We start from the raw sequence: 57,671 nt of genomic DNA on the forward strand, positions 1-57,671 counted from the left end.
CACATAGTCTGCGGCCTCCTTTGCCACGCGATAGGTGTCATACAGATCCAATCCATCGGCATGGAAATATTTAAGCCCGGGTTTGTTTTCATAATTGGCCGCCACCCATCCGCGCGGGGTGCGGGTGGAAATACCGATGCCGTTGTCTTCGCAGACAAAGAGCAGAGGCAGCGGCACCGATTGATATGACGTCCAGCAGGCCGTGTTGATAGCGCCCTGTGCGGTCGAGTGGTTCGAAGAGGCATCGCCAAAGGAGCACATGACAATACTGTCATCCTCCAGCACCCGATGTTCCGGAGTTTGGCGTTTGGCGAGCCCTACGGAATAGGCCGCCCCGACGGCCTTGGGCAGGTGGCTGGCGATGGTCGAGGTCTGTGGCGGTATGTTCAGGGATCTGGAGCCAAGCACCTTGTGGCGCCCACCGGAAATCGGATCCTCGGTCGAGGTCGAAAAGCTGAGCAACATATCCCAGGCGGGGGTGGTGCCAGGTACCTGCGCAGACCGCATGGTCTGAAAGGCTCCATCGCGGTAATGCAGAAATGCCATGTCACTGGGCCGCAATGCCGAGGCCACTGCCGCCATACCTTCATGCCCCGAGGACCCGATGGTGTAATAACCCTGACCGGCGGCCTGCATTTTGCGTGATCGGCGGTCGAGATTTCGGCTCAGGCACTGGGCCCGGAAAATCGCCACGGCGTCCGTGTCGGACAGGGGGCCGGACGGTGCAGCACCAGAGGGGAGATGACCCGTGGTGAGTTTGTCACGAAAGGCCTGATCGACAATGTCGGCACGATCCATGTCTGGTTTCCTTACTTGAGTTCGGCTGTTGCTGCAGCGATCCGGCGCAGACCTTCGCGCAGCTCCGCTTTGGAGTAGGCATAGGACAGGCGGAAGTACCCAGGCAATCCAAAGGCCCGTCCGGGAACCAAGGCCACCAAGGCTTCGTCCAGAAGATAGCTGCAGTAATCCGCGTCGGTTTCGATGGTTTTCCCCTGCGGCGTGACTTGGCCAAAAACGCCGCTACAGGACGGGAAGACATAAAAAGCCCCGGATGGTTCCGGACAGATCAACCCGTCGATCGCATTCAATCCGTGAACAACCAAATCGCGACGGGCACGGAATTCGGTGCTGCGGGTTTCCAAATGGTCCTGTGGGCCGGTCAGAGCCGCGACGCTGGCCGCCTGTGCGATCGAACACGCGCCTGATGTCGATTGCCCCTGGATGGCTGTCATTGCCTTGATCAGCGGCACCGGGCCGATGCCCCAGCCGATGCGCCAGCCGGTCATGGCGTAAGCTTTGGATACACCATTGACGATCAGCGTCCGGTCGGCCAGATCGGGGGCGGCGTTGCGAAAACTGGTGAAGGGTACATAAGCAATGTGCTGGTAGATCTCATCCGCCAAAATCCATACATGCGGATAGCGACGTAGCACGTCGGCCAGTGCTCTAAGCTGATCGGCCGAATACATGACACCGGATGGGTTTCCCGGTGAATTCAACATCAGCCACCGAGTTTTGTCGGTGATCGCCATTTCTAGCGCTTCGGGTGTCAGGAGAAACCCGGATGACGCCGGGCAGGGGACCGACACCAAAGTTGCCTCACAAAAGTCGATGATGTCCGAGTAGCTGGTCCAATAGGGAGCAGGTACGATCACCTCATCGCCGGGATCCACGGTGGCGAGGAGCGCGTTGGACAGAACCTGTTTGGCACCGGTCGAAATGAGGACCTCTGCCGGGTCAGTTGCAAACCCTGCCTGATCGGCCACCGCCTGACGCAATGCGGGAGTGCCTTGGGTCGAGGTATACCTGGTGTCCCCACGCAATGCCGCCTGATGGGCCGCCTCGATCACGTGATCGGGTGTCGGGAAATCCGGCTCGCCAGTTCCAAAAGTCAAAACCGGTTTTCCTGCTGCCCTCAGCGCCTCGGCGGCATCAGAGACATGTGCAATTTCGCTAAGGTTCAGGGCGCTGGCCCGGTGTGATCGGCGGAAGTCGGCGATGTTTGTCATGCTGTTTCGCAATACTTTCTGACGGTTTGAGTCAGCGTATCTTTACTTGACAGGCAAGGAAATCGAAGTTCTGGAATGGATGCATTACAAAATGGAATGACAAATGCCCCGTGCCCGCCGGTTTACCCCACCAATGTCCTGGTTGTCCGCATTTGAAACCGTGGCGCGTTTGGGGTCGGTCACAGATGCTGCGCGCGAAATGGATCTGACCCAGGGGGCTGTCAGCCGTCAGGTGCAAAAGCTGGAGGATGCGGTGCAAGTGCCGTTGTTTCAGCGCGATCGCAAGCGCATGATGCTCACACCCCAGGGAGCAGCCTATGCCGAACAGGTGCGTGCGGCAGTCAATCAAATCGCTGCCGCGACGATAGCGCTACAGGCGAATCCCTTGGGTGGGGCACTGAATCTGGCCATACTGCCCGCTTTTGGTGCCCATTGGCTGGCACCGCGTTTGCCCGGATTTTTGCAGGCCCATCCCGGGATTACCTTGAACCTGGGGACCCGAACCGACCCCTTTGATTTCACGCAAGAGACCTTCCACGGTGCGATTCACTTTGGACAGGATGACTGGCCCGATACCGAAGCGTTGAAACTGTGGGACGAACAGGTTGTGGCGGTCATGTCGCCGGATTTGGAGGTGGCGGACATGGAGTCGCTGTCGCATCTGCCGCGGCTGCAACTGGCGTCGCGCCCTTGGGCCTGGGATCAATGGTTTTCCGCGCAGGGGCTGGTGGCGACAGGGGCTCCGGCCATGGTTCTGGACCAATTCGCAACCATGGCGCAGGCGGCGCAATCGGGTTTGGGGGTGGCGTTGATGCCGGACTATCTGGTGGGCAAGGATCTGCAAGACGGGCGATTGATTGCCATGCCCGGAGCCGCCAGGGTCAGCGTCGGTAGCTATTATCTGGTTTGGCCCCGGGCCGGTCGGGATTATCCGGCATTGCAGGCCTTGCGCGATTGGCTGACCACGTTATGCAAAGAGACATGATGGACTTGCTCGACCGAAAAATAATCGCGGAGTTGCAACGCAATGCCCGCGAATCCACCACCAAGATCGCCACCAAGCTGGGCGTTGCGCGCACCACTGTGCATGAACGTATCAGCCGCATGGAGGACCGTGGCGTCATCGCTGGGTATTCCGTGGTGCTGCAGGAACATCCCGAAGGCCACAAGGTGCAGGTGGTGGTTATGGCCGAGGTCCAGCAAAAAGAAACCCGGCGGATCATCAAGCGGTTGGAAACCTATCCCGAGGTGCGACAATGCCTGTCTATCAACGGTGAGTTTGACCTGATTATCTGTGCCGAAGCCCCGCGGATCGAAGACCTGGATATTCTGGTCGATGAAATCGCGGCGATTCCTGGCGTGGTTCGCACCAATACCAACGTGATTTTTGGCCGACGGATTGACCGCATCTGACGAATTGACGGAAATTTCGTCGAATTGACGAAATGAGGACTCGTTTCGTCAATCTGGTCGCTACAAACTGAACATCTCATCCGCCACCCTTTTTGCAATAAAAGGAGATGTGCGATGCATTGGAACATTTGTGTAGTCGGCGCGGGCAAGATCGGTCAGATGATCGCGACGCTGCTGAAAACGTCGTCCAACTACTCTGTCACTGTGGCGGACCATGATCTGGCCGCGCTGGGCGCGATCAACAAATTGGGGATCGCCACTAAACAGATCGACGCCAAGGATGAGGCAGGGCTGGCCGAAGGGCTAAAGGGGTTTGACGCAGTTGTTTCTGCAGCGCCATTCTTTTTGACCCCCGCGATTGCTGCGGCTGCCAAGCGTGCTGGTGCGCATTACTTTGACCTGACCGAAGATGTCGCAGCGACCAATGCGGTACGCGATCTGGCCGCCAACAGCGAAACAGCATTCATGCCGCAATGTGGGCTGGCGCCTGGATTTGTCGGTATCGCCGGAGCGGCGCTGGCTGCGGAATTCGATACGCTGGACACCCTGCACATGCGGGTGGGGGCGCTGCCGCTTTATCCGACCAATGCGCTGAAATACAATCTGACCTGGTCGACTGATGGGTTGATCAACGAATACTGCAATTCCTGCGATGCCATTGTGAACGGCAAGCTGGTCAAGACCGCCCCGCTCGAAGACTATGAGATCCTCGGTCACGACGGCGTGGAATACGAATGCTTCAACACTTCGGGCGGTTTGGGCACGTTGCCTGAAACCCTGGATGGCAAGGCGCGCGCGGTATCCTATCGGTCGATCCGTTATCCGGGTCATCGCGACATACTGAAATTGTTGCTCACTGATCTGGGGCTTGAACGGCGTCGCGATCTGCTGAAAGAGATCTTTGAAACCGCGCTGCCCCGTACCGATCAGGATGTGGTTTTGGTCTATTGCACGGCGCGCGGGCAGATCGACGGCCAGCTGCGCGAAAAAAGCCTGATCAACAAATCCTTTGCCCGAACCATCAATGGACAGGTCTGGAGTGCCATTCAGGTGACCACGGCAGCCGGAGTTTTGGGCGTTGTTGACCTGATGCGAACCGGCGGACTGCCCGCGTCCGGATTTGTGCGCCAGGAACAGGTGCAGCTCTCGACCTTCCTGGAAACCGAATTTGGCCAGCTGTACCGCGCTGGCGACATCACCCAACTGAACAAGGCGGCCTGAGACATGAAAGATACAGTCATGACACCACACACCCTTTTTGCAAATCTGGGCCTGACCGAGGCCGAACTGACAGGCGGCACGCTGACCGTGCATTCGCCCATCGACGGGCGCGCATTGGCGGATCTCCACGAAACGCCTGCGTCCGACATGGATGCAATTCTGGCGCGCTCCAAAGCCGCGTTTAAGGCATGGCGCATCGTCCCGGCACCGCGCCGCGGAGAGCTGATCCGCCTGCTGGGCGAAGAGTTGCGCGCCGCCAAAGATGACCTGGGAGCCCTGGTCAGCTGGGAGGCCGGCAAGATCACGTCCGAAGGCCTGGGCGAAGTGCAGGAGATGATCGACATCTGTGACTTTGCCGTCGGTCTGTCGCGCCAGCTGTATGGCCTGACCATCGCCAGCGAACGTCCCGGCCATCGGATGATGGAAACCTGGCAACCGGCCGGTCCGGTTGGTGTGATTTCGGCCTTTAACTTCCCGGTTGCGGTCTGGTCGTGGAATGCGGCGCTGGCGCTGGTCTGCGGCGATCCGGTGATCTGGAAACCCTCCGAGAAATCACCTCTGACCGCCCTGGCTTGCCAAAAGATCTTTGATCGTGCTCTGGCACGGTTCGGGGATGCGCCGGATGGGTTGTTGCAAACTCTGATCGGTGGGGCGGACCTGGGCAAGTCGCTGGTTGCGAGCGAAGATGTCCCGATCATTTCGGCAACCGGTTCGACCCGGATGGGCCGTGCAGTGGCACCGGTTGTGGCGGAACGATTTGGCAAATGTATTCTGGAATTGGGCGGCAACAATGCGATGATCGTCGGCCCCTCGGCAGATCTGGAAATGGCCGTGCGGGCCATCGTGTTCTCGGCTGTCGGCACCGCCGGTCAGCGCTGCACCACCCTGCGCCGTCTGATCGTGCATAATTCCATCCGAGAGGACCTGGTTGCACGCTTGAAAAAGGCCTATGCTGGCCTGCCCGTTGGAAACCCGTTGGAAGAGGGTACCCTGGTCGGTCCCTTGGTTGATGCAGAGGCCGGCGCGGCCATGACGGCGGCGCTGGACGCGGCCCGCGTCGAAGGCGGCACCGTTCATGGTGGCAATCGCGTTACCAAAGGCTTGCCAGCCAATGGTGTCTACATGGAACCGGCGATCGTTGAAATGCCGGGTCAAAGCGCGACGGTCAAAGCCGAGACCTTTGCCCCGATCCTTTATGTGTTGGGGTATGACGAGTTCGCGCACGCGCTGGATCTGCAAAATGATGTGCCCCAGGGTCTCAGCTCCTGTGTGTTCACCCTGAACATGCGCGAAGCCGAAGAGTTCCTGTCTCCGGCTGGTTCGGACTGTGGTATTGCCAATGTCAACATTGGTCCGTCTGGTGCAGAAATCGGTGGTGCCTTTGGCGGCGAGAAGGAAACCGGAGGCGGACGTGAAAGCGGTTCGGATGCTTGGAAATCCTATATGCGTCGCCAGACAAATACGGTGAATTATTCAGCAGAATTACCCTTGGCGCAGGGTGTCAAATTTGACATCTGAAACACAGCGAACACAGCCCATCTGGGTTGAATGAGCTTTACCTCGTAAATGCTGCCGTCCTGATTCCATCGGGGCGGCAGTTATTTTTTGGGGGGCGGTACCGGTAACCCAGCGCCTCTTTTGGAGGCGCTGCCAGGCCCAACGGTTTTGATTGCATCGCAGATGCGCGAAAAACGGGCGGGAGCACCACCAGCCGGTCTGCGCCGACTTAGAAGTCCAGACCGAGGTCCACGGTCTGTGCCGAATGGGTCAGCGCGCCAGAGGAAATATAGTCGACGCCAGTCGCTGCAATCGACGCGATCCGCTCCAGCGTCACATTGCCCGAGGCTTCGGTGATGATCCGGCCTTGTACCATATCCACAGCGCGCGCCAGGGTATCATTGTTCATGTTGTCCAGCAAAACCACGTCCGCCCCGCCCACGGTCAAAACGTCTTCCAACTGATCCAGCCGATCCACCTCGATCTCGACTTTCATCATATGCGACGCATTGGCTTTGACGGCTTCCAGCACTGCTTGCACGCCGCCAGCGGCAGCAATGTGGTTGTCCTTGATCAGGATCGCATCCGAAAGGGAATAACGGTGGTTGAAACCACCGCCATGCAGAACGGCCTGTTTCTCGACAAGCCGCAACCCGGGCGTGGTCTTGCGCGTGCATGTGATGCGGGTTTTTGTCCCCGCCGCAGCGGTTACAAAGGCGGCAGTCTTGGTCGCAATTCCGGTCAGTCGACCGGCAAAGTTCAAGGCAACCCGCTCTCCCATCAGGATCGACGCCGCTGATCCTGAGATGGTCATCAGGGTCTCGCCCTTGTGCGCCGTTTCCCCGTCACCGATCAGGGTCTGTACGTCCAGCGTCGGATCAACCAGACCAAATGCGATCCGCGCAATCTGCATGCCGGACACCACCGCATCGGCGCGGGCGTTCAATCGCGCGACATAAGTCACGTCGCCGGGAACGACAGATCGCGTGGTGATATCCCCATAGCTGCCCAGATCTTCCATCAGCGCGTTGCGCACCAAGGGTTCCAGGATCAGATCGGGAAGAGAGGCATTGCTTATCCGGGGGCTCATTTGAATTCACTCACGATTTGGGCGCGCAATTGCAGCGCCTCAGACAGGGTCAGGCGCGATCGTTGGCCGGGACCGGTCGCGGCATCGGGAAAATCGGTGCGGGCATGGGCACCGCGGCTTTCTTCGCGTTGCAAGGCACAGGCAGCAATCATTGTCGCCGTTGCGCACATATTGAGAAAGCTCTCGCAATGGTCGTTTTCGGCCTCCAGCTGCGCGATCCTGCACAGCGCGGTCTTCAGGCCGGCGGCGTCGCGTAGAACACCAACATGGGTCGTCATTGTTTGACGCAGGGCGGTTACGGCCTCGGGGGAAACCGGGTCGCCACCGGGTGGGAACTGCAAATCAATCGGGTTGCACGTTTCTGGTGGCAGGTTTTGTACAATGTCCAACGCGCAGATCCGGGCATAGACCAGCGCCTCCAACAAACCATTCGAGGCCAGTCGATTTGCTCCATGCAGCCCGGTCGAGGACGCTTCGCCACATACCCATAGGTTTTTCAACCCGGAATGCCCGTTTTGGTCCGTTGCAATCCCGCCCATATGATAATGCGCAGCAGCGGCGACGGGGATCGTGTCCGCCACCGGGTCCACCCCGCCTCGACGACAGGCTTCGGCGACAGACGGAAAGTTTTCCAGAAGTGCAGCTCCCAAAGCTGCCCGCGTATCCAGCGATGGCCGATGTCCTGCCTGGGTTTGGGCAAAAATCGCCCGGGCCACCACATCCCGCGGGGCCAGTTCGGCATCAGGGTGTTGGGTCAACATGAACCGCTCTCCCTGGGCATTCACCAAAACGGCCCCTTCACCGCGCAGCGCTTCGGTGGCCAACGGGGCGGGGTCTTCGCCAACGTCGATGGCGGTGGGATGGAACTGCACAAATTCGGCATCGGCGATGTCCGCCCCGGCGCGGGCAGCCATGCCAATCACCTGTCCGCGGATACGCGGCGGGTTGGTGGTCAGCGCATATAATCCGCCCGAGCCGCCCCCGGCCAACAGATAGGACGAACCGCGCAACATCAACGGAGCTGATCCTTCGGGGGCCGAAGATTGCAGCACAACGCCGTCCACTGTGCCAGCCGTTTGTGACAACCGGACGGCCATTGTCCCTTCGAGCACCTGAACCGACGGCGTAGCTCGCACCTCGGCGATCAGCGCGGCCATGATTTCGGCACCGGCCTGATCGCCCTTGACCCGCACAACACGGGCAAAGCTGTGCGCTGCTTCGCGCGAGAGCACGTAGCCACCGTTTTTGGTACGGTCAAAGGGTGTGCCCAATGTCGTCAGTTGCAGAATGTGTTCGCGGGCGGCTTGGGTGACCATATGAGCCACGTCCAGATCCACCGTACCGGCACCCGCACGTTGGGTGTCTGCGGCATGGGCTTCGGGGCTGTCTGCCTGATCCATGGCGGCGGCCACACCGCCTTGCGCCCAGGCCGAGCTGGCACCTTCACCAAGTGGGTCAGGTGAGATCAGAACCACCGGATGCGGTGCTAGCATCAGCGCTGCATATAATGCACCCAGCCCGGCACCGACGATCACGACACGTCCGGTGGTGATCTCTCGCATTCGGATATCCTCAGATGCCCAGCTGGCGGCTGAGGTCGATCATGCGTTGTACGGACAGGCGGGCTTTGGCGGCTACAGTCGGGTCGACTTCGACTTGGTTGTCCATGGTGTGCAGCACCCACAGGACTTTTTCCAGAGTGATCTTTTTCATGTAAGGGCACATGTTGCACGGGCCGACAAATTCGACCTCGGGCAGAGAATCCGCGATATTCGACGCCATTGAGCATTCGGTGATCAACAGGGCCTTTTCCGGCTTTTCTTCGGTGACATATTTCAGAATGCCACTTGTCGAACCCGAGAAATCCGCCTCGGCCACCACATCGGGGGGGCATTCAGGGTGGGCGATCAGGCGGGTGCCGGGGTTCCATTCGCGGAAATCGCGCAGATCCTGAGGGCTGTATTGTTCATGTACGATGCACGAGCCTTCCCACCAGACGACGTTCTTTTGTGGAACATCCTTGGCCACGTTTTGGGCCAGGTATTGGTCGGGCGTCATGATGACCGTGTGGCTCTCCTGCGCGGCCACGATCTGGGCAGCGTTCGAAGAGGTGCAGCAGATGTCAGAGGCGGCTTTGACCTCGGCCGTGGTGTTGACATAGGACACGACAGGCGCACCGGGATAACGGCGGCGCATCTCATCGACGCCCTCGGCGGTGATGGATTCGGCCAGCGAGCATCCGGCTTCCATATCCGGCATCAGCACGGTTTTTTCAGGGCTCAGGATCTTCGACGTTTCGGCCATGAAATGCACACCACATTGAACGATCACATCGGCGTCGACTTCGGTGGCCTTGATCGCCAGTTGCAGGCTGTCACCGACGAAATCTGACACGCCGTGAAAAATTTCGGGCGTCATATAGTTATGACCCAAAATCACTGCGTTGCGCTCGGCTTTGAGGCTGTTGATCGCTTTGACATAGGGCGCATAGATCGCCCAGTCGGATGGCGGAACAACCCGATTCATCCGGTCATAAGTCTCGCTCATCGACGCGGCGAGCTCGGGCGAAGGGGTGAGGTCGTAATGATCCGCAAGGGTGGCACGGATATTTGTCAGGTCGAGCAACGGCTGGATCCCCGCAAACTTGAAGGTGGGCGATTGAATAGAGGAATTGGTGCCTTAGGGCCAGTGGAAAGAGCGTTTTCTTTCAACGGTTTGATTTGATCCTCTGGTCAAATCTTCTGTGTTAGCGGGAACAGGGTGACGTCTGGTCCAGTGTCCTGTGATTTTCTTGAACTGTTTCAATCTGATGGGTGGCCAAAGGCGGCCGAAGGCATCGTGTTTTTTGACCCGGTTCCAGATGATTTCATGGTCGAGTTTCTTCAGATTTCCCATTCGATTTGGGTATTTCCAGCACGCAGACAAGGGAATCGCCTGTTCCGTTTCGTCGCAGTGGTTTCATTTGATCGCCTGTTCGATCTGATAGGCAAAGCGCAACAGCCGTGCATCAGACCCCTTGGGGCCGGTGATGTGCAACCCAACAGGCATCCCGTCCGAAGATTTCCCGAATGGGATCGAAATCGACGGCAGCTCCAACACCGGAGTCAGTGTGACGGTGCGCCAATCTTCGGTAATTTCACGATCCCCAAGATCGGCGGAAAAGGGCAGTCCTGTTGCCGTTGGCCACAGAGCAAAGTCGTAACGGTCAAAGAATGCAACAGTTTCGGTCCAGATTCTGGCCCTCACGGACTGATATGCGACAAAATCCGCCAGGCTCAATCCGTCGCCCGACGCGCAGGCTGTGCGAAAACTTTCCCCGGACAGCGACATGTCGGGGTCCAATGCTGCGCGGACCCCCAAGGCGGATAGCCCGCGGGTCAAATGGGCAAAATCGTGCAACGGGGCCAGATCGGGCGCGGCATCTGCGACCTGCCAGCCCAGCGACTCGCACAGGGCCGGAACCGGCGCGAGCGCAGAAAGTATTGATGCGTGTGGGGATGTGCCGAACGGGGCGGCACAAAAGGCCAACCGCCCAGCGGGGAAAGGCATGTCGAGCGCCGACACCTGCGGGACGTCCTGCCAGAACCCCAATGGCTGACGGGCGTCATTGCCAGCCATGACCGACAGCATTAGCGTCAGATCGGCAACATTGCGCGCCATTGGGCCAGGGACGGACAGCCCGTCGAAGGGGACCGGGTTGGGATCGTGCGGAACAAGGCCTGAGGTTGGCCTGTAACCGACCACACCGCACCAGGCAGCGGGTGTGCGCAGACTGCCGCCCAGATCAGAGCCATCTGCCAGCGGAACCATATGCGCCGCCAACGCCGCCGCTGCCCCGCCTGAGCTGCCTGCCACAGTGCGTGTCGGGTTCAGCGGGTTGCGGGTGGTCCCGGAAACCAGGTTGGACGTTTGCCCGGAAAAGGCAAACTCCGGGGTATTTGTTTTGCCGATGATAACCGCACCTGCGGCGCGCAGGCGGGCAACATGCAGGGCGTCAAAGTCGGGGGTGTAGGTCGCAAAACTGCGCGATCCCCAGGTTGTGCGAAGCCCCTTTGTTTCAAAGACGTCCTTGATGGCGATAGGTATACCATGCAGCACCCCCAAAGGGGCACTCGCATCCGCCTGTCGGTCCAGCTCTTCTGCCTGGGCAAAACCCGCGTCCCAATCGAGCGTGACAAAGGCGTTGACCTCGGGTTCCCGCGTGTCGACCTGGCGCTGATGCGCTCGAAGAGCGTCAGTCGCTGTGATCGTCCGCTGGTGCAAGCGATGGGACAATGCGCGGGCATCGAGAAAGGGAATTTCCGTCATGAAAGCGGCCTTGGGCGAGAGTATGTGTCCGATCAGATTAGGAAACTGTTTCGCCTGACACAGGTCGAAAACGTCCAAATCTGGGTCCAGCCGCGACTCACGGGCAAAATTCTTGCCAAGAATTTTTCCAAGAAAATTGGAATTTTCTTTGTTTCGAGTGTGGACCGGTCAGAGCGGTATGCTGCCCATCTTTCCTTCTCCACGCTCGCGTGCCAAGGTCATCTGTTTCTGGCGTTCGCGGAACCGGTTCTTGTCCTGGTCCGAGGTTTCTTCGATGCATTGATGACAGCTCACCCCCTGTTCGAATTCGGGGCGCTCGGTGTCCTGTGGCAACAGCGGGCGACGGCATCCATGACACAGGACGTGCGGACCTTCTTTCAGCCCATGGCCAACAGACACCCGGTTGTCGAACACAAAACACTCCCCTTCCCATGTGCTGTTCTCGGCAGGGACCTCTTCGAGGTAACGCAGAATGCCACCTTTCAGGTGGTAGACATCTTCGACACCTTGTCCCAGTAGGAAGTTGGTCGATTTCTCGCAGCGGATTCCACCCGTGCAAAACATTGCAACGCGCTTGTTGTGAAACCGGTCCTTGTTGTTCTCCCACCAGCTGGGAAATTCTCCAAAACTCTTGGTTTCGGGATCGACCGCACCCTGAAACGTCCCAATAGCTATTTCGTAGTCGTTGCGGGTATCAATCACGACCACGTCGTCCGAAGCGATCAGGTCATTCCAATTCTCTGGCGTGACGTAATGGCCGACAGTGGCGCGCGGATCGACATCCGGCTGCCCCATGGTGACGATTTCCTTTTTCAACCGCACCTTCATCTTGCCAAAGGGAGGATGGTCCGATGTTGCCTCTTTCCATTCCATATCGGCACAGCCGGGCAATGACCGGATGTGTGCCAGAACAGCATCGATTCCGGCCCGTGTCCCGGCGATGGTTCCATTGATCCCTTCATGCGCCAACAGCAATGATCCCGTGACACCGTGATGGTTGCACAGGTCCAACAGATTTGGTTTCAATGCGGCAGGCTCCGCAAACCGGGTAAAGTGATACAGGGCAGCAATGGTGAACATAACGCGGCATTAGACCGCCTGCCCCTGATTTTCAAGGGGCCTCGGATCTGTCCAAATGTGCCTACAGGCGGTTTCCAAGCCCGGTCTCAGCGATTAAACACAGAAAGGGTCACATTGGGAGAGACCATGACAAGCGCGCTGATCGTGATCGATGTCCAAAACGATTTTTGCCCGGGTGGTGCACTGGCCGTGCCGGATGGCGATGCCGTGGTTCCTGTCATAAATGACATGATTGCCCGCTGGCAGACCGTGATCCTGACACAAGACTGGCATCCCGCAGGACATTCGTCATTTGCTTCGCAACATCCCGGAACATCTCCGTTTGAAACCATACCAATGCCCTATGGGGAACAGGTTCTGTGGCCGGATCACTGTATCCAGGGGACCCGCGGTGCAGCCTTTCACACGGACCTGAATACCAATGCGGATCTGATTCTTCGCAAAGGGTTTCGACCCGAAATCGATAGCTATTCCGCCCTGTTCGAAAATGATCGAACAACGGCGACAGGTCTGGACGGGTATCTGCGCGACCGGGCAATTCACAGTCTGACACTGGTTGGGCTGGCAACAGATTTCTGTGTGTTTTTCTCGGCCATGGATGCAAAGCGATTGGGGTATGATGTGTCCGTGGATTTGGCGGGATGCCGGGGAATCGATCTGAACGGGTCACTGGAGGCGGCGTTGAAAATGATGCGCGCGGCCGAGGTGACGCTGATTTGAGTCAGCTGGTTGCTTTTTGTTAACTGGATGGGCCTACGACTTTTGGGGGTAAGGTTCGCCCAAAGGTTTCATAATGCAGACAGCGCAGGCAGGGCAAGCAAACGGATCGGGTCCTGACACCCGGCCTTTTGGGTCGGCCGCCTTGTTTCGAAGCTATGCTGTCTCCCGCACGCAAAAATGTCGTTATCGGCAGATAACGACATTGATTGGTGCCTGCATCTTTTGGGCTCTTATTTCCTTTCCTGTGGCGGTCATGGCGGCCGTTTTGGTAATTGCCGGAGATATTCTGGATCACTTGTGCCTGCGTTTTGCATTGCGCATGCTGGATCGAGGGGGCGATCTACCACGGCTCAAATTGTTTACCATGCTCAGCGCAGGGGTTCAGGCCGTCACCATTGTGGCGGCCATATCGCTGGCCTGGGACAGCTTTGGTGCGCATTCGGAGCCGCTTTTGGCGATTGCCATGCTGACCGGAGTTGCCGTCAACGGTGGGGTTGCATTACCGTTTCATTCCGGCGCCGCGATTGTTCGAATGGGGATTTATGGTGCCGCGATCCTGGTCCAATTCGGAGCGGAATTTCTGGTGGTGGATCAGGATCTGACCAAGACTTTTGCCAATTTTCTGGGTGCCCTCATTCTGGCCTATACGGTCTATTTGTTCACAAGAGCGGTCAACGCGAATTTTTTGAGTAGTCAGGCAACAACGCTGGAGTTGATGCAGCAACGACAGAAGTTGGAACGCACCAACAGGGAGTTGAAAGAAAAGCAGATCGAAGCGCGAAAGCTTGCTTTGGTAGCGCAACATGCCAATGACAGTGTGATCATAATTAACTCGGATGGGTTAATAGATTGGGTGAACGATGCCTTTTCAGAAATCACGGGGTATTCGTTCAATGAAGCCGTCGGGACGGCACCGGGTGCGCTTTTGAATGCACCGGACACGGATCTTGACGTGGTCGCGCACCTCGCGACGACGATCCTGGCAGGGGAGACATTCAGGGGGGAAATCCTCAATCAGCACAAGCAGGGGCATCAATTCTGGATAGAAACCAACCAAGTCCCGGTCATAGGGGCGGATGGGGAAATTGAAATGGTTGTCGCGATCGAACGCGACATTTCAGCAATGCGCCAACATGCCATGGAGCTGGAGGCCGCCCGCGAAGCGGCCGAGGACGCGACGCGCGCAAAATCTGATTTTCTTGCAACCATGAGCCATGAAATCAGGACCCCGATGAATGGGGTTCTCGGGATGTCTGACCTGCTATCCCAAACGACCTTGAACGACGAGCAAAACCTGTTTGTTCAAACCATCCAGACCTCTGCCAGAACATTGCTGGGTTTAATCAATGATATTCTGGATCTGTCCAAGTTGGACGCCCGGCGTATGGAGTTGAGCCCGGTCGTTTTTGACGTTCACGCCTGTTTTTCCGATACGATCCGCCTGTTGAGAGGGCAGGCACAAGAAAAGTCAGTGGGGTTGAGCGTCGACATTGATGGGACTGTTCCCCGGTGGTTGTCGGGTGATGACCGCCGCATCCAGCAAATTCTGTTCAATCTGGTGGGAAATGCCATCAAATTTACCGAAACCGGGCAGGTGACTGTCCGTGTCACCTGTGAACGAAATTGCAAGAATCCAGTGTTGCGGTTTGAAGTGGAAGATACTGGGATCGGCATTCCCGAGGCCAAGCTGGACAAGATTTTCGAACGTTTTTCTCAGGCCGAAGCTTCGACGACCCGACGTTTCGGAGGCACAGGATTGGGTCTCACCATAGCCCGAATGCTCGCCAATGCGATGGGCGGTGAAATCTTGGTGCGCTCAAAAGTGGGTCAGGGCACCCTGTTCACTGTCTTCCTGCATCTGGATCCCGTTCCATCAGAGGTTCCGATCCAGGAAAGAAACGCGGCACCTATGTTGTTGATTGATCCCAAATCAGGTGAGCCAGAACACGTTCCTAGGGACACGTTGCGTGTTCTGGTCGCCGAAGACAACAAGGTCAACCGGCTGGTCATCGCCAAATTTCTGAAATCCATGCCCGTTGAGGTGTCGTTTGCACATGACGGGCGCGAAGCGGTTGAACGTGCATTGGAACAGGAGCCGGATTTGATCTTTATGGATATGTCCATGCCGGTGATGAATGGTCTGGATGCTACGCGTGAAATTCGAGCCAAATGCCCCGTACAACCCAGAATAGTCGCCCTGACCGCGAACGCATTCGAGAGTGATCGAGATGCTTGTCTTGCCGCGGGAATGGATGGTTTTTTGACCAAACCGCTGTCTCGGGCAGAATTATTGGCCGTTCTGGAGAAATTGCAGCCGCGGGAAAACCATCGGATGCAGGGTTGACTTCCCTCGTTGCGAACCCTTGTGTGATTACTCAGATCTGGCACAACCCGAGAGGTCCAGGGTGGATATCGCAACGCGTGTTTACAATCACAAATGGAAGATTGATCCGATTGTCAGGTCGTTGATCGACACTGACTTTTATAAGCTGCTGATGTGCCAGTCGGTATTTCGCAATAAGTCCGACACCCAGGTGACGTTTTCCCTGATCAACCGATCCACGCATATTCCGTTGGCCCATCTGATAGATGAGGGCGAACTGCGCGAGCAACTGGATCATATCCGCTCACTGAGCCTGAGCCGGGGCGAGAGCACCTGGCTGCGCGGCAACACATTCTATGGCAAACGTCAGATGTTTCGCCCAGATTTTATGGAATGGTTCGAAAATCTGCGGCTGCCGCCCTATCATCTGGAGCGGCGAGGCGACCAATACGAACTGACATTCGAAGGCAGTTGGCCCGAAGTCATGTTGTGGGAAATTCCGGCGTTGGCGGTGTTGATGGAGTTGCGCGGGCGTGCCGTCCTGAATGACATGGGGCGGTTCGAACTTCAGGTGCTTTACGCGCGAGCCATGACCAAGGTCTGGGAAAAGATAGAAAAATTGCGCGAGATTGACGGTCTCTCTATTGCTGATTTCGGGACCCGTCGTCGTCATTCCTTTTTGTGGCAGGACTGGTGTGTGCAGGCGATGATGGAGGGGATCGGAGGCAAATTCACCGGAACCTCAAATTGTCTGATCGCAATGCGACGTGAAGTAGAGGCCATCGGGACAAATGCCCATGAATTGCCAATGGTTTACTCAGCTTTGGCCAGGAACGATGCCGACCTGGCACAGGCTCCCTATGACGTCTTGCGCGACTGGCATGACGAGCACGAAGGCAACCTGCGAATTATTCTGCCGGATACCTATGGAACCAGAGGGTTTTTGGACAACGCGCCGGATTGGTTGGCTGGGTGGACCGGCATTCGGATAGACAGTGGAGAGCCGGCCAAGGGTGCCGAAATTGCAATCAATTGGTGGCGAGACCGCGGCGAGGACCCGCGCGACAAGCGGGTGATTTTTTCTGATGGATTGGATGTGGCCCAAATCGCCGAACTGCATGCTCGGTTTTCCGGGCAGGTCAATGTGTCGTTTGGCTGGGGAACCCTGCTGACCAATGATTTTCGCGGGCTGGTGCCCCAAGAGGCATTGGCTCCCTTTTCTTTGGTGTGCAAAGCGGTTTCGGCAAACGGTCATCCGACGGTCAAGCTGTCAGATAATCCGGAAAAGGCGATGGGCCCACCAGAAGAAGTGCGTCGCTACAAGCGGGTATTTGGCGTGGGAGCACAGGATGCGATCAAAGTCGTCGTATGACCACAGGGAAACTGTGTGACGGGGCGCTCCCGCCCGGACGCGCTGGATCAGAGATCCATCTTGTCCAGTTGGGCCGGGCAGCGCGGGCTGAAGCCCGCGCTGATGCGGTGACGGATTATACGCCAGTTTTTAGGCAGAGTGCCGGTTGAGGCGGCGTTCACGCCAGATCACCATCAACCCTCCTGCCGCGATAAGGAGGGCACCAGGAAAGAGATCTTGGAACGGAGCCTCATCAAAGGTGATCCACCCCATGACAAAGGCGATGGGAATACCGAAATAGCTGAATGGGGCGAGGTTGCTTTGTTCCGTCATTCGGTAGGAGGCAACAAGACAAAGCACGGCAGTGCCCCCCAATCCTCCCATAGTCATGATCCAGCCGAAGTCTTCCCAGCTGTTGATGGCTGAGAACCCGCCCATGACCAGGGCCAGCGCGGTGGCCGTTACCAGGGCGACACCGGCCGAGTAGAGATTGACCAAGGCCGTCGAATGGCTGGCGTCGATCCGGCGGGCCGTCACGCCGGCAAGCGCATAAAGGAATGCCGCGCCAAGCGGGGCCAGGGCAATCGGCGCAAATGTTTCACGCCCCGGTCCCATGACCAGCATGACGCCGGCGAACCCCAGCAAGACGGCGGACCACCGGACCCAGCCGACCTTTTCCCCCAACAGAGGCACCGCAAGGGCGGTCATGAACAGGGCGTTTGCATAAGTGATGGTCGACGCCGTGGCAAAAGCCATATGTCCCAGCGACAAATAGAACAGAAACTGGGCAAAGGTGACGATAAAGCCGCGCGCACAGGCCAAAGGCCATTGGGATATATGCCAGTTGCGTACACCTTGCCGCCAGGCGCGGGCGGACCAGAGCGCGACAAAGGCGGGCACCAGCCCAAACAGGTTGCGCCAGGCTGACAGCTCGGCGGCCGAATAGCTCACCGACAGATGTTTGATGATCAAACCCATCAGGTCGAACAGCACCAAAGCCAACAGCGACAACAGGATGGCTGTGCCGGTGCGATCCGGGTTTGTCATGGGTTACCCATGATAGGCAGCCACGGTTTTTAGCTGCGAAAAGCCGTACAGGGCCTCAAAGCCCTTTTCGCGTCCATGGCCGGATTTTCCAACGCCACCAAAGGGCAGTTCGACCCCGCCACCTGCACCATAATTATTGATGAATACCTGGCCGGACCGCAGTTGTTTGGCCAGACGCATTTGCCGGCCACCATCCCGGGTCCAGATGCTGGCAACCAGCCCGAAATCGGTGCTGTTGGCAATGGCAATCGCCTCTTCTTCGGTGTCAAAGGGGATCAGGACCTGCACCGGGCCAAAGATCTCGTCGCGGGCCAATGTGTGATCCGCAGGCACGTCGGCAAACAAAGTGGGCCGGACATAAGCACCAGTTTGCGGGGCCGTGTCGATGATATGGCCCTGCGCTGCGATGGGTAGATCAGCGCCCTGGTCCAAGAACCCAGTGACGATTTGTTTCTGACGTTCCGAAATCAATGGCCCTAAACGCTGGTCATCCGTAGCGGGACCGACGGTGAGGTCACCATATGCCTGCGCCATGCGAGATTTGACATCCTCATAGACGCTGCGATGAACCAGAATGCGGGAAGAGGCGGAACAGGTCTGACCGGCATTCTGAATACCCGCATTTACCAGAAATGGAAGGGCGGCATCCAGATCTGCATCGTCAAATACCAGTTGCGGCGACTTGCCGCCCAATTCCAGCGTGACAGGAACGACATTGCGACCTGCAGCCTGCTGGACCAAGGCACCAGTGGCCACCGAGCCAGTAAACGAGATGTGGTGCACACCGGGATGCGCGGTCAAGGCTGCGCCTGCTTCGCCCCCCAAACCGGGGACCACGTTCAAGGCGCCGGCCGGCAATCCGGCCTCAACAGCCAAATGAGCAAACGCCAGCGCAGTGAGGCATGCCTCTTCGGCCGGTTTCAGAACAGCGGCGTTGCCCATGGCCAAAGCAGCGCCGACGGACCGACCGATGATCTGCATCGGATAGTTCCAAGGTACAATGTGGCCGGTCACCCCGTGCGGTTCGCGCAGGGTATAAACGGTATAGCCATCGAGATAGGGGATGGTTTCCCCCATAATCTTGTCCGCTGCTCCGCCATAGAACTCACAGTATCGCGCCAACGCGATTGCATCGGCGCGCGCCTGGGTTAGTGGTTTGCCAACATCCATAGCTTCGAACATGGCCAGTTCATCGACCCGATCCAGAACCAACTGTCCCAATCGGGTCAGGATACGGCCACGGTCCAGCGCAGTCATCCGTCCCCAATCGCCCTGCAATGCAGCCTTGGCGGCGGTGACTGCCGCATCCACATCCGCGGCGGTGCCCCGGGCTATCTGGCAGAGCTCGACGCCGTCAGAGGGGTTGATCAGCGGCAGAGTCTGGCCAGAGGTACCGGGGCACCATTTACCATTGACCAAACAAAGGGAGGGGTCGAACCAGATGGGATTAGACATTGTCTAAGCTCCTGCGCAGTGTTTCAGGGTCCGGAAGCACCGGAGCCGCGGCAATAAGAGATTGGGTGTAGGGATGCTGGGCGGCGGTAAAAACGGCTTCGGTCTCGCCCTGTTCAACGATCTTGCCAGATTTCATTACCAGAACCCGGTCGGTGACGGTGCGCACGACGCTCAGGTCATGGCTGATAAACAAATAGGTGAGGTTGTAGGCCTCGCAGAGCTCTGCAAGCAGGTCGAGTATCTGGGCACGAACCGAGACATCCAGCGCGCTGACCGCCTCGTCAAACAGGATCAGCTCAGGGCGGATGATCAAGGCCCGCGCAATTGCGATGCGCTGTCGCTGACCGCCCGAGAATTGATGAATATATTTGTTGGCGTCATCAGGCTCCAGGCCAACAGCGCGCAGCATTTCGGCGATCCGATCGCTACGCTCGGATCCGGTGGGCGCGGAATTCAGCAGGTGAAAGGGCTCTGTGATCAGCCGGTCAACACGATGACGCGGGTTGAAGCTGCCAAAGGGGTCCTGGAACACCACTTGCATTTTTCGGCGAACGGCCAGATTGGGTTTGTGACCGGTGAAAACCGGTTCTCCGTCCAGCAAGATCCGGCCGCCCTGTACGTCTTCCAACCCCAAAAGTGCTCGGGTCAGAGTCGATTTTCCGCAACCGGATTCCCCGACAAGCCCCAGCCGTTCTCCGCGGTTCAACGTGAATGAAACCTCATCGACGGCGCGGTAATGCCCTGGTCCTGTAAACAGCTGTGTGCGGGGCAGGCGATAGTCGCGAATTACGTGTTGAACGTCGAGCAGCGGTACAGGAGGTGGAACCGGGGGAAGCGCAACCTGATGCCGGGAGGCATCAAACAGCATCCGCGTATAAGGGTGTTGCATGTTGGTCAAAAGCTGGCGCGTTGGTCCGGTTTCAACCACTTCTCCGTGGCGCATGACCACGATCCGGTCGGCCATGTCTGCCACCACAGCCAGATCGTGGGTGATCATCAAAAGCCCCATGTCGAATTCGGTAACCAGATCTTTCAACAGATCGAGAATCTGGGCCTGTGTGGTGACATCAAGCGCGGTCGTCGGTTCATCTGCGATCAACAGCTTGGGGCGCAAAGCGATGGCCATGGCGATCACCACCCTTTGGCGCTGTCCGCCCGACAGTTCGTGCGGATAACGTGTCAGTGGGAAGCGGTCGGCGGGCAAGCCAACGCGGGTCAGCACGTCGCGGGCGTGCTCTTGTGCTTTGACGGGTGTCATCGCCTTGTGAATCAGGATGGTTTCCATCACCTGATCACCGATTGTCTTTACCGGGTTCAAGGCGGTCATGGGTTCCTGAAACACCATTCCGATGGATTGTCCCCGCAGGGTGCACATCTGCGCTTCGCTTTGGTCGAGGATGGACGTATCCCCAAGCCGGATTGCGCCATTGGTCATGCTGCGTTCGGGTAGCAATCGCATTGTGGCCAACGCGGTCATGGATTTTCCCGATCCGCTTTCGCCAGTGACGGCAACGATTTCTCCGGGGCCGATGGACAGAGAAACATCCCGCAAGATCGGCAGCCCGCCAATCGAAAGCGATAGATTTTCGACGGAAAGCAGGGTCATGTGCGCGCCACCCGCAATTTGGGGTCCAACCAATCGCGCAGCCCATCACCCATCAGGTTAAGCCCCAGAACCGTGACGATAATTGCCAACCCCGGCACCAATGCCAGATGCGGTGCAAAGCTGACCATTGTCTGAGCATCTGCCAGCATTCGGCCCCAGCTGGGGGTCGGAGGTTGCGCGCCGAGGCCAACATAGGACAGGCCAGCTTCGGCCAGGATGCCCAGGGAAAACTGAATGGTACCCTGCACAATCAGCAGGTTGGCCACATTGGGCAGGATATGTTCGGCTGATATACGAGCAGCCCCCTTGCCTGCGACACGGGCGGCAAGGATGAATTCGCGTTCCCACAGAGACAGCGCTGCACCGCGCGTAATGCGGGCAAAGACAGGGATGTTGAAGATACCGATCGCGATGATCGCATTGATCGCCCCTGCGCCAAAGACGGCGGTGATCAGGATCGCGATGACCAACGAAGGAAAGGCAAACACCAGATCATTGGCACGCATGATCAGTTCGTCCAGCCAGGATCCCCTGCGTGCAGCTGCGGTCAGGCCCAGAGGGATGCCGATGCTCATTCCGATCCCGACGGCCACCAACGCCACGGCAATCGACGTGCGCGCGCCCACCATGATCATCGAAAAGATGTCGCGGCCAAAGTGGTCGGTGCCAAACCAATGGGTGCCATTTGGAATTTGCAGCTTGGCCGGGATGTTCATTGCTGTGTGTTCAAAAGGGGTCCAGACAAAGGACAGCACAGCGGCCAGTACCACCAGGGATGACAGGATCGCACCCAGGACCAGGTTTCGGCTCATGTCCGGCTCCTCAGGCGGGGGTCCACGGCGGCATAGGCCAGGTCCACAGCAAAATTCACGACGATGACAGCGAACACCAACAGCATGACGACGCTTTCGACCACAATCAGATCACGTGACGAAATTGCCTGGAACACAAGCCGCCCGAGCCCTGGCAGGTAAAACACCTGTTCAATGATGATCGATCCTGCCATCAGGAATGAAAACTGCAACCCGATGATGGTCAGCACCGGGATCAACGCATTGCGTACCCCGTGCCGCCACAGTGCCTGACGACGGGTGAGCCCTTTGGCCCGCGCAGTGCGCATGAAATCCTCGCCCAGAATGTCCAGCAGAGCCGACCGCATGACCCGGGCCAGAATGGACGCCTGCGGCAAGGCCAGGGCAATTGCGGGCAGGGTCAGAGAATGCAACCCGACCCAGATCCCGTCGTCCCATCCGGCAAACCCGCCTGCCCCGAACCACCGCAGGTTGATGGCAAAAATCAGCACCAGGATCATGGCGAACCAAAAATTGGGGATGGCGACCCCCAACTGTGTGGCACCCATCATGGCGACATCACCTGCTGTGCCCCGGCGTGCGGCGGCATAGATCCCGGCCGGAAACGCAATCAATGTCGAAAGCATCAATGCATATAGGGCCAACGGCAGCGACACCCACAGGCGTTCGCCGATCATTTCGGCCACCGGCGTGCGATAGGTATAGGATGTCCCGAAATCACCTTGGATCAGCCCGCTGACCCAGACAAGATACCGTTCGGTCCGAGACATATCGAGCCCCAGTTCAGCCCGCAGGGCAGCGACCGTGTCGGGCTGTGCATTGATGCCCAACATAAATGACGCAGGATCGCCCGGCGCAACCTCGACCACTGCAAAGATCACCAACGAGGCAATGGCGAGGCTGATCAGCAGCGATAAAAGACGTTTGAGAGTATACCGTACCATTGCCGCCACGTTAGGCGGGTGTTCCGGGCGGGTCCAGAAAATTGACGCACTGGAACGCAAGGGCATTTTCGCATCTGACGATTGAATTTGTTTGCTATTATTTCACTTTGGTCGAAACATCCCCGACAGACCCCTGTCCACCGGTATGCAACAGGGGCAAGCGAGGGCACCGATGCATGAGGAATTCGATTATATCATTGTAGGTGCTGGTTCTGCGGGCTGTGTTCTGGCCAACCGGCTGGGAGCGGATACTTCGCAAAGGATCCTGGTTCTCGAGGCCGGGCCAATGGATTATGATCTGATGATCCATGTGCCTGCCGGGGTCTATTCGGTGTGGCACAAGCCGGGGCTAAACTGGAACTATGACAGCGAACCCGAACCCGAACTGGACAGTCGTCAGGTATTCATTCCCCGTGGCAAGGTTTTGGGTGGGTCGTCGTCCATCAATTCGATGGTCTATATGCGCGGGCACCCGCTGGATTACGATGGCTGGGCCAGCCGTCCGGGCATGGCGGATTGGGCATTTGACCGCTGCCTGCCTTACTTTCGGGCCGGAGAATGTTCGGACCGAGGCGGCAGCGTGTGGCGCGGAGACGCGGGGCCGCTGGGGGTTAGTCAGGCCGGCTATGACAATCCGCTGTTTGATGCATTCGTGGCGGCAGGTCCGCAGGCCGGGCAGGGACAAACCGATGATCCGAACGGATATCAACCCGAGGGCACCACCCGATTGGATGCGACACGGCGACATGGCCGCAGGTGCAGTGCCGCGATTGCACATCTGCGCCCGGCGTTGAAGCGAGGCAATGTCACGTTGGTCACTGGGGCTGAGGTGCAACGGGTGGTGATCGAAAACGGTCGAGCGACAGGTGTTGAATACATCCACCGCGGCAAGCGGCTGAGGGGGCAGGCAGGGCGGGATGTGATCTTGTCCGGCGGGGCGTTGAATTCGCCACAATTGTTGATGCTTTCGGGTATTGGGCCGGCGGGTCATCTGACAGACCATGGCATCCCGGTCGCAGTGGACAGCCCCGGTGTGGGGCAAAACCTGCAGGATCATGCCTGTATCATTCTGCAATATGCCTGTCCGTTGCGGTTCCCGTTGCATGTCGTTGACCACCCACTGCGCAAGGCCGCCGCCGGGCTGCGTTGGGTTTTCATGCGGGATGGGGCGGCGGCGTCGAACATCTGGGAGGCAGGCGGGCTGATCCGGTCGGATGACTCGGTGGCCTATGCCGATCTTCAATATCATTTTGCACCAGTGGCCTTTGAATATGACGGGCCAAAAATCACGCTGATGCAGGGGTTTGCCATCCATGTGGATCAATTGCGCCCGCGCAGCCGCGGGGCAGTGACATTGCGGTCGGCAGATCCTGCACAAGCACCGCGTTTGAACTTTAACTTCTTCTCCGAACCTGCGGACCTGGACGAGATGGTGCAGGGGGTTTTGCGCACCCGCGAGCTGATCTCGCAACCGGCATTTGAGGGGCTGCGAGGTGCGGAAATCACGCCAGGACCAGAGGTGCGCAGCCTAGATCAAATCCGGGCCTGGGTACGTCAAGCGAGCGAGACAGATTTTCACCCCAGCGGCACGTGTCGGATGGGCGTGGGCGAAGATGCTGTTGTTGGCCCCGATCTGAAAGTCCACGGAGTCGACGGGCTGCGCGTGGTGGATGCTTCGGTGATGCCATGGATCACTTCGGGAAATCTGAATGCGCCAACGCAAATGATCGCAGCCAAGGCAGCAGATATCATCGCCGGACGCGATCCTTTACCCGCTGAACAGGCGGCCTATGCATTTCGAAGCTAACCTCTTAGGAGCAAAAAAAAGCCGCCCCTCTGGGCGGCTTTTCGGTGAATTGGGGGGGATTACTTGGCCCAGCTGACCCCCGTCAGATCCGTTGCTTGGGTCGGGGCATTGACCCACAACCCTTGGAGATCAGCTTTGGCCACGCCCAATGCAGCCAGCTGGAACAGGTAACCGTTCACATAATCATCGGCGATGATTTTTTGGGCCTGCTGGAGCATCTCTGTTCGCTTGGCCGGATCGGTGGTGCCGTTCAGGTCGGTCATCAGCTGCTGGAAGGCTGCGTTGTCATACTGGAAATAGTATTCGGGGCGCGCATAGATGCCGATGTCCATCGGCTCGGTATGGCTGACGATGGTCAGGCCAAAGTTTTTGCCGCGAAAGACCGTTTCCAACCACTGCGCCCATTCCACATTGGTGATCTCAGCCTTGATCCCGACCTCGGCCAACTGGGCCGCGATGATCTCTCCGCCACGGCGTGCGTAGGATGGCGGTGGCAGGTGCAATGTGGTCTCAAATCCATCCGGGAATCCGGCTTCGGCCAACAACGAACGGGCCATGTCCGGGTCATGGGCGGATTGGCCGGTCAGATCCACATAGGCCGGGTTGTGGGGGGCAAAATGGGTTCCAATCGGGGTGCCATATCCAAACATGGCACCATCCACGATGGCCTGCCGGTCAATGGCGTGGGCGACAGCCTGGCGCACTTTGACGTTGTCAAACGGAGGTTGCTTGTTGTTGGTCGACAGGATGGTTTCGCCTTCGGTTGATCCGATCAACACCTGGAATCGCGGGTCGGCATCAAACTGAGGCAGGTTTTCCGGCGCGGGATATCCGCTGAATGCGTCGATGTCTTCGGCCATCATCGCCGCAAAGGCGGCGGTGGGGTCTGAGATGAATTTGAACGTGGCGCTGTCCAGGTGCGCAGGTGTGCCCCAATAGTCAGAATTTTTCACCAGCTCAATCTTGTCGCCCTGAACCCAACCGGAGAATTTGAATGCACCGGTCCCGATTGGGGTTGTCTTGATGTCGCCAATGCTTTCCGGTGCAACAATCACCGCATCACCCCAGGCCATGTTGAACAGAAAACTGCCATTGGGTTCGCTCAGCGTTACCTTGACGGTCATCGGGTCAACTACGGAAACATCCGAGATCCCGGCAAACAGTGCTTTTTGTGCATTGGTGCTGTCTTCGGCGCGGGCCCGATCGAGGCTGAATTTCACGTCCTCGGCGTCCATGCCGGTGCCATCATGAAAGGTCACGCCGTCCTGCAGATGAAAGGTATATTCCGTCCCATCATCGGAAATATCCCAGCTTTTTGCCAGTCCGGGCACAACGGACCCATCCCCCATGAACCGGGTCAACCCTTCGAAAACATTCGAATACAGGACCGAGTCGATGGCACCGGCCGCGGCAGATGTCGGGTCCAGATGCGGGGGTTCGAGCTGCAGCCCAACGGTTACGGTGCCTTTGGCCAGAGCGACCCCCGTGGTGAGCGCCAGAATCGAACTGGCCGTAAGAACAATTGATTTGAATGACATATTTGTGTCTCCCCGTCTGGTTGTCCGCGCCCTTGGCTTTGACGCATTTGGGGTAAGTGTTCCCTCTTTAGGCATTTCAATCAAGCGTGGAGGGACAAATCGCGCACTGGAATCGCGCGACGTAAATTGCTACACCGCAGCATTCTGAACCGCGAACGGGAAGATCATGAGCGCCACGGCCCGCAAATCGGCCCCTAATGCCGACGATATTCGCGCCCTCAAGGGCAAAACTCCAATCGTCAGCCTGACCGCCTATACCACGCCAATGGCACAGGTCATGGACGATCATTGCGACTTTGTTCTTGTGGGCGATAGTGTCGGGATGGTTCTGCACGGGTTGCCATCGACGCTGTCGGTGACAATGGAAATGATGATCCTGCACGGTCGTGCGGTGGCACGTGGGTTGAGCAAGGCGATGATGGTTATCGATATGCCGTTCGCCAGCTATGAGCAAAGCCCAGAACAGGCGTTTTGCAACGCGGCGCGGCTGATGGCCGAAACCGGCGCAGCAGCGGTCAAGCTGGAAGGTGGGGTGGACATGGCCGACACCATCCGGTTTCTGGTCAAACGCGGGATTCCGGTGATGGCCCATATTGGGCTGACGCCACAGTCGATCAACACGTTGGGCGGCTACAAGGTGCAGGGGCGAGATGCCCAGGCAGATGCGGTTCTGGCTGATGCACACGCAGTGACGGAGGCTGGTGCGTTTTCTGTGGTGCTGGAAAAGGTTCCGCAGGGATTGGCCGATCGCATCACGGGTGACATCGCCATCCCGACCATCGGCATTGGTGCCAGCGCCGGATGCGATGGGCAGATCCTTGTCGTGGACGACATGCTGGGCTTGTTCACTGCGTTCAAACCGAAATTTGTCAAACGCTATGCCGATCTTGGGCAACAGGCCCAATCCGCCGTCGCGGACTATGCAGCCGAAGTGCGCGCCCGCACGTTTCCGGCGGCAGAGCATGTGTTTGCCGATCAGATCCCTGCTATCAAAGAGTGACTTGAAATGACTGCTCCCATTTTGCGCCGTCTTGCGGACTTGCGTGTTCGTCAGGCTGAGTGGGCCCGTGCGGGCGAAACAATTGGTGTCGTGCCGACGATGGGGGCGCTGCATGCGGGGCACCTGTCTCTGGTCGAGGCCGCCTGTGATGTCTGCGACCGGGTCATCGTCACGATCTTTGTCAATCCGCGCCAGTTCAACAGCCCGGAGGATCTGGCCAATTATCCACGCACCGAACACGAAGACGCACAGAAATTGTCCGGATACCCGGTGGATGTGATCTATGTCCCGGATCCGGATCAGATTTATCCTGATGGATATGCGACGACTGTGTCGGTCGACGGATTGACTGATGTTCTGGAGGGCGAATTCCGTCCGGGACATTTTGATGGGGTCGCGACGGTCTGTGCCAAGTTGTTCCTGCAGACAGGGGCGCAAAAAGCGTTCTTTGGGAAAAAAGACTATCAGCAGATGATGGTGGTGCGACGGATGGCGCGTGATCTGGATATTCCGATCGAGGTCATAGGGTGCGAAACGGTGCGTGAAGAGACCGGGCTGGCCATGTCTTCGCGGAATCTCAGATTGTCCGTGTCTGGATTGCGGAAGGCCGCAGCCCTGTATCGGGTGATGCAGGACATGGCCACCAACCTGGCTGAGGGTGTGGCAGTATCAGAGGTGGAATCGGCGGCGCGTGACGCGCTGTCGGCATCGGGTTTCGAGGATATCGAATATCTGGACCTGAGGTGCCAGAACAGTTTGCACAAGCTGGAGCATCCGGATCGCCCCGCGCGTTTGCTGGCGGCGGCCTGGATGGATGGCATCCGACTGATCGACAATATTGCTGTCCCAGTGTCCGAGCGCTGAACCAGAACCGAGTGCTCCCGCCCGGTGTCGACGCTCCCTGCGGGAACATCTCCTCCCGTTGGGCCGGGCACCTGCGGTGGAACCGCCCGTGCGGGTGTGGTTTCTGGCTGGCGGGTGGATTTGATCTTGCCTAATGTTCCGGGAGGTACCGGATTATCGAGGATTGATCATGACCCACATTCTGGCGATCGACCAGGGCACCACGTCAACGCGCGCCATTCTGTTTGACGCTGAAATGAAGCCTGTGAGTTCTGCACAGTTAGAGTTTGCCCAGCATTTCCCACAGTCCGGGTGGGTTGAACATGATCCGGAAGAGATCTGGTCAACGACTGTCCAGGTCTGTCGCACTGTTATGGAAGCACAGGGCATCACGGCCACGGATTTGGCTGGAATCGGGATCACCAATCAACGTGAGACCACGGTGGTCTGGGATCGCGTAACGGGTGCGCCAATCCACAATGCGATCGTCTGGCAGGACCGGCGCACTGCGTCGATCTGCGAAGCTTTGCGCGAGGATGGGCATGAGCCCGACGTCAAGCACAGGACCGGCCTGTTGCTGGACCCCTATTTTTCAGGGACCAAGGTCAAGTGGATTTTGGATTCGATACCGGAGAGCCGGGCCCGGGCTGCCCGGGGGGAGCTGTTGTTTGGAACCATCGACAGTTTCTTGATCTGGCGATTGACCGGAGGAACGGCCCATGTCACCGACGCGACAAACGCGGCGCGTACTCTTTTATATGATATCCGGGCCGGAGCGTGGAGCGCAGAGATTTGCGATCTGCTGGATATCCCGATGCAGATGTTGCCCGAGGTCAAGGATTGCGCCGCCGATTTTGGGATAACTGACACAAAGGTTCTGGGAGGAGAAGTTCCGATCCTGGGGGTGGCAGGAGATCAGCAGGCGGCAACTATCGGGCAGGCATGTTTCCGCCCCGGGATGATGAAATCGACCTATGGGACCGGGTGTTTTGCCCTGTTGAACACAGGTACAGAACCGGTTGTGTCGAACAATCGGATGCTGACAACCATTGCCTATCAGTTGGGCGGGAAACCAACCTATGCGCTGGAGGGGTCCATCTTTGTCGCTGGCGCGGCGGTGCAGTGGTTGCGCGACGGATTGGGGATCATTCAGGAGGCCGGGCAATCCGGAGAGCTGGCCGCCTCGGCTGATCCGACACAAGATGTCATTCTGGTTCCGGCGTTTACCGGACTGGGGGCACCGTATTGGCAACCCGAGTGCCGCGGCGGTGTGTTCGGATTGGTGCGCAATTCCGGGCCTGCGGAGTTTGCTCGGGCAGCGTTACAGTCGGTCGGGTATCAGACCCGGGATCTGTGGGAGGCCATGCGCGCCGATTGGGGGCAGGAGGCCTCGGTTACTCTGAGAGTTGATGGCGGAATGACGGCCAGCGATTGGGCGATGCAGGGGCTTGCGGATATTCTGGGGGCATCGGTGGATCGTCCGGTGATGCAGGAAACAACCGCATTGGGTGTTGCGTGGCTGGCAGGGATGAGGGCCGGGATCTACCCGGACCAAAACGGGTTTGCACAGACCTGGGCTTTGGATCGGCAATTCACCAGCCAGATCAACTCAGATGTGCGGGACGCGTCCTATGCCCGCTGGAAACGGGCCGTTGCGGCGATCATGGCGGTGTGATCCTTTCCGCCGTTTGCGCCCGCCGCCGCGTGCCGTCTGCTTGCCGTCGGCGGGGCGTGTGAAACGGCCGCTCAGGAGACTGGGAACCGGGCATTTTGTGCAATGGTGCGAGGACGAGCATTCAAATCGGAGATCGAGAAACCAGCAATGGTTTTATAGCGTTCGGCGTGTTCAGCCAGCCTGTCCACCGGAATCACATCGTTAATGGTGTTGAAATCGCCTCCACAAAGGTCCTCGACTTGTTGTAGCACGGCGTCGGGCCCCCCGGAGGAACGGTTGGCGCGTCCAACGGCGGTCGCGACCGGGCGAATGTCGTCCTCGTAAGCCTGCAAAGCGGTGGGTGTGATGTCGTGCTCGAGGAGCTTGGCACCAATCACCCGCGCGTCGACGATCGCCTGGCTGGCCCCGTTCGAACCGACCGGATAAGTCGGATGGGCCGCGTCACCCATCAAAGTCACGCGGTCCTGGGTCCATTTGTCCAGCGGATCGCGATCAACCATCGGGTATTCATAGACAACCTCGGCTCCGGTGATCAGAGCGGGCACGTCGACCCAGTCAAATTTCCAAGGTTGAAAGTCAGGTAGGAAATCGTTGATGTCGGCGGCCCTGTTCCAATCTTCGCGTCTCCACGATACGGAGGGGTCAAAGCTTTTTTCTGCGATCCAGTTGATCGTCGCTATGCCGGTTTCAGGATCCGGGTTCGAGATCGGGTAGGCAACCAGACGCAAATGGTCGTGCCCGATCATCACCATGGCACCACCGCCAAAGAATGCTTTGGCGCGCGTTGTCGCACGCCACAGGATGCGCCCGTTCCAGATTGGGGCACCTTCGTCCGGCACCATCTGAGCGCGTAGTGCCGAATGGATACCATCGGCGGCCACGATCAGAGAGCCAGAGACGCGTTCGCCGTTTTCCAGGGCGAGAACTGCGCTGTTGCCGTTGTTTTCAAATCCAACGGCCCGCGTCCCGGTGGTGATGCATTCGGGACCGGCACGGGAGATCAAGGCGTTGTACAGCATGACCTGCAGGTGGCCGCGATGTACGGAATATTGTGGCCAGGCATAACCGGCCCAGCGACCGCGGGGCTCTTCCCAGATGGTTTTGCCCAATTTCGAATAGAATCCATATTGCCGGGTCTTGACGCCGATCGCGTCGATTTCGGTCTCCAGACCCAAATCGATCAATTCCCGCACGGCATTTGGCTGCAAATTGATGCCAACACCCAGCGGTTTGATTTCATTGGTGGATTCATAGATATGAAACGGCACCCCAATTTGATGTAACGTCAGCCCCAGCGTCAATCCCGCGATGCCGCCACCTGCAATGAGAATGGTCATAAAGATGCCTCCTGTTCCCTTGGGGGTAACTCAACCAGTAGGTGCAGCCCAGGGCAAGGTGACATTGCGCGCAGCGGCGAATTTTGGCGAATTGGGGCCTGGTCATTGCCGCAAAGGGGCTGTGGGGCGGTCAGCTGTAGGCATTTAAATTTATGGAGCACATATTTGGGGAGCGGCAATGGGCGTTGCCTCTTTTGTTGTCGCAACGATACGGTACGAACATTGGAGTTTCGTGATGTCATTAGTAAGCGATTTGAAAAATTTAGAATGTGAATTGCTGGATCCCGTGGTACGGGCCGATCCGGTCAAAATGCACAGGTTATTGGCCGATGACTTTGTAGAAATCGGACAGTCTGGTCGCAACTATGACAAATCTGGGGTGATACGCATGTTGGCAGCCGCGTCTACAAGCCCACAATCCGTCAGTATCGTGGATTTTGAAGCCAGATCCGTTGGGCCAGGTTTGGTATTGGCAACTTACCAGATCGCCGAAACCAAAGTGTTACGGAGCTCATTGTGGCGTTTGTCGGGGCAAAACTGGCAGATGGTGTTTCATCAAGGCATTCCAATGAGAAACAGCGTGCGCCAACCGCACACGACAGATTTTGTCTAACGTTTTGATGCGATGATCAAATCAGGGCCAAAAATCACATCGGCATAGTTTTGCAGGTAAATCTTGAGCCACGGCGTAAACCGTTCCGGGTGGCGGCGGACTTCGGCCAAAAGATCATGGTAATCAACCCAACGGGTTTCCATCACTTCATTGGGGTCCAAACTGATATTCAGATCACGATGGGCATGTGCGAGAAACACATCCACAGCTTCGTGTTCGACCATACCGTTCCCAACATCCGCACGATATTCCAGATGGTGGCGAAATTGGGGATACAGACCGGTAACACCCAATTCTTCGTTCAGCCGACGTACAGCGCAAACGATCGGCTGTTCGTCCCAATGAGGATGCGTGCAGCAGGTGTTCGCCCAGAGGCCCGGCGTGTGGTATTTTCCCAACGCGCGCCGCTGCATCAGGATTTCCATGCCTTTGACCACAAAAACCGAAACGGCTTTGTGCTTTAGCCCCTGTTCATGGGCGACGAGCTTATTGGTTGGAGCCAATTCTCCGTTAACCCAGGCCGGGATCATGACGCTCATGATGGACTCGCTGTTGTTTTGGACCCTGTTTCGGGCCTCGCTCCCCACGACCATTTGACCGAGTTTACCCGTTGGTCGCTCTTATTGTCACCTGATTAGCATTCCGGGCTATATCAGTGCAATTACGCGAAAGGCCGCGGGCGTGAGCGCGGCCTTTGCTAAGTCTTCGGTTCTGATCTCTTAGTTGGATTCAGAGGTTTCTTCGGACTCTTCTGCAGCTTCGACAGCAGGGCCGACCGAAGCCAGGAAGGCGTAAATGTCTTCGCCGCCCTTTTTCAGCTTGAAGGTCATTTTGGACTTGGCTTTGTCGTTGCCTGTGGCTTCCTTCAGGAAGTCCTTGGGGCTCATGGTGAAGGCGACAAAGTTCTCTTCGGTCCAGACCAGACCACCTTCGCCTGCCGCAACTATGTCAGCCCCATATTTGAATCCTTCGGTGGTCCCGGCTGTACGTCCAGCGACACCATATAGGTTCGGACCGGTTTTACCGCCTTTGAGAATGACTTCACCATCGTCCGAAACGATCATGTGGCAGGACTTGCACTTCTTGAAGCCCTTCTCACCTTTGGCGGCGTCGCCTTCGGCGTAAACCGGGGCGGCCAGCAGGCCCAGCAATGCGGTTGCGATCACTTTTTTCATTTTGTGCTCCATAATTTGTGGCTGGTGACATACGCATTTGCTTTGCGCAGGGAGTCAACCGGCAGATTGCCGCGTCGCGGATTCCTCGGCTGAATCTCGCGGAAATGTGTCTGCTTCACGTCCGAATTGCCCAAGGAAACAAGTGAATATCAGTCATGTTTACCAATAATCGTTGGGGCTGGGGGACGCTGTTTGCGCAGGTTAGCTATCGCTCCAGCAAGGAAGAACATCTCCCGGTGAAGGGCGCGCAAAATAGATGGCCCGAGCAATGGCGCGGCTCAGGCATAGTGCAGCGGCGTGTCCTACAAGTGCCAAATCGCGTTCAGGATTGTGCAATGTCTGGGCGTTTGTCGACGCTGCGAATACCAGATCACCATCCCCGGGGGCATGGGCCGGTACAGTGGCCCGTCCGATCCCATCATGCGCAGCGGTTGCCATGCGCTGGCATTGTGCCTTGGTCATTTCTGCGTCAGTGGCGACGATTGCAATCGTGGTATTTGCCCGCTCGGCGGGGAGCTCTGAGCCGGACGCTTGATTGGCCATATGTTGCATCTTGCGGCTGGTTGGATTGCGGCCCAATCCCGCATTCGGGTCCGGTCCCAGCCCGCCAAATTCACCGTCCACTTCAAAAGGAGCGGCCCAGAAATGGCGCTCGCCGGGTGTTGTTACAGCGCCCATGGGATTCGCCGCGACAAGGGCGCCGACGGTGATCCCATTGTCCAGCACAAAAGACGCCGACCCCAGCCCGCCTTTCAGCATCGCCGTCAGAGCACCGGTCCCAGCGCCGACGCTGCCAATCTCGAACCTTTTGGACGCCGCTTCAAATGCCTCGCGGCCCAAACGGGCATAGGGGTTATCATCCCAGCGCTTGTCGCCACCGTTGAGCAGGTCAAAGAGAATCGCACCGGGGACGATCGGGATCACCGCGTCGGCGACGCGAAATCCGCGCCCCTGCGCACGCAGGCCCGAAACCACACCCGAACATGCATCCAGCCCATAGGCCGACCCCCCCGACAGCGTGAGTGCGTCAATTTGGGCGACGGATTTGTCAGGGGCCAAAAGATCGGTTTCGCGGGTGCCCGGAGCCCCTCCCATGACATGGACCGACGCGGTGAACGGCGCTGCTGCGGTCAGAACCGTTGCCCCGGACTTCAATCGGTCGTCCTGTGCATTGCCAACTAGAAAACCGGGGACATCGGTGATCAGATTGTGGGGGCCGGGCTTCATATGCAGCGGCCTCCGTCCACTTCCATTGCGACACCGGTGATCATGCTGGCCTCGTCGGAACACAGAAATGCAGCGGCATTGCCCATGTCTTCGGGTTGGGAAAACCGACCCAACGGGATCGTCGACAGGAATTTGGCCCGGATTTCCGGTGTGTCTTCGCCCATGAATGATTTCAACAAAGGGGTTTCCCCTGCCACTGGATTGATTGCGTTGACCCGTACGCCGTATGGGGCGAGCTCGACCGCCATTGTGCGGGTGGCGGTGATCATCCAACCTTTGGATGCGTTGTACCAGTTCAGGTTTGGTCGGGGCGAGACACCTGCCGTCGATGCGACATTCAGGATCGCTCCGGATTTACGGCTTTTCATATGTGGGACCAACGCCTGTGCGGTCAAATAGACCGATTTCATGTTTACGTTGAACACACGATCAAAGTCGTCCTCTGAAACGGCCTCCAGAGGGGCGGGCAAGTGGGTAATGCCCGCGTTGTTGATCAGAATGTCCACCTGACCAAAATGCTCCAGTGCGGTCCGCGCCATGGTCTCAACCGAGGCTCGGTCGGACACATCGACGGTTTGGGCGATCGCAACTTCCCCGCATGCGGCAGCCATATCGTGCGCGGCATCGCTATTGATGTCGGCAATCATCACATGTGCGCCTTCGGCCAGGAATTTGTGAACGATACCGGCACCAAAGCCCGATGCACCCCCAGTCACGATTGCACTCTTGCCTTTCAGTTTCATGAAACCCTCCACGACATTTTGACGTCAGGTTAGCAGCGCAGCGGGCGGGCGCAATCGGGCTGTTAAGCGTCGTCGATCTTACCCCGCGTCGCCTTGAGCGTGGCGCGTTGTTTCTTGGCGTCCAGGCGTCGCCTGACGGACCCGCGGGTTGGTTTGGTTGCGATCCGCCGTTTGGGAGCCACCAGCGCCTGGCGGATCAAGGCGACTAGCCTTTCGCGAATGATTTCACGGTTTCGGATCTGGGATCGGGTTTCATCGCATTGCAGGATCAACGCACCTTCTTTGGTCCAGCGACGCCCGGCCAGCCGCCTGAGCCGGCTTTTGACTTGAGCGGGAAGAGAGGGAGAGCGTTCCGCTTCGAACCTGAGTTCGACAGCGGTCGCCACCTTGTTGACGTTTTGCCCACCCGGTCCGGACGCGCGCACAAAATGCTCGGTCAATTCCCAGTCTTGCAATGCAATGTCATCTGTAATCCGTAGCATCGGACCTCTTTCGCGGGACCAAGAAAATTAGAAAATTTTCTTGGTAAAATTCTTGGGGCAAGAATTTTACCCCCGGACCGAGGGTAATCAATGTGTGCATTCAATGCAAAAGGGTTGTCCGAAAGCGTAACGGACAACCCTTCTTGAGTTTCGGAGGTGCGCCGGTTAGGCGGGCACCAATTGGGGTTCAGACATTACCTAAGGACTGCCCTAGATACGCATCTCCCGAACTGTCCCGACATTAATCTCCAAGTTCTCAATGGACACTAGAGCACCTCCTTTCAGTTGTTACGCCTAACTGTAGCGTGCCACAGTTTTCGGAGATGTCAAAACAAAATCATGTGGTCGAAACAGAGAGTTTCCCCACGATGATGCGGAATGGCACAAGAGCCAGCAGTGCAAGCCCCAATTTCACCATCCAATCAGCGGTTGCCAGGGACACCCACAGTGGCACCAGAGGACCCACTCCCAGTAGGGGCAGGACTTCGCCGGCCCAGGAGACGTCGTTGGCCGGTTCGATCCAGCTGAGCGATGCCGAGAAGGCGATGGAGAAGAACAATGCGGTGTCCACAGACGACCCGATCAGCGTTGATGCCAGCGGTGCCCGCCACCATTTTCCTTCGCGCAGGGCCGAGAACACGGTGACGTCCAGCATCTGAGCGGTCAAAAAGGCCAACCCGGATCCAACGGCGATCCGCAAGGTTACCAACGGGCCAAATTCGCCCATGATCTGAGTGCCGATCAGCGAACAGATCACGCCGACGACAAAACCTGCCAGCACGACCTTGCGTGCGGGACCGGCTCCGTAGACGCGGTTCATGACATCTGTCACGAGAAAGGCAAATGGGTATGTAAAGGCCCCCCAGGTCAGCCATTGGCCGAACAGGAATTGCACCAGGATGTTAGAGGCGACAACAATGGCCGCCATGGCAAGAATGCCAGGAAGGTGAGTACGGTTCATCGATTTCATTTCCGTTTTTACAAGGTAGCGGCGACTTGCCCGCAGATGAGCGGGGACCGGGCCTTTAATCGAATCCTGGGTCCTGTGTCAATCCGGCGCGGGCTTGCCCGCCTCCAGAAATCGCTAATCGGGCAGCAGGTACTCGACGAATTCAGTGCGTTGAAACCGATTGAAATTGTCATCGGAAACCAAAACTGCCCGAAGTCGCTGTTTCTCATCTCGCCAGATCGCCACACCCTCCAGATTGTCGTGTTCACCAAAATCAGTCTGCAACAGGGTTTCTTCGTGCGAAGGTCCGGTTGGTGACAGGGTCCATCGACGCAGGCGGGACCGGAAGCCAAAGACTGAAAAATCGCGTTCCAGCAGGTAAAATCGGCCATCAGGTCCAAAATCTGCCCCGACAGCACGGAATTTGCCGCGCGGTTTCAGGTCAAAAGGTCGACTCCATTTTGTCCCATCCCAACGATACACCGCAATGCCCTGGCCTTTGACGGGATGTCGTTCGGGGATTGTGTACAGATATCCCTGTTCGTCTATGGCCAATGCCTCGAGGGCCTTGTTCAGGGGCAGTTGCCTGAACGCATCCGGGCGTGGCAAAACCTGGGCTCGGGCCGCCGCTCGGGAATAGCGCGCCACGCGCGCAACGCCTTCGAACGAGATATACAATGTGCCATTACTGGTCTGGGCCAGACCTTCGCTGTCCAGAACACGTCGGGTCAATGGCTCGCCTTTTGACGAACTCAAAAAGGTGGTGGCGATGGGCGTAATCCCGACAATGGCGTCGCCGCGCCGTTCGATTGTGGCCTGCATGAGATGGGAACGGTCATTGAGCAGCGTAACTGTGCGGCCCTTTGCGCCGACCTCGAGGGCCGAAAACCCACCAAACCAATCAGGTTGACCGTTGTCCGTCCATTCGTAGCTGCCCAATAGACGGGCGGGTCCTCCAGTTGGAGCAGGGGCACGGGACGCCGCAAAAGCTGCGACTGCGACACACAACCCGACCCCGAGGCCAGCGATTATTCGGAGCGTAGAACTGAGGCGCATTGATTGGGCAGATCCGCTAGCACATATTCACGCCGTTTCTTTGGCTTGGGGGCGTTGGGGTCAACCGGTTTTGGTGGCGGAGGGTTCAAAATATCATTCACCCAACGTTGCGCATCGGCACAGCCGTCGCCCCGAGGGGGCGCGTCCTGGTTTTGACATCCGCGTGCGCCCCTGGGGCATTTCAGGCGAACGTGGAAATGATAATGATGTCCCCACCACGGCCGTATCTTGCGCAGCCAGGTGCGGTCGCCTTTTTCGTCCTTGCACATTTGCACCTTGGCACCAGGAAAGACAAAGATGCGTGCCACGCGGCGGTCCTTGGCGGCTGCGCGAAGGATCGCGTGGTGCTGGGCAGTCCAGTTTGAATTGACAAAGGCCCCGTTGGATCTGCGCATCGAAATAGACGAGATATTTTCACGCGCCTTGCGTGATAGGTTCAGCTTGTCGGCCGGGCGCATCCAGATGTCTATGTCCAACCCGATTTGATGGCTGCGGTGGCCTGACAGCATCGGGCCGCCACGGGGTTGGCTGATGTCTCCGATATAGAGGCCGTTCCACCCCCTTTGGGTCGCGGCAAATGCGCTGAGCTTGTTAATATAGTCAATAGTATCGGGATGGCCCCAATTGCGGTTGCGCGACAGACGCATGGCCTGCCAGCTCGGCCCGGTTTCGGGCAGTCGCACAGCGCCAGCCACACATCCTTTGGCGTAGGAGCCAAAAGAAGCCGATCGTTGGCTGGATCCGTTCTTTTTTGCACCAAACAGCTGCTTTGCCAGGGGTTCGGCGCTGGCTGATGTCAGGGTGGTGGCCAATAATAGAATTGAGAAAATAGCTAGTAATTTACGCATGTCAGGTCTGGTCCCCTTCTGCCTGAACCCAGCGTAGCAGAATGAGCCCCAGGACGAATAGCCCCACAATCGGAGAAACCCCCAACCGGGCGCTTCCGGTCGCCAATGTCACAATTCCGATCAGCGCAGGCGCGACAAATGCAGTGGCGCGGCCTGACAAACCATACAATCCAAAGCTCTCTGTTGGGAACTTGGGGTCGGTGTGGCGCACCATCAGGGTGCGACTGGCGGCTTGCAATATGCCGCCAAACCCGCCGATCAGCACGCCGCAACCAAAGAAAATCCGATCCGGCAAATTGGAGCCGGGTTCAAAGGCAATGCCAAAGACCTGTTCACGATCCATTCCCACAATCGTGGCGCAGACGACAATCAACACCCAGATTGACGTAATCACCACGGGCTTGGGGCCCAGCCGACTGTCCAGAAGACCGCCAACCCAGCTGAAAATCGTGGCCGAAATGGCAGCGACGACACCGAAGATTCCGATTTGGGTAATTTCCCAACCCAATACCAACCGCGCGTAAACGCCGCCAAATCCATAAAGCCCGTTCAAGGCATCACGGTACAGCATCGACGACACAAGAAAGCCTGCCAGACTGCGCCGGTGGCGCAGGTTTCTGACCGAGGTAATGACCAGAGAAATCGCGGATTTGACCGTGCCACGTTTCCCCTGTTGCGGTGTTTCACGCACCCACAGAAAATAGGGGATCATGAACACGACATACCAGATTGCCACGATGGGTCCGGCGGATCGGGTCCCTTCACGCTGAGACGCGTCCAGCCCGAATATCGGATCGAGCCCGATCAGGGTTTTGCCATTGCTCTGCTCAACCAACAAAAGCAACATGATAAACAGCGCGATTACCCCGCCCAAATACCCAAAGGCAAAGCCGGATCCTGAGATATTCCCCACGTTGTCATTGTTGCCCAGCGATGGCAGTTGCGAATTGGTAAACACCAACGCGAATTCCGCGCCGATAAAGCCGATGCCGAAACTGATGAGCATCCACCACAAATTTGACCCGCCCGGGTCCATAAACCAAAGCCCGGCCGCGCCGATAACATAGAGGGCAGAGAAAAATACGATCCACGGCATGCGCCGTCCCGATACGTCAGCCAATGCTCCCAGAAATGGGGCACCAAACCCGATCAACAGCCCTGTTATGGTCAGGCACAGTGACCAGATGGATTGCGCCTGCGCCTTGGCGGCTTCGCCATCCATGCCCTGGCCCAGAAAATAATCCGCGGCGACGGCCGCAAAGAACGGGCTGAATACAAAAGTGACCAATACAGTGTGATACGGCTGGCTGGCCCAGTCGAAAAACCACCAGCCCCAAATGCGCTTGCGCGTGGAAACATCCGCCATAACCTGCCCGCCTCATGCTTGTTTCCCAAGGTATGGCAGGGCGGTGGGCGATTAGGCAAGCCTCTCCTGCGCCATCCCGTGCTGCATCGGGGGCCAGGGGCGTGCGGCATCAGCCTGGACCCAGGCGGCGATCCAGCCCGGCATCGGCGGCGAAATCGCATCCGGGTGCCCCATTTCGGCCAGGACTTTGACAGGTGGTACGATCCCTTTCGAATTGGTGACGGCACTGCGAAACATAACGTGGCTCGCGCATTCGCCGTTCTTCTTCCACATGGATTGTTCCAAATAGATGAATTTGTCATCCCAGCACACCGCGCGCGACCGCATTTCAAACCGCTCGAACCCGCGAATTCGGCGTCGGAACCGCACCGTGGATCCGGCCATGGTCATTCCCCAGCGGCGGCGGCTGATTGCACCTATCAACCCGACCCGCTGGGCGTTCATACTGCGCCCAAGATCATACAGGGTCATGGCCCGCCCGTTGTTCAGCTCCAGCCAGATATCCAGATCCCAGGGCCAACAGATATGCCGGGACACATGCGTATCGGTCAACTCTAGCGGCGGCATCCGGCGCGCCACCAGAAGATCCTTGATCAGGCGGACAATGGGGAACATCACGGGGTCTCCTTGTTTCGTCTTCCTTGCTGCCGGTTCAGTGCGGGTCAACCCCAACCTTGCGGAAGGGTTGCGCTTTGTCGAAACGCTGCTTAGGTCTTGGTCGTTCACGTGAAAGAGGAAGAACGCTCATGATGTCGCTGTTTCAAATTCTGATGCTGATTCTGGACGTTGTCTGGTTTTTCATCATTGCGCATGTAATCATGAGCTGGCTGATCAATTTTCAGGTGCTGAACCTTCGTCAGCAATTCGTAGCCCAGGTCTGGTATGGCCTGAACCGGATACTTGAGCCGATGTATGCGCCGGTTCGCCGGGTTCTGCCGCAGGTGAACGGGATTGACCTGGCACCTTTGGCGGTTCTGCTTGGCGTTTATGCGCTGCGGATCATCCTGGTGAACAATATCGCCGCCTTCTATTGATCCATCCACCTCTTGTTCCCTGATTCTTAGTGTGAGAGGGTGCCTGTATAAGAGCAGATAGAAAAAATCTTACTCAAACGGGCCCTTTGATGATGTTAGACGCCGCCCCGCTTTTGCGTGACGTGTTCGGATTCGATGCCTTCCGCCCCGGGCAGGAGGACATCGTTGATGCGGTTGCAGATGGTCAGAACGTTCTGGCCATCATGCCCACCGGGGGTGGGAAATCCCTCTGCTTCCAGCTGCCGGCCTTGCTGCGTGACGGGGTAACAATTGTGATTTCGCCGCTGATCGCGCTGATGCGGGATCAGGTACGCGGTCTGCAAGAAGCAGGTGTGGCTGCCGGAGCGCTGACGTCCGGCAATACACCCGAAGAAACCGATGCTGTTTGGGAGGCCTTGGAGGCCGGACGACTCAAGCTGCTGTACATGGCACCCGAAAGGTTGGCAGCCGGGTCAGCGATGGGAATGCTGCGCCGGATCGGTGTCAGCCTGATTGCCGTGGACGAAGCCCATTGTGTCAGCCAGTGGGGACATGATTTCCGCCCTGATTACCTGCGGATTGGTGAATTGCGACGGGCATTGGATGTGCCTTTGGCTGCCTTTACCGCCACGGCAGACGCCGAAACCCAAGACGAAATTGTCCAGAAGCTGTTCGATGGCGCGGCCCCGCGCAAGTTTCTGCGAGGATTTGACCGACCAAATATTCATTTGGCCTTTGGGGCCAAGGATGGACCGCGCAAGCAGATCCTTGATTTTGCCGAAGCCCGCCGCGGCCAATCCGGAATCGTCTATTGTGGCACCCGCAACAAGACCGAGGCGCTTGCCGCCGCCCTGCGCGACGATGGCCACAGCGCCTGTCACTATCACGGCGGAATGGAGGCTGAAGACCGTCGTATCGTCGAAACTCGGTTCGCCCGCGAGGATGGGTTGATCGTGGTGGCCACGGTTGCCTTTGGTATGGGAATCGACAAACCCGATATCCGTTGGGTTGCCCATGCGGATCTGCCCAAATCCATCGAGGCCTATTACCAGGAGATCGGACGCGCTGGGCGTGATGGTGCCCCTGCAGAAACACTGACCCTGTTTGGACCCGACGATATTCGCCTGCGTCGATCGCAAATTGACGAAGGGTTGGCCCCGCCCGAACGCCGTGCGGCCGATCATGCCCGATTGAACGCGTTGTTGGGGCTTGCCGAGGCGTTGAGCTGTCGCCGGCAGACCCTGTTGGGGTATTTTGGCGAGACCTCTGAGCCGTGCGGCAAATGTGACCTGTGTGATACTCCGGCCGAGGTCTTTGACGGGACCACACCGGTGCGTATGGCGCTGTCGGCAATTTTACGGACCGAAGAGTGGTTCGGCGCGGGGCACCTGATTGATATTCTCACAGCCAATGAAACTGACAAGATCCGCGCGCGTCGACATGACCAATTGCGGACCTACGGCGTGGGCAAGGCGTATACTCGGCCCCAATGGCAGGCGATTTTCCGGCAGATGATGGGGCACGATCTGGTGCGGCCGGACCCGGAACGCCACGGCGCGCTGCGCATGACCGAAGCCGCCCTGCCGATCCTGCGGGGAGAAGGTTCCATCGAACTGCGCCGCGACACGATCCGCAAGGCCGCCCGCCGCCCGGCCGTCAAAGCGTTGGTTTCGGATGAGGACGCGCCGCTTCTGTCGGCACTCAAGGCCAAGCGCCGGGCATTGGCCGAATCCGCTCGGGTGCCCGCCTATGTCATTTTTCCTGATCGCACCCTGATCGAGATGGCAGAGCGTCGCCCCGATGGCATGGATGCGATGGCGCGGATCAGTGGTGTGGGGGCGAAAAAGCTGGAACGCTATGGGTCCTTGTTTCTTGAGGTGATTGTTGGCGCTGTTCAGGACTTGCATCCGGCCCGGCGCAAGTTGGCAGGGCGGACTGCCGGATCAGTCTATGATCAATTGCTCGAAGCACAGGCTGATCTGGCGCGTGGTGACGGTGGAATCGACAAACCGCTCAGCTGTTCGGCGGCGCAATTGGCCAAGGTTGCAAAACTGCGCCCAGATGATGAACAAGGCATGGAACGCCTGTTGGGAGAGCGTCGGACCGAAAGATTCGGTGCGGCCTTTCTGGACGTGTTGCGAGAGGCGGGCTAAGTCTCTGTCAGACTGTAAATCAGGAGTGCGCGATGCTGGTAGTGATTTCCCCGGCGAAACGATTGGATTGGGCCGAGCGGACTGTGACCGCCACCGAACCGGACTTTCAGGATGATGCCCAGCGGCTGGCAAAAACGGCCCGCAATCTCACTCTTGGTGAACTCAAGAAACTGATGGACCTGAGCGACGATCTGGCCCGATTGAACCGGGACCGGTTTCGTGCATTTACCGATCAACCCGGTTCTGAGGACCTGCGCCCGGCCGCGCTTGCCTTTGCCGGGGACACCTATATGGGGCTCGAAGCCGGGTCGCTGGAGCCGGATGAGATGGAGTGGGCGCAAGAGCATTTGCGGATCCTGTCCGGACTTTATGGCGTTTTGCGCCCGCTGGATGCCATTCAGGCCTATCGCTTGGAGATGGGCAGCCGGTTAAAAACCCGGCGCGGCAAGAATTTGTATGACTATTGGCGTGATCAGTTGAGCAAAGCGCTGAATGCCCAAGGGGACGCGGTTGGAACTGATGTTCTGGTCAATTGTGCCAGCCAGGAATATTTCGGGGCTGTTGCGCCCAAATCTTTGAAACTGCGGGTGGTGACGCCGGTCTTCATGGAAGACAAAGCTGGTTCCCCCAAGATTGTCAGTTTCTTTGCAAAACGGGCACGCGGAGCGATGGCGCGTTACATCGTGCAAAACCGGTTGACCGATCCGGCATCCTTGTTGGATTTCGACACCGGTGGCTACGCCTATCGTCCGGATCTGTCCGCAGAGGACAAACCAGTTTTTGTTCGACCTGCCGACTTGGGGTGATCAAGAATCTGGTTCCGGGGTGTTCGGGTCGAATTCCCTGATCCAGTTGTGAATGACGGCCTTGCGCAATGGTTTTGTCAAATAGTGATCCAGGCCTGCCGCCAGAATGTCGGCCTGATCACCGTTCATGGCGTGGGCGGTGACGGCAATGATGGGCACATGTCTGTTATCCCCATTTTCAAGGGCGCGAATTTCACGCGTCGCTTCCTTGCCATCCATTTTGGGCATTGAAATGTCCATAAAGATGACGTGTGGGTCGAACTCCGAATACAATTGCACAGCTTCAATCCCGTTGTTGGCAAACTTCAAGTCAATGTCGAGATCCTTGACCATCTTGCGGAACACGAGCTGATTTGTGCGATTGTCTTCGGCGGCCAACACCCGCATTCGCTGATCTACCGGCTTGGCATGCTCAGTAAAATCGCCGGCATTCGAAACCTGTTGGTCGTGATTTGAATGGGGTTGCCCCGTACCAGTGCGCAACTCTTTCAGCTTGGAATAAAGCTCGTCTCGGGGGATGGGTTTTTGCATGATCCCTTGGATCAGTGCGCGGGCTGGATCGTTTTGGGCAAACGAAGGATTGGAGCTGAGCAACAAAAACGGGACATCTGACCACTCCCCTTTGCGCAAGGCTTCCACCAATTCCAACCCGTCCATGTCGGGCATGTTGTGATCGCTCAAGACCAGATCAATCCCGTCATGCATCAAGGCAAGAGCGTCAGCACCGGACGAACAGGATGTGGTTTGCACCCCAAGCTGCGCCATCTGTTTTTCCAGGATTTCCCGATTCACGGTCAGGTCATCCACGATCAGCACATGTCTCAGCTCTTCTGGCAAGACGGGAGGCCCGGGTTCGGGGCCCTCGGCCATGGGCAACGGAATTCGGAACCCAAAGCAGCTGCCTTTTCCTGCCTCGCTTTCGACCCAGACCGCACCACCCATCAGTTCGATCAAGCGCTGGGTGATAGCCAACCCCAGACCAGTTCCCTCAAAATTGCGATTCCGATCGTCTTCGACCTGATTGAATTCGCCAAAAATGTCGCCGATCTTGTTCTCTGGAATGCCGATCCCGGTGTCTTCGATCGACACGTGGATGGCACTGTCGCTGTTTTCAGTTCCGGGAATGCCGGTCACGCGGATCAATACATGACCTTCGTGAGTGAATTTGACGGCGTTGCCGACAATATTGGTAAGAATCTGGCGAATGCGCCCTGGATCCCCAACAAAATGTGTCGGGAAGAACAGGTCATAATCCAGCAACATGGCAATGTCTTTGTCCCGTGCCGTAGGTTGCAGCAACATCACGACCTCGTGGATGCAGCGCTCCAGATCAAAGCTTTCGGGGTGCAAAACCAGCTTGTCGGCCTCGATTTTTGAGTAATCGAGAACGTCGTTGATGATGACCAACAGAGCTTCGCCCGAGTTTTTGATTGTGCTTGCATACAGGCGCTGTTCTTCGTTCAACTGCGTATCGCTGAGCAGATCGGCCATACCGACGACGCCATTCATGGGTGTGCGAATCTCGTGGCTCATGTTGGCCAGGAATGCAGACTTGGCCCGATTGGCTGACTCGGCCCGTTCGCGTTCGGCCCGTAGCTGTGCTTCGTATCGGACTGTCGAGGTAATATTCAGCGCCAAGCTGACCACATCACCGCCGTACCCCCGTTGATCAATCAGTTTGATGTATTGATTGTTCCACATCTGAATAACCACCGGCGGCGGTGTCGGCTCCAGCCACCGCTCGGTCATCATGGCGCGCCAATCGCCGGGCGACAGCTCCCCTGTATTGACCAGCCCCTCGTCGGTCATCAATTGCAGAATGCGCATATAGGAAATGCCTGGTGTGACTTCTTCAAGCCCGTCAAAGAAGCCGATATAGGCGGTATTGGCACCGATCAGCATACTGTCCGCATCAAAAAAGGCGAATCCGTCCTGAATGGTCTGAATGGAATGCCAGAGACGGCGTTCGGCGATCTCGATCTTTTCATTCGCTTGATGAAGGTCGGATTTCACCCGTTCATTTTCATCGCGTACGTTGGCAACTTCGGCCTGTGTCATCCCAATCTGTTTGGTCAATGCCAAAGCATGGCGCCCAAGTTTACGATTGGCTGCGGACAATTCGGCCTGCTTCAATTCTAATAGTCGCTCGGCGGCCAGACGCGCCCGCCGTTCGTCGGCCAGTTTATTGGCAAGGCTCATCCCTGCTGCTCCGGTGTTGGTACGCTTGGATACAAATTACTGCCCCAACATGGGCTGATCCGGTGAACAAGAGCTTAAAAGCCATTGAAATCGGGAATCGTTGCCAATGGGCGGGCGTCGTGTCAGCCTGTCTCCATCTGCTCGGAGGCTAAAATGCTGCGTTTTTTTTGGATTTTATCGTGTCTATTTATGGTGATGGCGGGCGGGGGAGCGGTCAGAGCCCAAGAAAATCCGGTCCCTGATTTCCGCTATCTTTCGTCGCCCGATACCGATTACTACGGCTCGGATTTACAGGCGCTGTTCGACACGAATCTAAAATCCTGCATTCAGGCTTGCGCCGGCAATTCCCAATGTGTTGGATTTACCTTTAACACACGGTCGAATGCGTGCTTCCCCAAATCGGCGGTCAAGGACCAAACCGAATATGTCGGGGCTGTTTCGGCTGTCAAACTTGCCACTGTTGGTGCCGTTGTCCAGACGGGAACACAACGTCGAGCGGCGATGCCCATGTTGCGCCCGGACGATATTTCATTTGCTCGTACCCAGGCAATAGAGCTGGGAATCCGTCACCAGCAGGGCGGGTTAGACATCGAAGAAATCATCGACGCGGCGCGCATACGTGAGGCGTCCAATGACAGGATTGCAGCCATTCGCCTGACGGGGCGGGCTATCGCGATTTCTGACCGTGCCGATTTGTGGGTGGATTATGCGCGGCTCCTGTTGTCGTTGCGAACCGACAATTCATCTCTGCGTCGCGAGTATCACACCCGTGCCGTCGGAGCGGCGATCAACGGGTATCTGCGCGCGCCCGCAGCTGGGGGGCAGATCTCTGCCTTGATGATGTTGGCCGAAGGGTTGGAACGCTCTGGTCGTGGGCGGGACATGTTGGCGGTGTTACGCGTTGCAGAGCGTATTCAGCCGCGTGTGGATGTGCGCGAAGCGTTGGATCGGGCGGTGCGCAAATATGGGTTCCGCGTAACCGGCAGCTCGGTCGAAAGCGATTCCCGGACGCCCAGGATCTGTATCGAGTTTTCAGAGAAATTGGCGCAGGCTGGCGTTGATTATGACCCCTTCGTTCGTTTGCCACAACCTGATCTGGTCGTGCAGGCAGATGGGCGACAGCTGTGTGTCGAAGGTGTGAAACATGGCAACCGGTATCGGTTGACGTTGCGCTCGGGACTGCCTGCAGAAAGCAGTGAAACACTCTTTAAAGATGTCGATCTGACCCAATATGTGCGCGATCGCTCTCCGGCAGTGCGGTTTCCGGGGCGGTCCTATGTATTGGCGAAATCCGCCCAGGCAGCGCTGCCAGTCGAAACCGTGAACCTGACGGACCTGGATTTGAAACTGCGCCGGGTCAGTGATCGCAACCTGTTGCGGGCCATGCAGGAGGGGTATTTCGGGCGACCGTTGTCCTATTGGCAGGAAGAAGAATTCACCAACACCATTGCCGAAGACGTTTGGAGCGGTACGGCCAAAGTTCAGACCGAGTTGAACCGGGATCTGACCACGCGTCTCCCTATGGCCGAGGCGATTGCCGGGCAACCCGCGGGAATATACGCGCTGACCGCGACAATTCCGGGTGCAGATCCGTATGATCAACCGGGAGCCACCCAATGGTTCGTGCTGTCCGATCTGGGAATAAGCTCAATGTCGGGCACCGATGGTTTGCATGTCCAGGTGCTGGGGCTTGGCGATGCGGCGGCTCGGCCAGATGTCAAGGTCTCTCTGATCAGCCGGACCAATGCCGTGCTGGCCACGGCACAGACGGATGCCGCCGGGTCGGTTCGGTTTGATCCCGGTTTGATCCGGGGTACGGGCGGATCGGAACCAGCGATGTTGATCGCGCGGCAGGGCGATAGCGACCTGGGTTTCCTGTCGCTGATCGACCCGGCATTTGATCTGTCTGACCGCGGGGTCGAAGGGCGCAACCCTGCTGGGCCGGTGGATGTCTTCATGACAACGGATCGCGGTGCTTATCGTGCGGGGGAGGTGATTCATGTCACCGCGCTGACCCGGGATGGGCGCGCTCGCGCTATCGAAGGGTTGCCGCTGATTGCGATTCTCAGCCGCCCGGATGGTGTGGAATACAGCCGTGTTGTGTCCGATGGGGGGCGGATGGGCGGTCATGTGTTTGATCTTCCTGTCGGCGTCACTGCGCCGCGTGGAACGTGGCGGCTGGATCTCAAAACCGACCCAAAAGCGCCGGCATTGGCCAGCCGGCAGATCCTCGTCGAAGACTTCCTGCCAGAACGGATCGATTTTGACCAATCGCTGGCGTCGCAGCAGTTGACCGAAGGGGACGCTGTGGATCTGAGAGTCCAGGCACGGTATTTGTTCGGTGCGCCGGGTGCCGGGCTCAAGGTCGAGGGGCAGGTGTCATTGCGCGCCGCCGAAACGGTCCAGGGATGGCCTGGGTATCGGTTTGGTCGCCATGATGGGCCATCAACCACCCAGAGCAGTTATTTTGGCAGCTTTGAAACCGATGCTGATGGCGTTGCGATCCTGCCGGTAGAGATCCCGCAAGGGGCCGCCGAAGGCAAGCCGCTTACGGCCCGCGTGATCACCCGCGTCGCAGATGGATCTGCCCGCCCTGTCGAGCGGATGATAGAGGCCCCGGTGCGCTCCTCGGCCCCAGTGATCGGGATCAAGCCTTTGTTTGACGATGTTTTTTCCGAAGGCACCGAGGCCGGATTTGAAGTGATCGCTCTGTCTCCCACGCTGGAGCCGATGCCGATACAGGTGGTATGGACGTTGAATCGCATCGAGACCCGGTATCAGTGGTACCAGCTGCACGGCAATTGGAATTGGGAACCGATCACCCGTCGTACACGGATCGCCACGGGACAGGGCGTTCTGGACGCTGGGCCTTTGCGCGTGTCGCATCCGGTAGAGTGGGGCCAATACGAACTGGTGGTGGAACGTACCGATGGTCCGCATGTGGTGGGATCTGTCGATTTCTACGCGGGCTGGTATGCACCAGGCGACAGTTCAGCAACTCCAGATCAGTTGGAACTGTCATTGAACAGCGACATCTATGTGCCCGGCGATACCGCGCGTTTGCGGATCGTGTCGCGGTCGGCAGGGACGGCGTTGATCTCGGTCATGTCGGACCGATTGATCTCGCGTCAGGCGATTGAGGTACCGGAGGGCGCGTCGGAAATCCCTTTGGAGGTGACCGAGGACTGGGGCGCAGGCGCTTATGTGTCAGCGATGGTGGTTCGCCCGGGTGATCACGCCACAGGGCAGACGCCGGTGCGAACGCTGGGTCTGGCCCATGCCGCGGTGACCCAACAGGGGCAAAGCCTGACAGTCTCCATTGATGTGCCTGAGGTGGCACGCCCACGACAGAAACAGAAGGCGCGGGTGTCGGTTTCCGGTTCAGCTCCGGGGGACGAGGTCTGGATGACCGTTTCGGCTGTGGACCTGGGCATTCTGAACCTGACGGGGTTCCAAAGCCCGGATCCATCCGCCTATTACTTTGGCCAGAGGCGTCTGGGCATGGAGCTGCGTGATGTCTATGGCCGATTGATCGACACCAGCAATGGTGCGTTGGGGCTGGTTCGGTCAGGTGGGGATCAGGACAACGCCATGCGGATGCAATCACCGCCGCCAACACAGGATCTTATGGCGGTGTTCAGCGGTGCGGTTCAGGTTGATGCTGACGGCATTGTTGAAATACCGCTCGATCTGCCCGCATTCAACGGCACGGTGCGGTTGATGGCGGTCGCCTGGTCCGGGTTGGCTGTTGGTCAGGCCGAAGCCGATATGCTGGTGCGCGATCCCGTGGTCGTCACGGCCAGCCTGCCCAGGTTTCTCGCTCCTGGAGATCAAAGCCGCGCTTTGCTGGAGATCGTCCATGCGGATGGACCCACCGGGGATATGCAATTGGTGGTCAGTGCCGGCGACGAACTGTTGCTTGGCCCTGTGCCATCAGTTGTAACACTGGATTCGGGCGGCAAAGTCAATCTGGAGGTGCCGGTCGCTGCCCAGTCCGTCGGTGATCCCGAAGTGTTGGTAACTTTGGTCACGCCGGATGGTCAGGCGTTCCGTCAGACTCTGCGGTTACCAGTGCGGGCCAATGACCCTGAGGTGGCCCAGACGCGCCGGTTTACGCTCGCATCTGGTGACAGCTTTGCCTTTACCCAAGACGTATTCGCCGGGTTGCGCCCAGGAAGCGCGCGGGCCGTGATTTCGGCAGGGCCGCTGGCCAAATTTGATGCACCGGGCCTGTTGAGCGCATTGGACCGCTATCCATATGGCTGTACCGAACAGGTGACATCCAAAGCGATGCCTCTGCTCTATCTTTCCTCGCTGGCACAGGCGAGCGGGTTGGGCGATGGTCCCAAGGTTGATGGACGTATTCGGGATGCCATCAACCGTGTGCTGACCCGCCAGGCCAGCAATGGGAGTTTTGGCTTGTGGCGCGCTGAAAGCGGCGATTTCTGGCTGGACGCTTATGTTAGCGACTTCCTGAGCCGTGCCCGTGCGCAGGGGCATCAGGTGCCCGAACGCGCGTTTGCGCAGGCGATGGACAATCTGCGGAACCGGGTAAACTATGCCCCGGATTTTGACACGGGTGGCGAAGATATCGCCTATGCGCTGATGGTTCTGGCGCGTGAAGGTGCCGCGTCAATGGGAGATCTACGCTACTACGTGGACGTCAAGGCCGAAGGGTTTGACACACCGCTGGCTGCGGCTCAGCTGGGGGCGGCGTTGGCGTTTTACGGAGATCAGACCCGCGCAGATCGCATGTTTTCCCATGCTGCCATTCTGCTGAACCGCGCGGTCAGTGGCAAACCGATCTGGCGGGTCGACTATGGCACGCGTTTGCGAGACACCGCTGGGGTTCTCTCATTGGCCGTTGATGCCGGCAGCACTGCGGTAAATCGCGATTTTCTGATCAACCGGGTCACCCGTGCATCAGGACCACTTTCTACGCAGGAGGCGGCGTGGTCTCTTTTGGCGGCACAGTCGCTGATCAACACTCCCGAGGAATCCGGTGTGCTGGTTGATGGAAATCCGGTCGATGGCCCCTTTGTGCAGGTGATGGACGGACAGGCCCCGGGGCAGGGGGTGCTGATTTCGGCCGCATCCGGGCAGGCAACCGACATTACCCTGACAACCCTGGGTGTGTCTGAAACCGGGCTGGATGCCGGTGGCACTGGGTATACGTTGGAACGGCTGTATTTTACCCTCGAGGGGGTTCCGATTGACCGCCGCGATTTTGCCGTGGGAGAACGACTTGTCACGGTTCTGCGGGTCACCCCACATGAAAGCGTTGGGGCACGATTGATGATCAATGATCCGCTTCCGGCGGGAATTGAAATCGACAATCCCAACCTGCTGCGGTCCGGCGACCTGCGTGACCTGGATTGGTTGAATTTGTCCGAGGCCACCCACGTAGAATTCCGGTCTGATCGGTTTCTGGCTGCTGTGGATTGGCGTGGCAGCGATGTTGTGACGTTGGGCTATGTGGCTCGGGCTGTCACGCCGGGGGCGTTTCATCACCCCGCGGCGTCGGTCGAAGATATGTACCGCCCCGTCTACCGGGCGCACACAGGCACCGGACGGGTGATCGTTCGGTGAAACGCCGCATTGCCATAGTGTCCGCAGTTTCGGTGATGGTGTGGTGCGCCATTTTGGGGCTGGATCGCTGGGTTGAGGTGACGCAATTGCCTGTGACCTTGTCCGAGACATCCGTCGAGGTGCGCGACCGGGACGGAAAGCTGCTGCGCGCCTATCCCATCGAGACCGGGATCATGCGTCTGGCCGTGCGTCCGGAATGGGTCGATCCGGGGTTTGTCGCTATGCTGATCCGATATGAGGACAAGCGGTTCCATGATCACCCGGGTGTCGATTTGTTGGCGCTTGTGCGTGCGGTGGGACAGGCCGTGTGGAATCGGCGGGCGGTGTCTGGGGGGTCGACCCTGACCATGCAGGTGGCGCGCCTGCTGGAGAACGGATCAACCGGACGCTGGAATGGCAAGCTTCGCCAGATGAGGGTGGCTCTGGCGCTGGAGCGGCGGTTGAGCAAGGCACAGATCCTGACGTTGTATCTGACCCATGCGCCCTATGGCGGCAATCTCGAAGGAATACGCGCTGCGACGCTGGCATGGTTTGGCAAGGAACCCGGGCGTTTGACGGCGGCACAGGCCGGGCTGCTGGTGGCGCTGCCGCAATCTCCGGAACGCCGCCGTCCTGATCGCTTTCCCAGGGTTGCTGCCGATGCACGCAACCGGGTTTTGGCCCGGATGGAAACATACGGGGTGCTGGATCAGGCCGAGCATGCTGCCGCGGTTCGCGAAGCAATGCCTGCAAAAATGCGCCGCTTTCCCATGTTTGCACCGCATCTGGCGGACCGCTTGCGACAACACAATCCCGAGGCCCAGCGGGTTGATTTGACAATCGACGTTGCTGTTCAGGCGCAGGTGGAGCAGGTGGCCAGATCGGCTGCGCATCACGCCGGGCGCAGAGTATCAACGGCGATTTTGGTCGCAGACCACCAGACCGGAGAGATCCTGGCTTCGGTCGGATCCCCCGACTATGTGGATCGCAGACGCCAGGGATTTGTCGATATGACCCAGGCTGTACGCTCGCCCGGATCGACGCTCAAACCGTTGATTTACGGGCTGGCCTTTGATCAGGGGCTGGTACACCCGGAAACGCTGATCCACGATGGGCCGGTAGACTTTGAAGGGTATGCTCCGCGCAACTTCGATGGGGTGTTTCGCGGCGACTTGCGTGTGCGCGAGGCGTTGCAATTGTCGCTGAATATCCCGGTTGTGAAACTGACACATGAATTGGGCGCACCGCGGATCATGGCATCATTGCGCCGGGCTGGGGCAGACCCGCATTTGCCCGGTGGAGCGCCAGGGTTGGCCATCGCGCTGGGCGGAGTCGGGGTCAGCCTGCAGGATCTGGTGCAGCTATATGCAGGAATTTCCAGAGGCGGGCAGGGACCAGGTCTGTGGGTTGATCAATTGGCCAGGCCGGTCACCCGGGGACGTCTGATGTCACCCGAGGCCGCCTGGCATCTGGGCGATATCCTGCGTGATCTCTCGCCGCCGCCAGGGGGACGTGCCGGGGTTTTGGCCTACAAGACCGGGACGTCCTATGGCCATCGCGACACATGGGCAATTGGATGGGACGGGCGTCATGTTATTGGCGTGTGGATGGGGCGCGCAGACGGGACGCCTGTTCCTGGTGCTTTTGGCGCTGAATTGGCAGCGCCGGTTTTGTTCGAGGCTTTTTCCAGATTGAAACCTGATCTGGAGCCGTTTGCACCGCCACCACCTGCGACACTCATTTTGGGATCAGCGGAGCTGCCGCAACCGCTGCGGCGTTTCAGGTCTCGCAATGCTGCTTTTTCGGATGCGGACGATGAGGGACCAAAGCTGGTATTCCCGCCCGATGGAGCCATTCTGGCTGTTGGTGAAACTGGCCTGGTTCTCAAGGTGCAAGGCGGTCAGACACCGTTTCTGGTGATGGCGGATGGCGTGCCGGTGATGACCAATCAGCGCAGCCATGCGTTCGAAGTTCCGACCTCGGGTCAGGGGTTTTCGACATTGGTCGTTGTTGACCGGGCGGGGCGGACGGACCGGGTTCGGGTGCAAATCAGATAAATTAGAGAGGCCGAAAGGCTCCTGCCCGGCGGGATTTGCCTGCCCCTTGGGCCGACCGCTGCCCGGGTCGGCCCTTGCAGCGGTACTGTAACGCCCAACTCAGCGACGTCCTTCGCGCAACCATCCAAGCAGGATAAATCCTGACATCAACAGCAGGACCAGCCAAGCAGGCAATAGATTGGTCTGGCGAATGTTGCGCGTTTCATAAGCATTGCGCGGGGTCAGGCCGATCCAGCCGCGCCCGGCCGCAGGTCGGCCCAGACGAACGGACCTGAGGCGAGGGCGGGGGGTGTCCTCGAGCGTCACTGCGCCGCCGCGGTGCAAGGAAACTGCAGGTGCCATCATAGAAGATGTCGCAATAGTTTCTTCGAATTCGCGTGGGGCCGCGGGGCCGAGACCGATGACGGCGGATTGTCCGTCTTGATCCAGGCGATACAGACCGATCATTGAGCCTTCATAGGGGGCTTCGAAATGCCCCGGAGCCGTGGGAGCCAGGTCCAGAGTTTCAATCTCACCGTCTGGCCGGGTGATCTGCGCCGGGCCCACATTGTCGTCCAGAGTTCTTCGGATGATCCTCATGCGGTGGCCGGTCGCTTCAGCCCACAAGGCGTCTTCCTCCAACTCGGGTTCCTTCATCATCCAATGCGCCAGACGCCGCAAGAGATCGAGCTGTGGCCCGCCGCCCTGATAGCCCCGTGTCCAGAGCCAGGCATGGTCCGACGCCAACAGCGCCACTCGCCCTTCACCGACGCGATCCAGAACCAACAGTGGCAGATCGTCGACCCCGGTCATAACGACATGTCCGACGGGTTCGTCAACTTCGATGTGACGCAACCACGGCCCCCAATCTTCGGATACGCCCAGGTCTGCGGTCACCGGATGGCGTTTGCCCAAATCGGTGACCTGTGGCGTATAGCGCTGTTCAATCACCCGCGCGGTTGGACGGGCCGGTACAACCGGTGCCAACGGAGAGCGATAGATGCTGTCTGCGGTGGCAAAATCTGGCCCGGCCGCCACCAATACTGCGCCGCCCGCTTCGACATATTCTGCAACATTGCCCAGATAGATTGCGGGAAGGATCCCCCGGCGTTTGTATCTATCAAAGATGATCAGATCAAAATCGTCGATCTTTTCGAGGAACAGCTCGCGGGTCGGAAACGCGATCAAAGACAGCTCGTCCACGGGCACACCGTCCTGTTTTTCCGGTGGGCGCAAGATGGTGAAATGCACCAAATCGACCGAGCTGTCGGATTTCAGCAAGTTGCGCCAGGTCCGACCGCCTGCGTGGGGCTCGCCCGATACCAGCAGCACCCGCAGCCTGTCCCGCACGCCGTTGATCTGCACCAGGGCGGTGTTGTTGCGATCCGTCAGCTCTGTTTCGGTGGGCAGCACCGTAAACTGCAATACGTTGCGCCCGCCGTGCGGCAGCGTGACGGGCAGTTCGACGTCTTGCCCGATTGGCATTTCGAGGATCTGCGGCGGACCGCCGTCCATCGACATCTGTAATTTTGCCACAGGGGCGGGATTTGGGGTATTGCCCTGATCTTCAATACGCAAGGTCAGGGAAAACGCTTCGTCAATAATGGCAAAGCCGGGGGCATTTCGCACCACAAGGCGGCGATCCCAGTCCGTGGCGCGACCGCTTTGCAACAAGTGAAGTGGGGCGGGCAGGTCCGGCATCTGGGCCATGTCGTGAACCCGTCCATCCGACAGGACAACCACCCCTGCGATGCGGCCCCTAGGTTCCTGGGCCAGGGTTTCGGCCAAGGTGGTCATCAAAGTGGTTCCCGCGTCATCAGCGCTGTCCTTTACCACAACACGCCGCAGCTGGGTCCGAGCGCGGGCCTCGATGTCGGCGGCCAGCGCATCCGCGGCTGTTTGGGTCTGTTGGGCGCGATCTGACAGTGTCTGCGACGCACTCTGGTCTTCTACCATGACGACAATATCATCCAGCAGAGCACGATCTTCGGTCTGATAAACTGGCCCAGCCAACGCGGCCAGCAGCACACCCGCCCCCAGCGCCCGAAGCGCCCAGCCGGTCAATCCGCGCCAGGCGGCCAATGCAACGGCAGCCGCGGACAGGAGCCCCAGAGCGATCAAAACTGGCCAGGGCAACAATGGGGCAAACAGGATCGTTCCGTATGTCATTGGCCCAACCTGTCCAACAGAGCAGGGACATGAACCTGATCCGATTTATAGTTGCCAGTCAGCACGTGCATGACCAGATTGACGCCGAACCGAAAGGCCAGTTCGCGCTGCTGTTCGCCGGCATAGCCGCGCCCGACCGGTAACAGCGCACGCCCGTCATTGGCAACCGCCCAGGCCGCAGCCCAATCATTCCCGCCGATCACCACCGGTGTTACTCCGTCGTTGAGATTGCGAAATGGCATGCCTTCGACCTGTTCCGCATCAGGGGGGGCGGCTTCGACCCAGACATCCAATCCGTTGTATCGCCCCGGAAAATCCTGAAGCAGATAAAAGGTTCGGGTCAGTACGTGATCGCTGGGCAGGGGTTCCAGCGGTGGAATATCCAGCGGGCGCGCCAGTTGTTGAAGCTTGCGTCCGTTTGGGCTGGAGGCACCAAAGCGGGCGACATTGGCGTCGCGCGTGTCAAAGACGATCATCCCGCCAGCGCGCAGATACGTGTTGAGACGGGCATAGGTTTCATCCGAAGGTGTGGTCTGATCCGGGGTGATCGGCCAATAGAGCAGCGGATAAAAGGACAGTTCGTCCTTTTCCAGGTCCACACCTACAGGGGGGGCCGGTTCGATGGATGTGCGAAAGAACAGGGTATCCGACAACCCCATCAACCCAGCCTGCGCAACCCGGTCCACGTCGCGATTGCCGGTCAGGACATGGGCCAGGATCAACTCGCTTGCAGCGGCAGTGTCCGTGAGATCCGTTTGGGCTTTTGCTTGTGTTGGGGGGAACGCCAGAGGAAGTATCAAGGGCAGGATCAGTGCCACCCGTGCCAGCGCCAGTTTGCCCGACAGCGCCAGGGCTGCAACGACATCCAAAGCCAATAAAACCAGCGCCGCAGCTAGAACCGGACCGCCCAAGGGCCGTTCGCTAGACTGTGTGGTGCCTTCGATCACGGTATCGGCTGGCCATTGCGCCTGAGTCAGTTGGCTGTCCGACGACATCACATTGCGCGCCAGTTTGCGTTTGTTGGTTTCATAGAGACCGGGGTGAAGATCAGGGCCCAAAGAATTGCTGACCAGATCAGGACCCGCTACGCCGGGCCGCGCGCTGGCATCGCGCAATTGTCCAAAACCGTTCAGAATCTGCGATGGTGTCCAGGTGGTCCCGTCCAGATCCTCGGCTGTTGGCTGTCGATTGGAATTGGATACGGCCAAACGTTCCAACATGTCTACAAACAGTCCAGAAATGGGCAGGTTTGACCATTCTGCATTGGCGGTGACATGAAACAGAACAATTTGCCCCTGTCCCGATATCTTGCGTGTAACCAACGGAGTCCCGTCGCTGAGTTCGGCCAGAACCCGGTCAGCCAGGGACGGATCAGGCTGTGCGACCACCTGCGAGGAAACCGACACTTCGGCCGGGACGGTAAGGCCGAAAAAGGGTGACTCTGGCGCAAATGGAGCCAGCGTTTTGGGCTCGCCCCAGCTCATCGAACCACCGACGCTGCGACCGCCGCTGCGCAGGCGCACGGGTAACAGCGGGTCTTCCTCCTGTCGGGACACTTCTGAGGCGGCCAGCCGGGGTCCGGCAAAGCGCAGGAGCGTGCCGCCCGCGTTGATCCAGTCGATCAAGAGCGAAGCTTCGGTCGGCGAAACCCGCGCGACATCGGCCAACACGATGACATCGGGATTGGCCGGGATCAGTTCGGCTATGGTGCCATCCAACAGATCCGTCGTCGGGACCAGCGCCTGACGCAGATAGTGCAAAGGCGACAACAGCTCCAAACCTTCCCGTTGTTCGCGCCCGGCAATCAATGCGACTTCACGGCGGCGCAAATTGTCGTCGGTCAGAGCAACGGCACCCGCGCTGCGACGGTTCTGAAGTTCGAACCGAGTGATCCGGGCGCGCAACTCCGGTGGCAACGACAAAGTGGCCGTGGCCTGGGTTTCGCCTGCGGCGAAGTTTACCGTTGCAGATGCCAACAGCCGCGCCGTTCCATTCGGATCCGTTCCCTGCGCCAGAACAGACGTGCTGTAAGCAGATCCCGGAGTGGCCCGCAGAGCTGTTAGCGAAACCTGACCGTCGACAAATTGGGCAGGACGCAAGGCCATCACCGGCTTGCCGGTTTGCAAGACCCGCAGATTGCCCTTGGCACGCAAAATTTCGATCAGATCCTGACGTCCTGGGTACGCCAGTCC

At 58.3% G+C, this 57,671-nt stretch carries 44 protein-coding genes (2 of these 44 cut by a window edge); 17 read left to right on the forward strand and 27 right to left on the reverse strand.

The window, feature by feature from the left end; genetic code table 11:
* Positions 1 to 798, reverse strand: partial view of an MFS transporter gene (locus tag K3727_02695; GenBank protein ID UWQ91733.1) — the beginning only. Its footprint begins 1,386 nt before the window's first position; only the first 798 of its 2,184 coding nucleotides appear in the window; its start codon is at positions 796 to 798; its stop codon lies beyond the left edge, outside the window.
* Between the two features lie 11 nt (positions 799 to 809).
* On the reverse strand, positions 810 to 2,009 hold the full coding sequence (locus K3727_02700; protein UWQ91734.1) for a pyridoxal phosphate-dependent aminotransferase: 1,200 nt from the start codon (positions 2,007 to 2,009) through the stop codon (positions 810 to 812).
* 103 nt (positions 2,010 to 2,112) lie between these two features.
* Here K3727_02700 and K3727_02705 point away from each other — a divergent pair, with 103 nt between their 5' ends.
* The 4 genes from K3727_02705 (at position 2,113) to K3727_02720 (ending at position 6,161) form a co-directional block, all read left to right on the forward strand.
* The gene (locus K3727_02705; protein UWQ91735.1) at positions 2,113 to 2,994 is read left to right on the forward strand and encodes a LysR family transcriptional regulator; all 882 of its coding nucleotides are present in this window, start codon (positions 2,113 to 2,115) and stop codon (positions 2,992 to 2,994) included.
* Complete coding sequence (locus K3727_02710; GenBank protein ID UWQ93249.1) at positions 2,994 to 3,422, forward strand: Lrp/AsnC family transcriptional regulator; 429 nt, start codon at positions 2,994 to 2,996, stop codon at positions 3,420 to 3,422. The genes K3727_02705 and K3727_02710 overlap by 1 nt, the downstream gene beginning before the upstream one ends.
* Positions 3,423 to 3,536: 114 nt before the next feature.
* Entirely contained in the window at positions 3,537 to 4,643 is a 1,107-nt protein-coding gene (locus tag K3727_02715) for a saccharopine dehydrogenase NADP-binding domain-containing protein (protein ID UWQ91736.1), read from the forward strand.
* Positions 4,644 to 4,661: 18 nt separating this feature from the next.
* Entirely contained in the window at positions 4,662 to 6,161 is a 1,500-nt protein-coding gene (locus K3727_02720; GenBank protein UWQ91737.1) for an aldehyde dehydrogenase family protein, read from the forward strand.
* Positions 6,162 to 6,369: 208 nt separating this feature from the next.
* On the opposite strand, the gene nadC is transcribed toward K3727_02720, so the two are convergent.
* From nadC to K3727_02745, 5 genes are all read right to left on the reverse strand, one after another.
* Positions 6,370 to 7,230: a carboxylating nicotinate-nucleotide diphosphorylase gene (gene nadC / locus K3727_02725; GenBank protein UWQ91738.1), complete on the reverse strand. Its 861-nt coding sequence runs from the start codon at positions 7,228 to 7,230 to the stop codon at positions 6,370 to 6,372.
* Positions 7,227 to 8,792, reverse strand: coding sequence for an L-aspartate oxidase (locus K3727_02730; GenBank protein UWQ91739.1), 1,566 nt, complete (start codon positions 8,790 to 8,792; stop codon positions 7,227 to 7,229). Before K3727_02730 ends, nadC begins: the two co-directional genes overlap by 4 nt.
* A 10-nt stretch (positions 8,793 to 8,802) precedes the next feature.
* Positions 8,803 to 9,855: a quinolinate synthase NadA gene (gene nadA / locus K3727_02735; protein ID UWQ91740.1), complete on the reverse strand. Its 1,053-nt coding sequence runs from the start codon at positions 9,853 to 9,855 to the stop codon at positions 8,803 to 8,805.
* A 333-nt stretch (positions 9,856 to 10,188) separates the two neighbouring features.
* Positions 10,189 to 11,538: a hypothetical protein gene (locus tag K3727_02740; protein ID UWQ91741.1), complete on the reverse strand. Its 1,350-nt coding sequence runs from the start codon at positions 11,536 to 11,538 to the stop codon at positions 10,189 to 10,191.
* Between the two features lie 168 nt (positions 11,539 to 11,706).
* Positions 11,707 to 12,618 (reverse strand): rhodanese-related sulfurtransferase, encoded by a 912-nt coding sequence (locus K3727_02745; protein ID UWQ91742.1) that lies wholly within the window; start codon positions 12,616 to 12,618, stop codon positions 11,707 to 11,709.
* 126 nt (positions 12,619 to 12,744) lie between these two features.
* On the opposite strand from K3727_02745, the gene pncA reads away from it, so the two are divergent.
* From pncA to pncB, 3 genes are all read left to right on the forward strand, one after another.
* The gene (gene pncA, locus K3727_02750) at positions 12,745 to 13,338 is read left to right on the forward strand and encodes a bifunctional nicotinamidase/pyrazinamidase (protein ID UWQ91743.1); all 594 of its coding nucleotides are present in this window, start codon (positions 12,745 to 12,747) and stop codon (positions 13,336 to 13,338) included.
* A gap of 253 nt (positions 13,339 to 13,591) precedes the next feature.
* Entirely contained in the window at positions 13,592 to 15,682 is a 2,091-nt protein-coding gene (locus K3727_02755) for a response regulator (GenBank protein ID UWQ91744.1), read from the forward strand.
* A gap of 61 nt (positions 15,683 to 15,743) precedes the next feature.
* Positions 15,744 to 17,033 (forward strand): nicotinate phosphoribosyltransferase, encoded by a 1,290-nt coding sequence (gene pncB, locus K3727_02760; protein ID UWQ91745.1) that lies wholly within the window; start codon positions 15,744 to 15,746, stop codon positions 17,031 to 17,033.
* Between the two features lie 129 nt (positions 17,034 to 17,162).
* On the opposite strand, the gene K3727_02765 is transcribed toward pncB, so the two are convergent.
* The 5 genes from K3727_02765 to K3727_02785 are packed head-to-tail and all read right to left on the reverse strand — an operon-like array spanning position 17,163 to position 22,876.
* On the reverse strand, positions 17,163 to 18,059 hold the full coding sequence (locus tag K3727_02765) for a DMT family transporter (protein UWQ91746.1): 897 nt from the start codon (positions 18,057 to 18,059) through the stop codon (positions 17,163 to 17,165).
* Positions 18,060 to 18,062: 3 nt separating this feature from the next.
* Positions 18,063 to 19,514 (reverse strand): aldehyde dehydrogenase family protein, encoded by a 1,452-nt coding sequence (locus K3727_02770; protein UWQ91747.1) that lies wholly within the window; start codon positions 19,512 to 19,514, stop codon positions 18,063 to 18,065.
* Positions 19,507 to 21,120 (reverse strand): dipeptide ABC transporter ATP-binding protein, encoded by a 1,614-nt coding sequence (locus K3727_02775; GenBank protein UWQ91748.1) that lies wholly within the window; start codon positions 21,118 to 21,120, stop codon positions 19,507 to 19,509. Before K3727_02775 ends, K3727_02770 begins: the two co-directional genes overlap by 8 nt.
* Positions 21,117 to 21,932: an ABC transporter permease gene (locus K3727_02780; protein ID UWQ91749.1), complete on the reverse strand. Its 816-nt coding sequence runs from the start codon at positions 21,930 to 21,932 to the stop codon at positions 21,117 to 21,119. The genes K3727_02775 and K3727_02780 overlap by 4 nt, the downstream gene beginning before the upstream one ends.
* Complete coding sequence (locus tag K3727_02785) at positions 21,929 to 22,876, reverse strand: ABC transporter permease (protein ID UWQ91750.1); 948 nt, start codon at positions 22,874 to 22,876, stop codon at positions 21,929 to 21,931. Before K3727_02785 ends, K3727_02780 begins: the two co-directional genes overlap by 4 nt.
* A 172-nt stretch (positions 22,877 to 23,048) precedes the next feature.
* On the opposite strand from K3727_02785, the gene K3727_02790 reads away from it, so the two are divergent.
* Entirely contained in the window at positions 23,049 to 24,683 is a 1,635-nt protein-coding gene (locus K3727_02790) for a choline dehydrogenase (GenBank protein UWQ91751.1), read from the forward strand.
* 59 nt (positions 24,684 to 24,742) lie between these two features.
* Here the strand turns inward: K3727_02790 and K3727_02795 are convergent, their stop codons facing one another.
* Positions 24,743 to 26,221, reverse strand: coding sequence for an ABC transporter substrate-binding protein (locus tag K3727_02795; GenBank protein UWQ91752.1), 1,479 nt, complete (start codon positions 26,219 to 26,221; stop codon positions 24,743 to 24,745).
* Positions 26,222 to 26,387: 166 nt separating this feature from the next.
* Between K3727_02795 and panB the strand changes: the two genes are divergently transcribed.
* The 3 genes from panB to glpK all read left to right on the forward strand — a co-directional run bounded on the left by panB (position 26,388) and on the right by glpK (position 29,739).
* Positions 26,388 to 27,221 carry a 3-methyl-2-oxobutanoate hydroxymethyltransferase gene (gene panB / locus K3727_02800; protein UWQ91753.1) on the forward strand — a complete coding sequence of 278 codons (834 nt, stop codon included), beginning with the start codon at positions 26,388 to 26,390 and terminating at the stop codon, positions 27,219 to 27,221.
* Positions 27,222 to 27,227: 6 nt separating this feature from the next.
* Positions 27,228 to 28,085 (forward strand): pantoate--beta-alanine ligase, encoded by an 858-nt coding sequence (gene panC / locus K3727_02805; protein ID UWQ91754.1) that lies wholly within the window; start codon positions 27,228 to 27,230, stop codon positions 28,083 to 28,085.
* A 169-nt stretch (positions 28,086 to 28,254) separates the two neighbouring features.
* On the forward strand, positions 28,255 to 29,739 hold the full coding sequence (gene glpK / locus K3727_02810) for a glycerol kinase GlpK (protein ID UWQ91755.1): 1,485 nt from the start codon (positions 28,255 to 28,257) through the stop codon (positions 29,737 to 29,739).
* A 71-nt stretch (positions 29,740 to 29,810) separates the two neighbouring features.
* Here glpK and K3727_02815 read toward each other — a convergent pair whose 3' ends face one another.
* Entirely contained in the window at positions 29,811 to 31,076 is a 1,266-nt protein-coding gene (locus K3727_02815) for a flavin-dependent oxidoreductase (GenBank protein UWQ91756.1), read from the reverse strand.
* A 178-nt stretch (positions 31,077 to 31,254) separates the two neighbouring features.
* Here K3727_02815 and K3727_02820 point away from each other — a divergent pair, with 178 nt between their 5' ends.
* Complete coding sequence (locus K3727_02820) at positions 31,255 to 31,689, forward strand: DUF4440 domain-containing protein (GenBank protein ID UWQ91757.1); 435 nt, start codon at positions 31,255 to 31,257, stop codon at positions 31,687 to 31,689.
* On the opposite strand, the gene idi is transcribed toward K3727_02820, so the two are convergent.
* The 10 genes from idi to K3727_02870 all read right to left on the reverse strand — a co-directional run bounded on the left by idi (position 31,686) and on the right by K3727_02870 (position 40,150).
* Positions 31,686 to 32,228: an isopentenyl-diphosphate Delta-isomerase gene (gene idi / locus K3727_02825; protein ID UWQ91758.1), complete on the reverse strand. Its 543-nt coding sequence runs from the start codon at positions 32,226 to 32,228 to the stop codon at positions 31,686 to 31,688. The two genes, K3727_02820 and idi, sit on opposite strands and share 4 nt — an antisense overlap.
* Positions 32,229 to 32,408: 180 nt before the next feature.
* Positions 32,409 to 32,876: a cytochrome C gene (locus K3727_02830; GenBank protein ID UWQ91759.1), complete on the reverse strand. Its 468-nt coding sequence runs from the start codon at positions 32,874 to 32,876 to the stop codon at positions 32,409 to 32,411.
* A 189-nt stretch (positions 32,877 to 33,065) separates the two neighbouring features.
* Positions 33,066 to 34,091, reverse strand: coding sequence for a P1 family peptidase (locus K3727_02835; protein UWQ91760.1), 1,026 nt, complete (start codon positions 34,089 to 34,091; stop codon positions 33,066 to 33,068).
* Positions 34,088 to 34,834, reverse strand: coding sequence for an SDR family oxidoreductase (locus K3727_02840; protein UWQ91761.1), 747 nt, complete (start codon positions 34,832 to 34,834; stop codon positions 34,088 to 34,090). The genes K3727_02835 and K3727_02840 overlap by 4 nt, the downstream gene beginning before the upstream one ends.
* A gap of 62 nt (positions 34,835 to 34,896) precedes the next feature.
* The gene (arfB, locus tag K3727_02845) at positions 34,897 to 35,316 is read right to left on the reverse strand and encodes an aminoacyl-tRNA hydrolase (GenBank protein ID UWQ91762.1); all 420 of its coding nucleotides are present in this window, start codon (positions 35,314 to 35,316) and stop codon (positions 34,897 to 34,899) included.
* A 337-nt stretch (positions 35,317 to 35,653) separates the two neighbouring features.
* A complete protein-coding gene (locus tag K3727_02850) occupies positions 35,654 to 36,277 on the reverse strand; it encodes a queuosine precursor transporter (GenBank protein ID UWQ91763.1) in 624 nt (207 codons plus the stop codon).
* Between the two features lie 123 nt (positions 36,278 to 36,400).
* Positions 36,401 to 37,321 carry an esterase-like activity of phytase family protein gene (locus tag K3727_02855; GenBank protein ID UWQ91764.1) on the reverse strand — a complete coding sequence of 307 codons (921 nt, stop codon included), beginning with the start codon at positions 37,319 to 37,321 and terminating at the stop codon, positions 36,401 to 36,403.
* Positions 37,294 to 38,169, reverse strand: a complete 876-nt coding sequence (gene mepA / locus K3727_02860; protein ID UWQ91765.1) for a penicillin-insensitive murein endopeptidase — start codon at positions 38,167 to 38,169, stop codon at positions 37,294 to 37,296. The genes K3727_02855 and mepA overlap by 28 nt, the downstream gene beginning before the upstream one ends.
* A gap of 1 nt (position 38,170) precedes the next feature.
* Positions 38,171 to 39,535 carry an MFS transporter gene (locus tag K3727_02865; protein UWQ91766.1) on the reverse strand — a complete coding sequence of 455 codons (1,365 nt, stop codon included), beginning with the start codon at positions 39,533 to 39,535 and terminating at the stop codon, positions 38,171 to 38,173.
* A gap of 51 nt (positions 39,536 to 39,586) precedes the next feature.
* Complete coding sequence (locus K3727_02870) at positions 39,587 to 40,150, reverse strand: thioesterase family protein (protein UWQ91767.1); 564 nt, start codon at positions 40,148 to 40,150, stop codon at positions 39,587 to 39,589.
* Positions 40,151 to 40,281: 131 nt separating this feature from the next.
* Here K3727_02870 and K3727_02875 point away from each other — a divergent pair, with 131 nt between their 5' ends.
* From K3727_02875 to yaaA, 3 genes are all read left to right on the forward strand, one after another.
* Positions 40,282 to 40,569, forward strand: coding sequence for a YggT family protein (locus tag K3727_02875; protein ID UWQ91768.1), 288 nt, complete (start codon positions 40,282 to 40,284; stop codon positions 40,567 to 40,569).
* A 92-nt stretch (positions 40,570 to 40,661) separates the two neighbouring features.
* Positions 40,662 to 42,701: a DNA helicase RecQ gene (gene recQ / locus K3727_02880; GenBank protein ID UWQ93250.1), complete on the forward strand. Its 2,040-nt coding sequence runs from the start codon at positions 40,662 to 40,664 to the stop codon at positions 42,699 to 42,701.
* A gap of 32 nt (positions 42,702 to 42,733) precedes the next feature.
* The gene (gene yaaA, locus K3727_02885; GenBank protein UWQ91769.1) at positions 42,734 to 43,507 is read left to right on the forward strand and encodes a peroxide stress protein YaaA; all 774 of its coding nucleotides are present in this window, start codon (positions 42,734 to 42,736) and stop codon (positions 43,505 to 43,507) included.
* Here the strand turns inward: yaaA and K3727_02890 are convergent, their stop codons facing one another.
* Entirely contained in the window at positions 43,508 to 45,706 is a 2,199-nt protein-coding gene (locus tag K3727_02890; GenBank protein ID UWQ91770.1) for a response regulator, read from the reverse strand.
* Positions 45,707 to 45,859: 153 nt separating this feature from the next.
* Here K3727_02890 and K3727_02895 point away from each other — a divergent pair, with 153 nt between their 5' ends.
* Positions 45,860 to 51,295 (forward strand): alpha-2-macroglobulin family protein, encoded by a 5,436-nt coding sequence (locus K3727_02895; protein UWQ91771.1) that lies wholly within the window; start codon positions 45,860 to 45,862, stop codon positions 51,293 to 51,295.
* Positions 51,296 to 51,330: 35 nt separating this feature from the next.
* Complete coding sequence (pbpC, locus tag K3727_02900) at positions 51,331 to 53,331, forward strand: penicillin-binding protein 1C (GenBank protein UWQ93251.1); 2,001 nt, start codon at positions 51,331 to 51,333, stop codon at positions 53,329 to 53,331.
* A gap of 99 nt (positions 53,332 to 53,430) precedes the next feature.
* Here pbpC and K3727_02905 read toward each other — a convergent pair whose 3' ends face one another.
* Both K3727_02905 and K3727_02910 read right to left on the reverse strand, forming a co-directional pair.
* Positions 53,431 to 55,479 (reverse strand): hypothetical protein, encoded by a 2,049-nt coding sequence (locus K3727_02905; protein ID UWQ91772.1) that lies wholly within the window; start codon positions 55,477 to 55,479, stop codon positions 53,431 to 53,433.
* Positions 55,476 to 57,671: the 3' portion of a DUF4159 domain-containing protein gene (locus K3727_02910; protein UWQ91773.1), read on the reverse strand. The gene runs 567 nt beyond the window's last position; the window shows 2,196 of its 2,763 coding nt (coding positions 568-2,763); the start codon falls outside the window, past its right edge; the stop codon is at positions 55,476 to 55,478. Before K3727_02910 ends, K3727_02905 begins: the two co-directional genes overlap by 4 nt.

Source organism: Rhodobacteraceae bacterium M382, assembly GCA_025141015.1.
Taxonomy (GTDB): Bacteria; Pseudomonadota; Alphaproteobacteria; order Rhodobacterales; family Rhodobacteraceae; genus Aliisedimentitalea; species Aliisedimentitalea scapharcae.

What these genes read in the sequence shown, in the direction of transcription:
- K3727_02780 (UWQ91749.1), bottom strand. Translation starts at nt 21,932, where the DNA reads ATGAGCCGAAACCTGGTCCTGGGTGCGATCCTGTCATCCCTGGTGGTA.
- arfB (UWQ91762.1), bottom strand. Translation starts at nt 35,316, where the DNA reads ATGCTACGGATTACAGATGACATTGCATTGCAAGACTGGGAATTGACC.
- panC (UWQ91754.1), top strand. Translation starts at nt 27,228, where the DNA reads ATGACTGCTCCCATTTTGCGCCGTCTTGCGGACTTGCGTGTTCGTCAG.
- glpK (UWQ91755.1), top strand. Translation starts at nt 28,255, where the DNA reads ATGACCCACATTCTGGCGATCGACCAGGGCACCACGTCAACGCGCGCC.
- K3727_02700 (UWQ91734.1), bottom strand. Translation starts at nt 2,009, where the DNA reads ATGACAAACATCGCCGACTTCCGCCGATCACACCGGGCCAGCGCCCTG.
- K3727_02785 (UWQ91750.1), bottom strand. Translation starts at nt 22,876, where the DNA reads ATGGTACGGTATACTCTCAAACGTCTTTTATCGCTGCTGATCAGCCTC.
- K3727_02755 (UWQ91744.1), top strand. Translation starts at nt 13,592, where the DNA reads ATGGCGGCCGTTTTGGTAATTGCCGGAGATATTCTGGATCACTTGTGC.
- pncA (UWQ91743.1), top strand. Translation starts at nt 12,745, where the DNA reads ATGACAAGCGCGCTGATCGTGATCGATGTCCAAAACGATTTTTGCCCG.
- K3727_02710 (UWQ93249.1), top strand. Translation starts at nt 2,994, where the DNA reads ATGGACTTGCTCGACCGAAAAATAATCGCGGAGTTGCAACGCAATGCC.
- K3727_02905 (UWQ91772.1), bottom strand. Translation starts at nt 55,479, where the DNA reads ATGACATACGGAACGATCCTGTTTGCCCCATTGTTGCCCTGGCCAGTT.
- K3727_02890 (UWQ91770.1), bottom strand. Translation starts at nt 45,706, where the DNA reads ATGAGCCTTGCCAATAAACTGGCCGACGAACGGCGGGCGCGTCTGGCC.
- K3727_02715 (UWQ91736.1), top strand. Translation starts at nt 3,537, where the DNA reads ATGCATTGGAACATTTGTGTAGTCGGCGCGGGCAAGATCGGTCAGATG.
- K3727_02850 (UWQ91763.1), bottom strand. Translation starts at nt 36,277, where the DNA reads ATGAACCGTACTCACCTTCCTGGCATTCTTGCCATGGCGGCCATTGTT.
- K3727_02870 (UWQ91767.1), bottom strand. Translation starts at nt 40,150, where the DNA reads ATGTTCCCCATTGTCCGCCTGATCAAGGATCTTCTGGTGGCGCGCCGG.
- K3727_02720 (UWQ91737.1), top strand. Translation starts at nt 4,662, where the DNA reads ATGACACCACACACCCTTTTTGCAAATCTGGGCCTGACCGAGGCCGAA.
- K3727_02765 (UWQ91746.1), bottom strand. Translation starts at nt 18,059, where the DNA reads ATGACAAACCCGGATCGCACCGGCACAGCCATCCTGTTGTCGCTGTTG.
- K3727_02840 (UWQ91761.1), bottom strand. Translation starts at nt 34,834, where the DNA reads ATGAAACTGAAAGGCAAGAGTGCAATCGTGACTGGGGGTGCATCGGGC.
- K3727_02895 (UWQ91771.1), top strand. Translation starts at nt 45,860, where the DNA reads ATGCTGCGTTTTTTTTGGATTTTATCGTGTCTATTTATGGTGATGGCG.
- K3727_02770 (UWQ91747.1), bottom strand. Translation starts at nt 19,514, where the DNA reads ATGTCTAATCCCATCTGGTTCGACCCCTCCCTTTGTTTGGTCAATGGT.
- K3727_02815 (UWQ91756.1), bottom strand. Translation starts at nt 31,076, where the DNA reads ATGACCATTCTCATTGCAGGTGGCGGCATCGCGGGATTGACGCTGGGG.
- K3727_02830 (UWQ91759.1), bottom strand. Translation starts at nt 32,876, where the DNA reads ATGGAGCACAAAATGAAAAAAGTGATCGCAACCGCATTGCTGGGCCTG.
- K3727_02855 (UWQ91764.1), bottom strand. Translation starts at nt 37,321, where the DNA reads ATGCGCCTCAGTTCTACGCTCCGAATAATCGCTGGCCTCGGGGTCGGG.
- K3727_02865 (UWQ91766.1), bottom strand. Translation starts at nt 39,535, where the DNA reads ATGGCGGATGTTTCCACGCGCAAGCGCATTTGGGGCTGGTGGTTTTTC.
- K3727_02705 (UWQ91735.1), top strand. Translation starts at nt 2,113, where the DNA reads ATGCCCCGTGCCCGCCGGTTTACCCCACCAATGTCCTGGTTGTCCGCA.
- idi (UWQ91758.1), bottom strand. Translation starts at nt 32,228, where the DNA reads ATGAGCGTCATGATCCCGGCCTGGGTTAACGGAGAATTGGCTCCAACC.
- nadC (UWQ91738.1), bottom strand. Translation starts at nt 7,230, where the DNA reads ATGAGCCCCCGGATAAGCAATGCCTCTCTTCCCGATCTGATCCTGGAA.
- panB (UWQ91753.1), top strand. Translation starts at nt 26,388, where the DNA reads ATGAGCGCCACGGCCCGCAAATCGGCCCCTAATGCCGACGATATTCGC.
- K3727_02775 (UWQ91748.1), bottom strand. Translation starts at nt 21,120, where the DNA reads ATGACCCTGCTTTCCGTCGAAAATCTATCGCTTTCGATTGGCGGGCTG.
- K3727_02875 (UWQ91768.1), top strand. Translation starts at nt 40,282, where the DNA reads ATGATGTCGCTGTTTCAAATTCTGATGCTGATTCTGGACGTTGTCTGG.
- recQ (UWQ93250.1), top strand. Translation starts at nt 40,662, where the DNA reads ATGTTAGACGCCGCCCCGCTTTTGCGTGACGTGTTCGGATTCGATGCC.
- K3727_02790 (UWQ91751.1), top strand. Translation starts at nt 23,049, where the DNA reads ATGCATGAGGAATTCGATTATATCATTGTAGGTGCTGGTTCTGCGGGC.
- K3727_02795 (UWQ91752.1), bottom strand. Translation starts at nt 26,221, where the DNA reads ATGTCATTCAAATCAATTGTTCTTACGGCCAGTTCGATTCTGGCGCTC.
- pbpC (UWQ93251.1), top strand. Translation starts at nt 51,331, where the DNA reads ATGGTGTGGTGCGCCATTTTGGGGCTGGATCGCTGGGTTGAGGTGACG.
- K3727_02745 (UWQ91742.1), bottom strand. Translation starts at nt 12,618, where the DNA reads ATGTTCACCATTGCTGCCCTGTATCACTTTACCCGGTTTGCGGAGCCT.
- mepA (UWQ91765.1), bottom strand. Translation starts at nt 38,169, where the DNA reads ATGCGTAAATTACTAGCTATTTTCTCAATTCTATTATTGGCCACCACC.
- K3727_02820 (UWQ91757.1), top strand. Translation starts at nt 31,255, where the DNA reads ATGGGCGTTGCCTCTTTTGTTGTCGCAACGATACGGTACGAACATTGG.
- K3727_02835 (UWQ91760.1), bottom strand. Translation starts at nt 34,091, where the DNA reads ATGAAGCCCGGCCCCCACAATCTGATCACCGATGTCCCCGGTTTTCTA.
- K3727_02740 (UWQ91741.1), bottom strand. Translation starts at nt 11,538, where the DNA reads ATGACGGAAATTCCCTTTCTCGATGCCCGCGCATTGTCCCATCGCTTG.
- K3727_02730 (UWQ91739.1), bottom strand. Translation starts at nt 8,792, where the DNA reads ATGCGAGAGATCACCACCGGACGTGTCGTGATCGTCGGTGCCGGGCTG.
- yaaA (UWQ91769.1), top strand. Translation starts at nt 42,734, where the DNA reads ATGCTGGTAGTGATTTCCCCGGCGAAACGATTGGATTGGGCCGAGCGG.